Origin of the sequence: Brevundimonas sp. (assembly GCF_047617075.1) — a bacterium.
Lineage (GTDB): Bacteria > Pseudomonadota > Alphaproteobacteria > Caulobacterales > Caulobacteraceae > Brevundimonas.
On record NZ_JBLGCI010000006.1, the window covers coordinates 168,101 to 222,760 of the forward strand.

Annotated in this window: 61 protein-coding genes and 1 tRNA gene (1 of these 62 running past the window's edge); 43 read left to right on the forward strand and 19 right to left on the reverse strand. The window is 67.1% G+C overall.

Features of this window, described 5'->3' with window-relative positions:
- The 4 genes from ACI8U3_RS08650 to eno form a co-directional block, all read left to right on the forward strand.
- Position 1 carries a 1-nt sliver of a CTP synthase gene (locus ACI8U3_RS08650; protein ID WP_415014464.1) on the forward strand. Its footprint begins 1,649 nt before the window's first position, so just 1 of its 1,650 coding nucleotides falls inside the window; the start codon falls outside the window, past its left edge; only part of the stop codon is in view: it crosses the left edge, with 1 base visible at position 1.
- 134 nt (positions 2-135) lie between these two features.
- Positions 136-318 carry a 50S ribosomal protein L32 gene (gene rpmF / locus ACI8U3_RS08655; protein ID WP_045319302.1) on the forward strand — a complete coding sequence of 61 codons (183 nt, stop codon included), beginning with the start codon at positions 136-138 and terminating at the stop codon, positions 316-318.
- Between the two features lie 136 nt (positions 319-454).
- Positions 455-1,069 (forward strand): hypothetical protein, encoded by a 615-nt coding sequence (locus ACI8U3_RS08660; protein WP_415014465.1) that lies wholly within the window; start codon positions 455-457, stop codon positions 1,067-1,069.
- Between the two features lie 79 nt (positions 1,070-1,148).
- Positions 1,149-2,426 carry a phosphopyruvate hydratase gene (gene eno, locus ACI8U3_RS08665; protein ID WP_415014466.1) on the forward strand — a complete coding sequence of 426 codons (1,278 nt, stop codon included), beginning with the start codon at positions 1,149-1,151 and terminating at the stop codon, positions 2,424-2,426.
- 22 nt (positions 2,427-2,448) lie between these two features.
- Here the strand turns inward: eno and ACI8U3_RS08670 are convergent, their stop codons facing one another.
- Together ACI8U3_RS08670 and ACI8U3_RS08675 are read right to left on the reverse strand one after the other, a co-directional pair.
- Entirely contained in the window at positions 2,449-3,306 is an 858-nt protein-coding gene (locus tag ACI8U3_RS08670; RefSeq protein WP_415014467.1) for a hypothetical protein, read from the reverse strand.
- Entirely contained in the window at positions 3,296-4,201 is a 906-nt protein-coding gene (locus ACI8U3_RS08675) for an ABC transporter ATP-binding protein (RefSeq protein WP_415014468.1), read from the reverse strand. The genes ACI8U3_RS08670 and ACI8U3_RS08675 overlap by 11 nt, the downstream gene beginning before the upstream one ends.
- Positions 4,202-4,301: 100 nt before the next feature.
- Between ACI8U3_RS08675 and ACI8U3_RS08680 the strand changes: the two genes are divergently transcribed.
- Both ACI8U3_RS08680 and ACI8U3_RS08685 read left to right on the forward strand, forming a co-directional pair.
- Complete coding sequence (locus ACI8U3_RS08680) at positions 4,302-5,522, forward strand: ectonucleotide pyrophosphatase/phosphodiesterase (RefSeq protein WP_415014469.1); 1,221 nt, start codon at positions 4,302-4,304, stop codon at positions 5,520-5,522.
- A gap of 119 nt (positions 5,523-5,641) precedes the next feature.
- Complete coding sequence (locus tag ACI8U3_RS08685) at positions 5,642-7,078, forward strand: Do family serine endopeptidase (protein ID WP_415014470.1); 1,437 nt, start codon at positions 5,642-5,644, stop codon at positions 7,076-7,078.
- 25 nt (positions 7,079-7,103) lie between these two features.
- Here the strand turns inward: ACI8U3_RS08685 and ACI8U3_RS08690 are convergent, their stop codons facing one another.
- On the reverse strand, positions 7,104-7,754 hold the full coding sequence (locus tag ACI8U3_RS08690; RefSeq protein WP_415014471.1) for an alpha/beta hydrolase: 651 nt from the start codon (positions 7,752-7,754) through the stop codon (positions 7,104-7,106).
- Between the two features lie 159 nt (positions 7,755-7,913).
- Between ACI8U3_RS08690 and ACI8U3_RS08695 the strand changes: the two genes are divergently transcribed.
- The 9 genes from ACI8U3_RS08695 to ACI8U3_RS08735 are packed head-to-tail and all read left to right on the forward strand — an operon-like array spanning position 7,914 to position 15,728.
- The gene (locus ACI8U3_RS08695) at positions 7,914-8,372 is read left to right on the forward strand and encodes an Rrf2 family transcriptional regulator (protein ID WP_415014472.1); all 459 of its coding nucleotides are present in this window, start codon (positions 7,914-7,916) and stop codon (positions 8,370-8,372) included.
- A complete protein-coding gene (locus ACI8U3_RS08700; RefSeq protein WP_415014473.1) occupies positions 8,369-9,505 on the forward strand; it encodes a cysteine desulfurase family protein in 1,137 nt (378 codons plus the stop codon). The genes ACI8U3_RS08695 and ACI8U3_RS08700 overlap by 4 nt, the downstream gene beginning before the upstream one ends.
- Positions 9,506-10,972, forward strand: coding sequence for a Fe-S cluster assembly protein SufB (gene sufB / locus ACI8U3_RS08705; protein WP_415014474.1), 1,467 nt, complete (start codon positions 9,506-9,508; stop codon positions 10,970-10,972).
- A 23-nt stretch (positions 10,973-10,995) separates the two neighbouring features.
- On the forward strand, positions 10,996-11,892 hold the full coding sequence (locus ACI8U3_RS08710; protein ID WP_415014475.1) for an alpha/beta hydrolase fold domain-containing protein: 897 nt from the start codon (positions 10,996-10,998) through the stop codon (positions 11,890-11,892).
- A 15-nt stretch (positions 11,893-11,907) separates the two neighbouring features.
- Complete coding sequence (sufC, locus tag ACI8U3_RS08715) at positions 11,908-12,657, forward strand: Fe-S cluster assembly ATPase SufC (RefSeq protein ID WP_415014476.1); 750 nt, start codon at positions 11,908-11,910, stop codon at positions 12,655-12,657.
- Positions 12,654-13,673, forward strand: a complete 1,020-nt coding sequence (gene sufD / locus ACI8U3_RS08720; protein ID WP_415014477.1) for a Fe-S cluster assembly protein SufD — start codon at positions 12,654-12,656, stop codon at positions 13,671-13,673. Before sufC ends, sufD begins: the two co-directional genes overlap by 4 nt.
- Before the next feature lie 5 nt (positions 13,674-13,678).
- The gene (locus ACI8U3_RS08725; RefSeq protein ID WP_415014537.1) at positions 13,679-14,947 is read left to right on the forward strand and encodes an aminotransferase class V-fold PLP-dependent enzyme; all 1,269 of its coding nucleotides are present in this window, start codon (positions 13,679-13,681) and stop codon (positions 14,945-14,947) included.
- 5 nt (positions 14,948-14,952) lie between these two features.
- Complete coding sequence (locus ACI8U3_RS08730; RefSeq protein ID WP_415014538.1) at positions 14,953-15,342, forward strand: SUF system Fe-S cluster assembly protein; 390 nt, start codon at positions 14,953-14,955, stop codon at positions 15,340-15,342.
- Complete coding sequence (locus ACI8U3_RS08735) at positions 15,342-15,728, forward strand: HesB/IscA family protein (RefSeq protein WP_415014478.1); 387 nt, start codon at positions 15,342-15,344, stop codon at positions 15,726-15,728. The genes ACI8U3_RS08730 and ACI8U3_RS08735 overlap by 1 nt, the downstream gene beginning before the upstream one ends.
- Here the strand turns inward: ACI8U3_RS08735 and ACI8U3_RS08740 are convergent.
- The 3 genes from ACI8U3_RS08740 to ACI8U3_RS08750 form a co-directional block, all read right to left on the reverse strand.
- Positions 15,725-16,495: a lysophospholipid acyltransferase family protein gene (locus tag ACI8U3_RS08740; RefSeq protein WP_415014479.1), complete on the reverse strand. Its 771-nt coding sequence runs from the start codon at positions 16,493-16,495 to the stop codon at positions 15,725-15,727. The genes ACI8U3_RS08735 and ACI8U3_RS08740 overlap by 4 nt on opposite strands.
- Positions 16,496-16,527: 32 nt before the next feature.
- Complete coding sequence (locus ACI8U3_RS08745; protein ID WP_415014480.1) at positions 16,528-17,583, reverse strand: GGDEF domain-containing protein; 1,056 nt, start codon at positions 17,581-17,583, stop codon at positions 16,528-16,530.
- A gap of 71 nt (positions 17,584-17,654) precedes the next feature.
- Entirely contained in the window at positions 17,655-19,244 is a 1,590-nt protein-coding gene (locus tag ACI8U3_RS08750) for a DEAD/DEAH box helicase (RefSeq protein ID WP_415014481.1), read from the reverse strand.
- Positions 19,245-19,481: 237 nt separating this feature from the next.
- Here ACI8U3_RS08750 and mmsB point away from each other — a divergent pair, with 237 nt between their 5' ends.
- The 13 genes from mmsB to ACI8U3_RS08815 all read left to right on the forward strand — a co-directional run bounded on the left by mmsB (position 19,482) and on the right by ACI8U3_RS08815 (position 30,880).
- Positions 19,482-20,390: a 3-hydroxyisobutyrate dehydrogenase gene (gene mmsB, locus ACI8U3_RS08755; RefSeq protein WP_415014482.1), complete on the forward strand. Its 909-nt coding sequence runs from the start codon at positions 19,482-19,484 to the stop codon at positions 20,388-20,390.
- Between the two features lie 145 nt (positions 20,391-20,535).
- The gene (gene hemA / locus ACI8U3_RS08760; protein ID WP_415014483.1) at positions 20,536-21,762 is read left to right on the forward strand and encodes a 5-aminolevulinate synthase; all 1,227 of its coding nucleotides are present in this window, start codon (positions 20,536-20,538) and stop codon (positions 21,760-21,762) included.
- Between the two features lie 19 nt (positions 21,763-21,781).
- Positions 21,782-21,973, forward strand: coding sequence for a DUF6898 family protein (locus ACI8U3_RS08765; protein WP_415014539.1), 192 nt, complete (start codon positions 21,782-21,784; stop codon positions 21,971-21,973).
- Between the two features lie 42 nt (positions 21,974-22,015).
- Positions 22,016-23,302 (forward strand): serine hydroxymethyltransferase, encoded by a 1,287-nt coding sequence (glyA, locus tag ACI8U3_RS08770; RefSeq protein ID WP_415014484.1) that lies wholly within the window; start codon positions 22,016-22,018, stop codon positions 23,300-23,302.
- 9 nt (positions 23,303-23,311) lie between these two features.
- Positions 23,312-23,782, forward strand: a complete 471-nt coding sequence (nrdR, locus tag ACI8U3_RS08775; protein WP_415014485.1) for a transcriptional regulator NrdR — start codon at positions 23,312-23,314, stop codon at positions 23,780-23,782.
- On the forward strand, positions 23,782-24,405 hold the full coding sequence (locus ACI8U3_RS08780; RefSeq protein ID WP_415014486.1) for a RibD family protein: 624 nt from the start codon (positions 23,782-23,784) through the stop codon (positions 24,403-24,405). The genes nrdR and ACI8U3_RS08780 overlap by 1 nt, the downstream gene beginning before the upstream one ends.
- Positions 24,406-24,409: 4 nt before the next feature.
- Positions 24,410-25,000, forward strand: a complete 591-nt coding sequence (locus ACI8U3_RS08785; RefSeq protein ID WP_415014487.1) for a riboflavin synthase — start codon at positions 24,410-24,412, stop codon at positions 24,998-25,000.
- Positions 25,000-26,145, forward strand: coding sequence for a 3,4-dihydroxy-2-butanone-4-phosphate synthase (gene ribB, locus ACI8U3_RS08790; protein WP_415014540.1), 1,146 nt, complete (start codon positions 25,000-25,002; stop codon positions 26,143-26,145). Before ACI8U3_RS08785 ends, ribB begins: the two co-directional genes overlap by 1 nt.
- Positions 26,142-26,600: a 6,7-dimethyl-8-ribityllumazine synthase gene (ribH, locus tag ACI8U3_RS08795; RefSeq protein ID WP_415014488.1), complete on the forward strand. Its 459-nt coding sequence runs from the start codon at positions 26,142-26,144 to the stop codon at positions 26,598-26,600. Before ribB ends, ribH begins: the two co-directional genes overlap by 4 nt.
- Positions 26,597-27,121: a transcription antitermination factor NusB gene (nusB, locus tag ACI8U3_RS08800; protein ID WP_415014489.1), complete on the forward strand. Its 525-nt coding sequence runs from the start codon at positions 26,597-26,599 to the stop codon at positions 27,119-27,121. The genes ribH and nusB overlap by 4 nt, the downstream gene beginning before the upstream one ends.
- Entirely contained in the window at positions 27,108-28,097 is a 990-nt protein-coding gene (thiL, locus tag ACI8U3_RS08805) for a thiamine-phosphate kinase (protein ID WP_415014490.1), read from the forward strand. The genes nusB and thiL overlap by 14 nt, the downstream gene beginning before the upstream one ends.
- Positions 28,098-28,134: 37 nt before the next feature.
- Positions 28,135-28,563, forward strand: a complete 429-nt coding sequence (locus tag ACI8U3_RS08810) for a hypothetical protein (RefSeq protein WP_415014491.1) — start codon at positions 28,135-28,137, stop codon at positions 28,561-28,563.
- A 166-nt stretch (positions 28,564-28,729) separates the two neighbouring features.
- Positions 28,730-30,880: a sodium-translocating pyrophosphatase gene (locus tag ACI8U3_RS08815; protein ID WP_415014492.1), complete on the forward strand. Its 2,151-nt coding sequence runs from the start codon at positions 28,730-28,732 to the stop codon at positions 30,878-30,880.
- A 95-nt stretch (positions 30,881-30,975) separates the two neighbouring features.
- Here ACI8U3_RS08815 and bamE read toward each other — a convergent pair whose 3' ends face one another.
- Positions 30,976-31,458: an outer membrane protein assembly factor BamE gene (gene bamE, locus ACI8U3_RS08820; RefSeq protein ID WP_415014493.1), complete on the reverse strand. Its 483-nt coding sequence runs from the start codon at positions 31,456-31,458 to the stop codon at positions 30,976-30,978.
- Positions 31,459-31,554: 96 nt separating this feature from the next.
- Here bamE and ACI8U3_RS08825 point away from each other — a divergent pair, with 96 nt between their 5' ends.
- From ACI8U3_RS08825 to ACI8U3_RS08885, 13 genes are all read left to right on the forward strand, one after another.
- Positions 31,555-32,082: a ubiquinol-cytochrome C chaperone family protein gene (locus tag ACI8U3_RS08825; protein WP_415014494.1), complete on the forward strand. Its 528-nt coding sequence runs from the start codon at positions 31,555-31,557 to the stop codon at positions 32,080-32,082.
- The gene (locus ACI8U3_RS08830; RefSeq protein WP_415014495.1) at positions 32,079-32,600 is read left to right on the forward strand and encodes a YceD family protein; all 522 of its coding nucleotides are present in this window, start codon (positions 32,079-32,081) and stop codon (positions 32,598-32,600) included. The genes ACI8U3_RS08825 and ACI8U3_RS08830 overlap by 4 nt, the downstream gene beginning before the upstream one ends.
- Before the next feature lie 104 nt (positions 32,601-32,704).
- Positions 32,705-33,769, forward strand: a complete 1,065-nt coding sequence (gene plsX / locus ACI8U3_RS08835) for a phosphate acyltransferase PlsX (RefSeq protein ID WP_415014496.1) — start codon at positions 32,705-32,707, stop codon at positions 33,767-33,769.
- The gene (locus tag ACI8U3_RS08840; protein ID WP_415014497.1) at positions 33,766-34,743 is read left to right on the forward strand and encodes a beta-ketoacyl-ACP synthase III; all 978 of its coding nucleotides are present in this window, start codon (positions 33,766-33,768) and stop codon (positions 34,741-34,743) included. The genes plsX and ACI8U3_RS08840 overlap by 4 nt, the downstream gene beginning before the upstream one ends.
- Before the next feature lie 81 nt (positions 34,744-34,824).
- A complete protein-coding gene (locus ACI8U3_RS08845; RefSeq protein ID WP_415014498.1) occupies positions 34,825-35,124 on the forward strand; it encodes an integration host factor subunit alpha in 300 nt (99 codons plus the stop codon).
- Between the two features lie 2 nt (positions 35,125-35,126).
- The gene (locus tag ACI8U3_RS08850; RefSeq protein WP_415014499.1) at positions 35,127-35,537 is read left to right on the forward strand and encodes a MerR family transcriptional regulator; all 411 of its coding nucleotides are present in this window, start codon (positions 35,127-35,129) and stop codon (positions 35,535-35,537) included.
- Between the two features lie 60 nt (positions 35,538-35,597).
- A tRNA-Pro gene (locus ACI8U3_RS08855) sits at positions 35,598-35,674 on the forward strand.
- Between the two features lie 264 nt (positions 35,675-35,938).
- Positions 35,939-36,310 carry a helix-turn-helix domain-containing protein gene (locus ACI8U3_RS08860; protein WP_415014500.1) on the forward strand — a complete coding sequence of 124 codons (372 nt, stop codon included), beginning with the start codon at positions 35,939-35,941 and terminating at the stop codon, positions 36,308-36,310.
- Between the two features lie 73 nt (positions 36,311-36,383).
- A complete protein-coding gene (locus tag ACI8U3_RS08865) occupies positions 36,384-36,902 on the forward strand; it encodes a response regulator transcription factor (RefSeq protein WP_415014501.1) in 519 nt (172 codons plus the stop codon).
- Positions 36,899-37,264 (forward strand): hypothetical protein, encoded by a 366-nt coding sequence (locus ACI8U3_RS08870; RefSeq protein ID WP_415014502.1) that lies wholly within the window; start codon positions 36,899-36,901, stop codon positions 37,262-37,264. Before ACI8U3_RS08865 ends, ACI8U3_RS08870 begins: the two co-directional genes overlap by 4 nt.
- Before the next feature lie 13 nt (positions 37,265-37,277).
- Positions 37,278-37,745 (forward strand): hypothetical protein, encoded by a 468-nt coding sequence (locus tag ACI8U3_RS08875; protein ID WP_415014503.1) that lies wholly within the window; start codon positions 37,278-37,280, stop codon positions 37,743-37,745.
- Positions 37,693-37,986 (forward strand): hypothetical protein, encoded by a 294-nt coding sequence (locus tag ACI8U3_RS08880; protein ID WP_415014504.1) that lies wholly within the window; start codon positions 37,693-37,695, stop codon positions 37,984-37,986. The genes ACI8U3_RS08875 and ACI8U3_RS08880 overlap by 53 nt, the downstream gene beginning before the upstream one ends.
- Before the next feature lie 188 nt (positions 37,987-38,174).
- Entirely contained in the window at positions 38,175-38,324 is a 150-nt protein-coding gene (locus ACI8U3_RS08885; RefSeq protein WP_415014505.1) for a hypothetical protein, read from the forward strand.
- A 132-nt stretch (positions 38,325-38,456) separates the two neighbouring features.
- Here ACI8U3_RS08885 and ACI8U3_RS08890 read toward each other — a convergent pair whose 3' ends face one another.
- Together ACI8U3_RS08890 and ACI8U3_RS08895 are read right to left on the reverse strand one after the other, a co-directional pair.
- Positions 38,457-39,785: a HipA domain-containing protein gene (locus tag ACI8U3_RS08890; protein WP_415014506.1), complete on the reverse strand. Its 1,329-nt coding sequence runs from the start codon at positions 39,783-39,785 to the stop codon at positions 38,457-38,459.
- A 7-nt stretch (positions 39,786-39,792) separates the two neighbouring features.
- Positions 39,793-40,374: a helix-turn-helix transcriptional regulator gene (locus ACI8U3_RS08895; RefSeq protein WP_415014507.1), complete on the reverse strand. Its 582-nt coding sequence runs from the start codon at positions 40,372-40,374 to the stop codon at positions 39,793-39,795.
- Positions 40,375-40,893: 519 nt separating this feature from the next.
- On the opposite strand from ACI8U3_RS08895, the gene ACI8U3_RS08900 reads away from it, so the two are divergent.
- Positions 40,894-41,454, forward strand: a complete 561-nt coding sequence (locus ACI8U3_RS08900) for a retropepsin-like aspartic protease (protein WP_415014508.1) — start codon at positions 40,894-40,896, stop codon at positions 41,452-41,454.
- Positions 41,455-41,498: 44 nt separating this feature from the next.
- On the opposite strand, the gene ACI8U3_RS08905 is transcribed toward ACI8U3_RS08900, so the two are convergent.
- The 7 genes from ACI8U3_RS08905 to ACI8U3_RS08935 all read right to left on the reverse strand — a co-directional run bounded on the left by ACI8U3_RS08905 (position 41,499) and on the right by ACI8U3_RS08935 (position 47,482).
- Positions 41,499-42,122 (reverse strand): Crp/Fnr family transcriptional regulator, encoded by a 624-nt coding sequence (locus ACI8U3_RS08905; RefSeq protein ID WP_415014509.1) that lies wholly within the window; start codon positions 42,120-42,122, stop codon positions 41,499-41,501.
- Positions 42,123-42,205: 83 nt separating this feature from the next.
- Entirely contained in the window at positions 42,206-42,964 is a 759-nt protein-coding gene (locus ACI8U3_RS08910; RefSeq protein ID WP_415014510.1) for a class II aldolase/adducin family protein, read from the reverse strand.
- A gap of 62 nt (positions 42,965-43,026) precedes the next feature.
- The gene (locus ACI8U3_RS08915; protein WP_415014511.1) at positions 43,027-44,043 is read right to left on the reverse strand and encodes a LytTR family DNA-binding domain-containing protein; all 1,017 of its coding nucleotides are present in this window, start codon (positions 44,041-44,043) and stop codon (positions 43,027-43,029) included.
- A gap of 164 nt (positions 44,044-44,207) precedes the next feature.
- Positions 44,208-44,702 (reverse strand): hypothetical protein, encoded by a 495-nt coding sequence (locus tag ACI8U3_RS08920; RefSeq protein ID WP_415014512.1) that lies wholly within the window; start codon positions 44,700-44,702, stop codon positions 44,208-44,210.
- 240 nt (positions 44,703-44,942) lie between these two features.
- Positions 44,943-45,065 carry a hypothetical protein gene (locus ACI8U3_RS08925; RefSeq protein ID WP_415014513.1) on the reverse strand — a complete coding sequence of 41 codons (123 nt, stop codon included), beginning with the start codon at positions 45,063-45,065 and terminating at the stop codon, positions 44,943-44,945.
- 74 nt (positions 45,066-45,139) lie between these two features.
- Positions 45,140-46,534 (reverse strand): CitMHS family transporter, encoded by a 1,395-nt coding sequence (locus ACI8U3_RS08930; protein WP_415014514.1) that lies wholly within the window; start codon positions 46,532-46,534, stop codon positions 45,140-45,142.
- 147 nt (positions 46,535-46,681) lie between these two features.
- The gene (locus ACI8U3_RS08935) at positions 46,682-47,482 is read right to left on the reverse strand and encodes a DUF3313 family protein (RefSeq protein WP_415014515.1); all 801 of its coding nucleotides are present in this window, start codon (positions 47,480-47,482) and stop codon (positions 46,682-46,684) included.
- Positions 47,483-47,993: 511 nt separating this feature from the next.
- Between ACI8U3_RS08935 and ACI8U3_RS08940 the strand changes: the two genes are divergently transcribed.
- A protein-coding gene (locus ACI8U3_RS08940) for an IS630 family transposase (protein WP_415014516.1) occupies positions 47,994-48,940 on the forward strand; the annotation gives its coding sequence in 2 pieces (ribosomal slippage) (positions 47,994-48,330 and positions 48,330-48,940; 948 coding nt in all).
- A gap of 362 nt (positions 48,941-49,302) precedes the next feature.
- On the opposite strand, the gene ACI8U3_RS08945 is transcribed toward ACI8U3_RS08940, so the two are convergent.
- The 3 genes from ACI8U3_RS08945 to ACI8U3_RS08955 are packed head-to-tail and all read right to left on the reverse strand — an operon-like array spanning position 49,303 to position 54,345.
- Positions 49,303-49,800: a hypothetical protein gene (locus ACI8U3_RS08945; RefSeq protein WP_415014517.1), complete on the reverse strand. Its 498-nt coding sequence runs from the start codon at positions 49,798-49,800 to the stop codon at positions 49,303-49,305.
- On the reverse strand, positions 49,778-54,007 hold the full coding sequence (locus ACI8U3_RS08950; protein WP_415014518.1) for an RHS repeat domain-containing protein: 4,230 nt from the start codon (positions 54,005-54,007) through the stop codon (positions 49,778-49,780). The genes ACI8U3_RS08945 and ACI8U3_RS08950 overlap by 23 nt, the downstream gene beginning before the upstream one ends.
- A gap of 26 nt (positions 54,008-54,033) precedes the next feature.
- Positions 54,034-54,345 carry a hypothetical protein gene (locus ACI8U3_RS08955; RefSeq protein WP_415014519.1) on the reverse strand — a complete coding sequence of 104 codons (312 nt, stop codon included), beginning with the start codon at positions 54,343-54,345 and terminating at the stop codon, positions 54,034-54,036.
- Positions 54,346-54,660 lie beyond the last annotated feature (315 nt).

The window sequence follows — 54,660 nt, forward strand, 5'->3', positions numbered from 1 at the left end:
AGGCGCGTCGGAAAGACTTGAATCCCCGCCCGGCTTGAGGCATAAGCCCGCGCTCACGGGGCGGCCTGCATGGGCCGCCGCTATTGTTTTCGCGTCCGGTCGCCGGATGCACCGACCAGACTGGATGAGACGGACATGGCCGTTCCGAAGCGCAAAGTATCCCCCTCGCGTCGCAACATGCGGCGGGCCCACGACGCCCTGGGCGCCAACGCCTATACCGAGGACAAGGACACCGGCGAGCTGAAGCGCCCGCACCACATCGACCTGAAGACCGGCACCTATCGCGGCCGTCAGGTTCTGACGCCCAAGGAAGACTAGGCTTTTCAAGTCGCTCGTCCCGGCCAGCGCAGCGCGAAGCGAAGGCCGAGCCGGGATCCACGATTTTTACGGCGCGCGAGTCATCGCGCGCCGTTTTCGTGCGTTTATGCTGTCCGGACTCAACAGGAGACAGCCCATGATCCGCGCCTTCGTATTGCCCTCCATCGCCGTGCTGGCCCTGGCCGCCTGCGGTCAGCCCGATGATCCGGCCGAGGCGCCTGCGCCCGAAACGCCGGCCGCTGCGGAGGCCCCGGCGCAGACTTCTGATTCCAACGCGCTGAGCGCCCAGGGCTGGGGCCCGCTGCGTATCGGCATGACGCGCGAAGAGGTGGTCACGGCTCTGGGCGAAGACGCTAACCCGAACGCCGTGGGCGGCCCGGATCCAGAAGCCTGCGATCAGTTCCGCCCCGAACAGGCGCCTGAGAACATGCTCGTCATGCTGGAGCAGGGCGTGCTGACGCGCATCTCGGTGGCGGACGGTTCCGATCTGGAGACCGATCGCGGCTTCGGCGTGGGCGACAGCGCCGCCGACATCAAGGCCGCCTATGGCGATGACGCCCAGGTCAGCCCCCATAAATATGTCGACGCGCCGGCCGAATACATCACGGTCTGGACCGACGGCCCGTCGGACGAACCCTACCGCGAGGACGCCGACGCGCGCGGCGTGGTCTACGAGATCGGCGATGACGGAAACGTCAGCATGATCCACGTGGGCGGGCCGTCCATCCAGTACGTGGAAGGCTGTTCGTAACAGGCTTTCAGTTGGCTCGGGAGGGCGCGCGGGCTAAAGGCTGGCGCGCCCTTTCCAATTCTCGCACCGGGACTTGACCATGACCGACATCGCCGACATCACCGCCCGCCAGATCCTGGACAGCCGGGGCAACCCGACGGTCGAGGTGGACGTGGTGCTGGAGGATGGCGCCTTCGGTCGCGCGGCCGTGCCGTCCGGCGCCTCGACCGGCGCCCACGAGGCGGTGGAGAAGCGCGACGGCGACAAGGACATGTGGGGCGGCAAGGGCGTCCAGAAGGCCATCGATGCGGTCAACGGCGAGATTTTCGACGCCCTGTCGGGCATGGACGCCGAGGATCAGCGCCGCATCGACATGGCCATGATCGAACTGGACGGAACCCAGAACAAGGGCCGCCTGGGCGCCAACGCCATTCTGGGCGTCAGCCTGGCTGCGGCCAAGGCCAGCGCCGTGTCGGCGGGCCTGCCGCTGTACCGCTATGTGGGCGGCGTCTCGGCCCGCATGCTGCCGACCCCGATGATGAACATCATCAACGGCGGCGCCCATGCCGACAATCCCATCGACATCCAGGAGTTCATGATCCTGCCCTCCGGGGCGGAGAACTTCTCGGAGGCCCTGCGCATGGGCGCGGAGATTTTCCACAGCCTGAAGAAGGCCCTGAAGGACGCGGGCCACAACACCAACGTGGGCGACGAGGGCGGCTTCGCGCCAAACCTGAAGTCCGCCGACGAGGCCCTGGCCTTCATCACCAAGGCGGGCGAGGCGGCCGGCTATCTGGCGGGCGAGGACTTCCAGCTGGGTCTGGACGTGGCCTCCACCGAGTTCTTCAAGGACGGCAAGTACGTCATGGCGGGCGAGGGCAAGACCGTCGATCAGGAGGGCATGGTCGCCTATCTGGCCGACCTGTGCGCGCGCTTCCCCATCGTCTCCATCGAGGACGGCTGCGCCGAGGACGACTTCGACGGCTGGCGCCTGTTGACCGAGCGTCTGGGCGACAAGGTGCAGCTGGTGGGCGACGACCTGTTCGTGACCAATCCTGCGCGTCTGGCGGCGGGTATCGGCGAGGGCCTGGCCAACTCGATCCTGATCAAGGTCAACCAGATCGGCACCCTGTCCGAGACCCTGGACGCGGTCGAGATGGCCCACCGCGCGGGCTACACCGCCGTGATGAGCCACCGCTCGGGCGAGACCGAGGACTACACCATCGCCGACTTGTCAGTTGCCACGAACTGCGGACAGATCAAGACCGGCTCGCTGGCCCGCTCGGACCGCACGGCCAAGTACAATCAACTGCTGCGCATCGAGGAAATGCTGGGCGATCAGGCCCTGTACGCCGGCGACGGCATGATCCTGAGCTGATCGATCGCCTCAAGCGGCGGGGTCACTCCTTGGAGAGATCCTGCCGCTCGAAGATCGCCAGGGCCGCCAGCAGCGGCAGCATGGTCCAGCCGATCAAGCTGATCCATGCCTTTACCTGCAAGGCTACGGGAACCCCCGGCGCGCCTTCGCCGCCGATTAACAGGCCCTTCAGCGCATCGAACCCCTCGCCGGGCAACAGCAGCTGAAAGGTCCAGCTGTCAGGCGCGACGCCCATGCCGCCCAGGATCGGTGCGCCCAGCGCCTGGGCCGCCCCCAGGGCCATGGGGATGAACAGCGCCGCCAGCAGCGACCGGGTCGCCACCGCCGCCAGCAGGGCGACCATGGCGAACTGGACGATCCGCAGCCAGCCCAGACCGAACAGGCCCAAGAAGGCCCCGATCTGTTCGCCCGTCAGGCTGAACGTCACCGCGCGCTCGAAGATGGCCGCGCGGATGGGTTCGCCGATCATGATGAAGATCAGCAGGGCGACCATGGCGGCGAAGGCCAGGACGATCAGGGTCGCCAGCTTGGCCAGGATCAGGTTGGACCGCCGGTTGCGGGCCCGGATCAGGCGCCAGGTCTCCCACCGGTAGTCGCCGGCGAACAAGGTCGCCGCCCCGATCAGGACGAACAGCAGCACCGGTCCGTCGGCCAGCGACGAGGCGTTGCTGACCAGGGCGGCGCCCAGATCCAGCGGCGTCGAGACCATGCCCAGTTCAGCGCTGACCTCAGCCAGTTTTTCCTGATTGCCCTTGGCCGCCAAGCTGACGACGATCCCGAGGATCAGCGCCGCGATGGGGACGAACAGCACGCTCCAGAACAGGGCGGTGCGGTTGCGGGCCAGCCGATAACCCTCGGCGCGAATGGCGTCAGCCAGCATGGGGCGCCTCCTCCACAGTCAACTGGTTGAAGACGCTTTCCAGATCGGCGCCGACCCAGCGCGCCTCCTCGATCTCGGCGCCCTTTTCCGCAAGGGCGCGGATCAGGGCAGGGGCCTCGGACCGCTGGATGGCGGCCAGAACCGCCTCGCCGTCGCGCGTGCCCTTCATGCCCAGCAGGCCGAGCGCCGCATCGGCGGGGCGCAGGGTCAGGCGCAGGCGCTCGCGCCCGGCCACCAGATCGGCCACCGCGCCCTCTGCGGACAACCGCCCCTTGTTCAGGATGGCGACCCGGTCGCACAGTTTCTGCACCTCGGCCAGCTGGTGGCTGGCGATCACCACCGTCACGCCGTCATCGTCGGCCAGCGAGCGGATCAGGGCGCGCATCTCCTGTATGCCGGGCGGGTCCATGCCGCTGGTGGGCTCGTCCAGAATGACCAGCTCGGGCCGGGTCATCAGGGCCGCGGCCACGCCCAGCCTCTGGGCCATGCCGACGGAGAAGCCCCGCACCCTGCGGTCGGCGGCGGCGGTCAGGCCCACACGCTCCAGCCAGCCGGCGATGGCGGTCCGGTCGACGCCCTGGCCATGGCCCAGCGACACCCATTCCAGCACCTGCCGGGCGGTCATGTAGGGCGGAAAGCGCGGCGTTTCGATCATTGAGCCCATGCGCCGCATGGCGTGAACGTCCCCGACAGGGCCCCCCATCACGCGCGCCTCGCCCGCCGTTGGCCGGATCAGGCCCAGCAGGATGCGGAACAGGGTGGACTTGCCGGCGCCGTTCGGCCCCAGCACGCCGTAAACCCCGCCGCGCGGGATGGTCAGGCTGAAATCGTCCAGGGCCTTCACCGCCCCGTAGGCCTTGGACAGGCCGCGTGTCTCGATGACCGGTTCGCTCATAAGGTCGAGCTTGCGGGGTGCGCCGCTCCGCCGCAAGCCGTAAGACGGCTGTCACGGATTAAGATTAGGCAATGAGGCCGTCGTGCTGTCCGGAGTTTCCATGTCCCGCCTGCTGCTGATCCTGTTCGCCCTGACCCTGTCCGCCTGCGCCACCGTGCCGCCCGAGCGGGCGCAGACGGATGACCGGCCGCTGGTGATCCTGGTGGGCATCGACGGGTTCCGGCCCGACTATCTGGAGCGCGGCGTGACGCCGACCTTGGGCGGCCTGCGCGCCGACGGCGCCTTCGCCGCCATGAGGCCCTCGTTCCCGAGCGTGACCTTTCCCAACCACTATACCCTGGTGACGGGCGTGCATCCGGACCGCCACGGCATCGTCAACAACAGCATGGTGGATGCAGACCTGGGCCGCTTCTCGCTCGGAAACGCCGCCGCCGTCACTAATGGCGACTGGTGGAACGGGGGCGAGCCCATCTGGGTCACCGCCGAGCGTGCGGGCCTGACGACGGGCACCATGTTCTGGCCGGGGTCCGAGGCCGAGATCGAGGGGGTACGGCCCACCCACTGGACCGTATTCGACCAGTCCATGCCCGGGGATGCGCGGGTGGACCGGGTTCTGGAATGGCTGGATCTGCCCGGCGACCAGCGGCCCGACTTCGCCACCCTGTATTTCGACATCGTGGACACCGCCGGCCACCGCCATGGCCCGGAGGCGCCGGAAACGACGGAAGCCGCCGCCTCGGTGGACGCCTCCATCGCCCGGCTGATCGCGGGACTCGAGGCGCGCGGTCTGGCCGACCGGACCACCCTGGTCATCGTCGCCGACCACGGCATGGCCGCGACCTCGCCGGATCGCGCCATCTATCTGGATGATCTGGTCGATCTGGAGGCCATCCAGATCGTGCATGCGGGCGCCTTCGCCGGGTTCAATCCCGCGCCGGGCCGGGAGGCCGAGGTGCAGGCCGCCCTGGTCCGCCGTCACGCGAACATGGAATGCTTCAACAAGGCCGACCTGCCCGAACGGCTGGCCTATGGCCGCCATCCGCGCGTGCCCGCCATCCTGTGCCTGCCGGACACCGGCTGGCTTGTGGCCACCCGCGAGCGTCCCGTGCGCGGCCCCGGCGGCGCCCACGGCTATGACAACGCCGCGCCCGACATGGCCGCCCTGTTCATCGCCCACGGACCGGGCGTGCGTTCCGGCGTGACGCTGGACCAGATGGACGCCGTGGACGTTCAGCCCCTGCTGGCGCGCCTGCTGGGGATCGACGCACCGGCAGGCGATGGGGCGTTCGAGGATGCGGCTCCGGCGTTGATCCGGCCCTGACGTCGGGGGATGGAACAGGGAGGCGGGGGGCGCCGTTTCCTGACCGGCTCTGACCTGACCCTTGCGGCGCCTTGATGCCGTCCCAAATCAGGGGTCAGCTTGACCGCGTGACATCCAGAATGAACATCGACCTGATCCAGACCATGAAGCTGTCCTCCGCCGCTCTTGCCGCCGTTCTTGTCCTCGCCGCCTGCGGGCGCGCCGAGGACACCGCCGCCCAGGAGGGCGGCTTCCCCGAGCCGAACGGGTTCGGCGACACCGAGCGGGTCGTGCCCGGGGACGCCGACGCCATGAAGACCTCCTTCGCGCCGGTGGCGTCCTCGGCCAGCCCGGCGGTGGTCAACATAGCGGCGGTCTCCAGCCGCCGCGTGGACCCCTTCTTTGAAATGTTCACCGGTCGTTCCCGACAGCAGGCGTCGTCCATCGGATCGGGCGTGATCGTGCGCTCAGACGGCGTGGTGGTGACCAACAACCATGTTATCCAGGGCGCCCAGCAGATCACCGTCACCCTGGCCGACCGCCGCGAGTATCGCGCCGAGGTGCTGCTGGCCGACCAGCAGTCCGACATCGCCGTTCTGCAATTGCAGGATGTGGAGGGCGGCCTGCCGGTGCTGCCCATCGACGACCAGGAACAGCATCTGGTGGGCGATCTGGTGCTGGCCATCGGCAATCCGTTCGGGGTGGGCCAGACCGTGACCAACGGCATCATCTCGGCCCTGAACCGCACCAACACCGGCATTTCCGACGCCTCGTCCTTCATCCAGACCGATGCGGCCATCAACCCCGGGAACTCCGGCGGGGCGCTGGTGGACATGGACGGGGACCTGATCGGCATCAATACGGCCATCTTCTCGCGCTCCGGCGCCTCGGCGGGCGTGGGATTCGCCGTGCCGGCCCAGACCGTGCGTCAGGTGCTGGAGAGCGCCCTGGGCGGCGCTGAGGCGGTGATCCGCCCGTGGCTGGGCGTGCGCAGTGAGACCGTCTCTGCCGAGATCGCGCGCAGCCTGGGCCTCAGCCGACCGCAGGGGGTGCTTGTCACCTCGCTGTATCCCGGCGGGCCCGGCGACCGGGCCGGGATCAGGGAGGGGGATGTCATCACCGCCGTGGATGGCGCCGAGGTCAATGACTCCTCCGGTCTGAACTTCCGCGTCGGCTCGCGCCGTCCCGGAGAGCGGGCCCGGATCACCGTGCTGCGCGACGGTCGCAGCGAGACCCTGAACGCGACGGTTCAGCCGCTGCCGGGCGATCGGGACCCGGATCAGGTGCTGATCGAGCGGGGCCTGATGTCCGGCGCCACCGTCGCCGCCTACTCACCGGCGCTGGCCGACCGCATCGGCGGTGACGCCTTTGCGGCTGGCGAGGGAGTCATCGTCACCCGCCTGTCGGGCCGAGGCTACGCCGCCCGCGCGGGCTTTCGTCCGGGCGACATCGTGCGCGAGATCAACGGCCGGGAAATCGGCTCGGTGGAGGAACTTCAGCAGGCCCTCGGCGCCGCAGCCCGCTGGGAGGTCACCATAGAGCGTCGCGGCCAGCGCATCACCGGCCGCTTCGGGTAACGGGTGGGGATCGGCCAGATCGGGATCAGGCCGGGTCGGCTTCCAGGCGCATGTCCAGATAGGCGCCGACGCGGCGTTCCACGGCGGGGAGGTGGTCCTGCCAGAAGTGGGTGGCGCCGTCCTCCAGCTCGTAGTCGATGGTGATGCCCTTCTGGGTGCGCAGCTTGTTGACCACGCGCTCCACCTCGACCGGCGGCACGATGGTGTCGGCGGTGCCGTGCAGGAACAGGCCCGAGGCCGGGCAGGGAGCCAGGAAGCTGAAGTCATAGATGTTGGTGGGCGGCGACACCGAGATGAAGCCGTCCGTCTCCGGGCGGCGCATCAGCAGCTGCATGCCGATGTAGGCGCCGAACTGATAGCCGGCGACCCAGGTCTGGCTGGCGGCGGGGTTTTCGGCCTGAAGCCAGTCCAGGGCGGTGGCGGCGTCGGCCAGCTCGCCGATGCCGGAGTCGAACTCGCCCTGGGACTTGCCTACGCCGCGCGAGTTGTAGCGCAGGGTGGCGAAGCCGCGCTTCTGGAACAGCTGGTACAGGTGCAGCGCCACCGGATTGTTCATGTGCCCGCCCGCCTTGGGGTGCGGATGCAGGATCAGGGCGATGGGGGCGTTGTCGCGCTTTCCGGGGGAATAGCGGGCCTCGATGCGGCCGGAGGCGCCGCTCAGGATGACTTCAGGCATGAATCTGGTGGAATCCTGTCTTCAACTGTCGTTTCGCAGCTGCGTAATACTTGACCGTGGGGGTAGGGCTTTATATCTCCACCACGCGCGCCACGGCCCATGAAGCCGCGGGTTCTAGCACAGGAGCCCCGAAAAGCGCGCGATTTCTTGAGGTGCGTTATGCGACTTTCGACAAAGGGACGATACGCCGTGATGGCCATGGCCGACCTGGCGCGGCATGGCCGTGAGCGGGCCGTATCCCTGGCCGAGATCGCCGCGCGGCAGGAAATCTCCCTCAGTTATCTGGAGCAATTGTTCGCGCGCCTGCGCCGGGCCGGACTGGTCAAGAGCGTGCGCGGACCGGGCGGGGGATACCGCCTGTCGTCGACGTCGTCAGAGATCATGGTGTCGGACATCGTTCTGGCGGTGGACGAGCCGATCCGGGCCACGCGCTGTTCGGGTCAGGGCTCGCCCAAGGGCTGCATGATCGGCGGCGAACGCTGCATCACCCACGACCTGTGGGCCGGGCTGGGGGACGAGATTCATCGCTATCTGTCCAGCGTCAGCCTGGAGGACGTGGTGATGAAGCGCACCCGTCGCCGCGCGCCGCTGGATGCGCGCCAGGAGGTGGCGGCGTGAGCATTTATCTGGATTACAACTCCACGGCGCTGGTGCGGCCACAAGTGCAGGCGATCATGGCCGAAGTGCTGGCCGAGGGGGGCAACCCCAATGCGGTTCATGCGCTGGGCCGCCGCGCCCGCTCGCGCATCGAGACGGCGCGGGCCCAGGTGGCGGCGCTGGTCGGGGCCGATCCGACGGCGGTGGTGTTCTCCAGCGGCGGGACCGAGGCCAATGCGCAGGGGATCGCCAGCGCTATCGCGGCGGGCTGCGAACGGCTGATCGTGTCAGCGACGGAGCATCCGTGCGTGGCCGAGGCGGCGACGGCCAGCGGCATTCCGGTCGAGGTTCTGCCGGTGGACGGAAACGGCGTGGTCGATCTGGACTGGCTGGCCGAGGCGCTGAGGCGGCCGGGCCGGGCGGCGGTCGCCATCCATCATGCGAACAACGAAAGCGGCGTGATCCAGCCCATCGCCGAGGCGGCCGCGCTGGTGCGGGCGGCGGGCGGCTGGCTGCACGTGGACGCCATCCAGTCGGCGGGCAAGATCGCCGTGGACATGCGGGCGCTGGACGCGGACACCCTGACCCTGTCGGGGCACAAGCTGGGCGCGGCGCAAGGGTCCGGCGCGCTGGTTGGGCGCGAGGGGCTGACCCTCGTGCGCATCATGCACGGGGCGGGGCAGGAGCGGGGCCTGCGTGCGGGCACCGAGAACACGCCGGGCATTGCGGGATTCGGCGTGGCGGCGGAGATCGCGGGCGGCGAACTGGAACAGGCGGCGCATCACGCGGCCTGGCGCGATGCGGCGGCGCAGCGGGTCAAGGCGGCGGGCGCGGTGGTGGTCGGCGAGGCGGCCGAGCGCCTGCCCAACACCATGTTCCTGGCGGTGGAAGGCTGGGACAGCCCGCAACAGCTGATCGGGCTGGATCTGGCGGGGGTCATGGTGTCGGCGGGCAGCGCCTGTTCCTCGGGCAAGACCAAGCCGTCCAAGACGCTGGTCGCCATGGGGCTGGACCGGCTGGCCACGGGCGCGGTGCGCGCCTCGGGCGGCTGGGGCACGCAGGACTCCGACTGGACGCGGTTCGCGGACGTGTGGACCGCCGCATTTGAAAAGCATGTCGCGCGCCTGAGTGTGCGCGCCAAGGAAGTCGCGTAAATGGCTGCTGTTAAAGAGACAATCGACACGGTCGCGGAGCTGGAGCGATACAAGCACGGCTTCACCTCCGACATCGAGCAGGAGTTCGCGCCCAAGGGACTGAACACCGACATCGTGCGCTTCATCTCCGAGAAGAAGGGCGAGCCGGAGTGGATGCTGGAATGGCGCCTGGCCGCCTATGAGCGGTGGTTGGCCATGGAGGAGCCCACCTGGGCCTCGGTGCGCTATCAGCCCATCGACTATCAGGACCTTTACTACTACGCCGCGCCCAAGAAGAAGGACGGGCCCAAGTCGCTGGATGAGGTCGATCCGGAGCTGCTGGCCGTCTACGAAAAGCTGGGCATCCCGCTTGGGGAGCAGGCGGTTCTGGCGGGGGTCGAGGGCGCGCCGCGTTACGCGGTGGACGCGGTGTTCGACTCCGTCAGCGTGGTCACCACCTTCAAGGAGGAGCTGAAGAAGGCTGGCGTGATCTTCATGCCGATCTCCGAGGCCCTGCGCGAACACCCCGAGCTGGTGCGCCAGTATCTGGGCTCGGTGGTGCCGGTGTCGGACAACTATTTCGCGGCCCTGAACAGCGCGGTCTTTTCGGACGGCTCTTTCGTCTATGTGCCGCCGGGGGTGCGCTGCCCCATGGAGCTGTCGACCTATTTCCGCATCAACGCCAGCCAGACGGGCCAGTTCGAGCGCACCCTGATCATCGCCGACAAGGGCAGCTATGTCTCGTATCTGGAGGGCTGCACCGCCCCCATGCGCGACGAGAACCAGCTGCACGCCGCGGTGGTGGAGATCGTGGCGCTGGAAGACGCCGAGGTGAAATACTCGACGGTCCAGAACTGGTACCCCGGCGACGCCGAGGGCAAGGGCGGCATCTACAACTTCGTCACCAAGCGCGCCGACTGCCGGGGCGACCGGTCCAAGGTCAGCTGGACCCAGGTGGAGACCGGCTCGGCCGTCACCTGGAAATATCCGTCCTGCATCCTGAAGGGCGAGGACTCATCGGGCGAGTTCTATTCCATCGCCATCACCAACGGGCATCAGCAGGCCGACACCGGCACCAAGATGATCCATCTGGGCAAGAACTCGAAGAGCCGGATCATCGCCAAGGCGGTGTCGGCCGGCAAGTCGGACTCCACCTATCGCGGGCTGGTGTCGGTGCACCCCAAGGCGACGGGGGTGCGCAATTTCACTCAGTGCGACAGCCTGCTGATCGGCAAGGACTGCGGCAGCCACACGGTGCCCTATATCGAGGCCAAGAACGGCTCGGCCCAGCTGGAGCACGAGGCCACCACCACGCGCCTGTCCGACGACCAGCTGTTCTATGCCCAGCAGCGTGGGTTGTCGGAGGAAGAGGCGGTGGCCCTGCTGGTCAACGGCTTCGTCCGCGACGTGCTGCAGGAACTGCCCATGGAGTTCGCGGTGGAGGCGCAGAAGCTGGTGGCGATCAGCCTCGAAGGGAGCGTGGGGTGAAGACTGCTCTGCGCATCGACAAGGTGAAGGCCGTCACCGCCGTGGTGCGGGGTGCCTCGAATCTGGTGTTTGGGCAGGTAGGTCCGGCGACGGGCCACGCTGAGTTCAGGGATGCGGACCTGCCTAGTCGCTCCGGCTCCCTGCTGTTTCGCCTCTACACGCCGCCATCCGACCCGGAAGGGGTGATCGTCTTTTATCATGGCGGCGGATGGATCGCGGGCGGCCTTGAAACGCACCACGACCTGGCGGGCCGCATCTGCGCCGCGTCCGGCTGCTCGGTGGTCTTCGTGCGCTATCGCTTGGCGCCCGAGCATCCCTATCCCGCCCAGATCGAGGACGCCGAGGATGCTCTCGATTGGGTTTTGGCGCAGCAGCGCGCGGGCGTGTTCTCGGGGCCGGTGGCCGTGGCGGGGGACTCAGCGGGCGCGTATCAGGCTGTGACGGCGGCGCAGGCGGTCAACGCTCGGTCGCCGGGCGCCGTCGCCGGGCAATTACTGCTTTACCCCCTGATCGGCATTGATCCGGAACGTTGGGCCGAGCCTCGCAGGAGTCCCTCGCGGCAGGTGGGGCGGATGGCCGTCCGCCACATTAATGAGGCGCTGGGCCCCCAAGGCGTATCGGTCGCGGACCTGTGCGACCGGGTGGACGGAAACCTCCCGTTCACGATGATACTCAACTCGCGCAGGGATCCCACATGGCCCGACAGTGAGAGATTTGCGAAGGCGCTTGAAAGCGCCGGCGTCGAGGTCGAGCTGCGTGATCGCTTGATCTGGCCGCACGGCTCGTTGTCCTACGCAAACAAATCGCGACGGTTGGCTGGCGTGGTGCAGGACGTGGCGTCGGATTTCGGGGCGCGTCTGAAGGCGTCAGGCACAGAACAAGAGAATGATCGCGAAATGTTCGCGAATGCCGGAACATAATAAGCAAGAAAAACAATGCTGAAAATCAACAACCTCCACGTCTCTCTCGACGACAAACCCATCCTCAACGGCCTGACGCTCGACGTCCCGGCGGGGGAGGTGCATGCGGTCATGGGGCCGAACGGGGCGGGGAAGTCGACCCTGGGCTACGCCCTGGCGGGGCGGCCCGGCTATGAGGCGGCGGAGGGGTCCGTGACCTGGCGGGGCGAGGATCTGCTGGCGCTGGACCCGGCCGAGCGGGCGGCCAAGGGCGTGTTCCTGTCGTTCCAGTATCCCATCGAGATTCCGGGGGTTCCGGCCCTGACCTTCGTGCGCACGGCGGTGAACGCCCAGCGGCGGGCGCGGGGCGAGGCCGAAATCTCGGCGCCGGACTTTCTCAAGAAGGTGCGCGAGGCGTCGAAGGCGCTGAAGATGGACTTCGACATGCTGAAGCGGCCCCTGAATGTGGGCTTCTCCGGCGGCGAGAAGAAGCGGATGGAGATCCTGCAGATGGCGCTGCTGGAGCCGTCTCTGCTGATCCTCGATGAGACGGATTCGGGTCTGGACATCGACGCCCTGCGCATCGTGGCCGAGGGGGTGAACGCCCTGCGGTCGCCGGAGCGGTCGATGCTGGTGATCACCCACTATCAGCGCCTGCTGGACTACATCAAACCGGACCGGGTGCACGTGCTGGCGGCCGGGCGCATCGTCGCCTCGGGCGGGCCGGAACTGGCCCACGAACTGGAGGCGGAAGGCTACGACAAGTTCCTTCCGGCGGCGGCGTGAGCGCGGCGATCCTGAACCTGAACGATCCGGCCACCTTCCCGTCGCGGCGGGTGGAGGCGTGGAAGTACAGCGACCTGCGCCGGGTTCTGCGCGAGGCGCCTGAGCCGTCGCCGGAGGTCGCCGCCGCGCCAGGCGGGCCGTTTGCGATGCTGGGCGGCGAGGAGATGGCGTTCGCCAACGGGCGGGCCGTGGGGGCGGACGCCTTCGTGGCCTCGAGCGAGCAGACCCTGCGCCTGCGCTTCGTGTCGGAGGCGGTGAACGCCGGCCACAGCGCCGCCGCGCGTATCGCGGTCAAGCCGGGGGCGAAGCTGTTGCTGCTGGAAAGCCACGAGGGATCGGGCGCCGGCTATGTGGCGCACAACCGGCTGGACATCGACATTCCGGCGGGCGCCGAGGTCACGCGCGTCGTGCTGGTGGACGAGCCCGAGGACGCCATCTCGGTGGCCGAGGCGAAGGTTGCCGTGGCGCCGGGCGGAATCTTCCGTCAGACCACCCTGCTGACCGGGGCGAAGCTGCAGCGGCAGGAGACGCATCTGACCCACGGCGGGCAGGACGCGGACGTTCGGATGGACGGGGTCTACCTGCTGACCGGCGCGCGCCACGGGGACATGACCAGCGTGGTCAGCCATTCGGGGGTGAACGGGGTCACCTCGCAGCTGACCAAGGGCGTGGTGCGGGATCAGGCGCGGGGGGTGTTTCAGGGCAAGATCATCGTGCAGCGCGGCGCCGACGGCACCGATGCGCGTATGGGGCATCACGCGCTGATCCTGTCTGAACGGGGCGAGGTGGACGCCAAGCCGGAGCTGGAGATCTACGCCGACGACGTGCAGTGCGCGCACGGCAATACGGTGGGGGCGCTGGACGAGAGCGCCCTGTTCTACATGCAGCAGCGCGGCCTGTCGGCGGACGAGGCGCGGGCGCTGCTGGTGCAAGCGTTCCTGATCGAGGTGGTGGACCGCATCGATCATGAGGGCGCGCGGGAAAGGGTGCGGGAATGGCTGGAGGAACGGCTGTGAACACCGTGACGGCCGCCGCCCCCTCCACCGCTTCGCGGTCCCCCTCCCCCGATGGGGGAGGATTTGACGCCCACGCCGCGCGGGCGCAGTTCCCGATCCTGTCGCGGACGGTGAACGGGCGGCCGCTGGTCTATCTGGATTCCGCGGCCTCGGCCCAGAAGCCGCAGGCGGTGATCGAGGCCATGACCAGCGCCATGTCCGGGTCATACGCCAATGTGCACCGGGGCCTGCACACCCTGGCCAATGAGACCACCGAGGCGTTCGAGGGCGCGCGGGCGACCGTGGCGCGGTTCCTGAACGCCGAGGCCGAGACCAACATCGTCTTCACCAAGGGCGGGACCGAGGCGATCAATCTGGTGGCGGCGGGCGTGGGCCAGTCGATCCAGCCGGGCGATGAGATCATCGTCAGCCAGATGGAGCATCACTCCAACATCGTGCCCTGGCACATGCTGCGCGAGCGGTGCGGCGCGGTGCTGAAATGGGCGCCGGTGCGGGACGACGGGTCGCTGGACATGGCGGCGTTCGAGGCGCTGCTGACCGAGCGGACGAAAGTGGTGGCCGTGACGCACATGTCCAATGTGCTGGGCACCATCAATCCGATCGCCGAGATCAGCGCCAAAGCGCACAAGGCCGGGGCGCGGGTGCTGATCGACGGGTGCCAGGGGGCGGTGCACTGCGCGCCGGACGTGCAGGCCATCGGCTGCGACTGGTACGTGCTGACGGGCCACAAGCTGTATGGGCCCACGGGGATCGGGGCGCTGTACGGCACCGCTGAGGCGCTGGACAGCCTGCCGCCTTGGCAGGGCGGCGGCGAGATGATCGAGACGGTGGAGCAGGATCGCGTCACCTATGCGAAGCCGCCGCGCCGGTTCGAGGCGGGCACGCCGCCGATCCTTGAGGCCATCGGCCTGGGCGCGGCGCTGGACTGGCTGATGGGTTTCGACAAGGCCCAGGTCATCGCCCACGAACAGGCGCTGTACGCCCATGCGCGGGCGCGCCTTGATGGTTTTGATTGGCTGCGGGTGCTGGGCGAGGCGGAGGGGAAGGGGGCCATCCTGACCTTCACCGTCGACGGCGCCCACGCCCATGACATCGCCCAGATCATGGATCGCTATGGCGTGGCGGTGCGGGCGGGCCTGCACTGCGCAGAGCCGCTGGCCAAACGAATGGGGGTCACGTCGAGCGCGCGCGCCTCGTTCGCCCTATATAATACGACGGAGGACGCCGACGCCTTCGTGGATGCGCTGATCAAGGCGCGCGAGTTCTTTATCTGATGACCATGGACGACAAGCCGATCACCGATAACGCCACCTTCGCCGAAGCCTGGGACGAGCCGAAGACCGGCGCCCTGAGCCAGGCCGAACTGGACCGCCTGACCGACGAGCTGGTCACGGCGCTCAAGACCGTGTTCGATCCGGAAATCCCGGTGGACATCTATGAGCTGGGCCTGATCTACAAGGTGGACGTGTCCGACGACCGCGACGTGGTGGTGGAGATGACCCTGACCGCGCCCGGCTGCCCGGTGGCCGGCGAGATGCCCGGCTGGGTCGAGGACGCGGTGCGGACCGTGGAGGGCGTCAAGTCCGCCCGCGCCAATCTGGTGTTCGATCCGCCGTGGGATCCTTCGCGCATGAGCGACGAGGCCAAGCTGCAACTGAACATGTTCTGATGACCGAGCTTCAGACCACCGCCCGTCCGCGCCGCCCGCGCCCCAAGGCCGTCACCCTGACGGACGCCGCCGCTGCGCGCGTCAAGGCGATCATGGCCAAGGCGGAGCAGTCCTATGTGGGGCTGCGCGTGGGGGTGAAGAACGGCGGCTGCGCGGGGCAGGAATACACCTTCGCCTATGCCGAAAGCATCGAGCCGCTGGACGAGGTGGTGGAGGACAAGGGCGTCACCATCCTGATCGACCCCAAGGCGGTGCTGTTCCTGATCGGGACGGAGATCGACTATGAGACGTCGAAGCTGGCGTCGAAATTCGTGTTCCGCAACCCGAACGAGACCGACGCCTGCGGGTGCGGCGAGAGCGTGACGATCATTCCGGCGAAGGGCTAGGCCGCCACCCGCCTTGCCTCATCCGGCGTGGGGACCTGAACGGCGGGGGTGACCGGATCGCCCGTGGCCTCGGCCACCAGCTCTGCGGTGCGGGTTTCGACGGCGGCTTCGAGCCGGGCCATGAACGCGTCCTTGTCCAGGCCGAGGGGGATGGGATCGAGGAACTCCAGGGTGGCGGTTCCGGGATGCTTGTCGTACGCCTCCTGCGGCCAGAAGACGCCGAGGTTGGTGGCCACGGGGACAACGGGCATCTGGAAGTCGCGGTACATGTGCCAGACGCCGGTGCGGTAGCGGTATTTCTCGCCCACCCTGGCGAGATTGCCTTCGGGATAGATCAGGATCTTGCGGCCCTCGGCGTGGGCTTCGGCGGCGCGGGTCGCGAGCGCCTTGCGGGCTTCGCTGCCGCCGCAGTTGTTGACGACGATGGCGCCCAGTTTCCTCAGCACAGTGCCCAGCAGCGGAAACCGCTCCAGATGGTCGCCGGTGACGAAGGCCAGGTCATCGAACTGGTTATAGATGCAGAAGCCGTCACCCCACGACTGGTGCTTGCAGGCCAGAATATAGGCGCCCTGCGGCAGGCGCTCCCTGCCGCGCACCTGAACGCGGATGCCGGCCAGGGCGCCCATGGCCCAGACCATGGAGCGCACATAGCTGCGGATCACGCCGCGCACCAGGCCGCGCCCGGGCGTCAGGGCGGCGAAGGCGGCGGCCAGGGTGTGGAGGATAGAGAGGGGCCAGTAGGCGACGGCGAAGGCGAAACTGCGCATCCGGCGACCTTGGCCGTTAATCAAGGCGGAGGCTAGGCGGCTGTCGCCAGCTTCTGGGCGCTGGTCACGCGATTGCGGCCGGCGCGCTTGGAGGCGTAGAGCGCCTCGTCTGCGCGGCCCATCAAGGTGAGGGCCGATTCGTCACCCTGCTTCTGGGCCAGGCCGATGGAAACGGTGACGGCGCCCAGGTCGTCGTTGGTGGAGCGTCGTTTGAGGCTGCGCGAGCCGATTTCCTCGCGGATGCTGTTCAGCACGGCCTCGACCATGGGGGCGGTTTCGCCGGGGAACAGCATGGCGAATTCCTCGCCGCCGTAGCGGGCGGCCACGCGGGGTGCGCGCAGGGTGCGGCCCAGAACGCTGGCTACATAGCGCAGCACCTGATCGCCGGTCTGGTGGCCCCAGGTGTCGTTGAACTTCTTGAAATTGTCGATGTCGAGGATGGCCAGGGTCAGCGGCGCCTTGCGCTGCTGGGCGGCCTCGCAGGCGCGGGTCATCTCTTCGTCGAAGGCCTTGCGGTTCGCCAGATTGGTCAGGGCGTCGGTCATGGCGTCGCGGCGCACTTGCTCCAGGTGTTCACGCAGGCGCGCGACCTCGCTGGTGGATGCTTCCAGACGCTTCTCGAGGGAGGCGTTCTCGCGGTGGATGCGGCTGGTGGCGGTGGTCAGATCGCCGACCAGACGCTTCAAGTCTCCGGGCTCCAGCGGAGTCTCCATGGCGGCGCCGGCTCCGGCCAGGGTCTCGCCATAGGCGGCCTGGGAAGAACGGGCCTCGGCGATGACCTCGGCCACGGTGTTCAGTTCGCGGTTCAGGACGACGCCCGCGTCGCGGATCTCGTCGTTCAGGCGACCGCGCGGCAGATATTCGGCCAACAGCATCTCGCTGATGTCCTCGGTGAAGGGCGTGCCGGCGTCCAGCAGGCGCTTCATCTCCTTGCCCAGAGGACTGTCGGGTTCGCCGAGGTAGTGCAGCCACAGCTCGAAGTTCAGGGGCGTGGGCCACACGCCGGCGCTCTCCATGGCCTCCAGCGCCTGGCGCGCCAGGGTGAAGGCCGCGGGGCCTCGAAGCGTGGTCTCAACCTCGGCGGTCATGCAGGTCCCTCTCCCAGAGCGAAAGAAGGCTAGCCCGGCCCGGTAAGGACGAGGTTAAGGGCGCGCCGCGATCAGGACGAAATCGGCGCCGGACGAAGAAGGAAAGCCGGGACGTCGTCGCCGAAGCCGGACCCCTTCGCCGGGGCGTCGTCGGTCTTCGGCTTGCGGCCTCCGGTCTTGCGCTCGGCCTGTGTCAGGCGCGGCGCGGGGGCTTCGGCTTCGCGGGCGGCGACGGGGGCCGGTTCGGCGACCGGCGCGGTTTCGGTCTTCGATCCGCGGCGGCTGCGGGTTCGGCGGGGCTTTTCGGCCTGGTCAGCGGACGTCGCGGCGACGGGTTCAGCCGTTGCAACCTCTTTCGGGGCGGCATCGACCTCGGCAACGGGTTCAGAACGGCTGCGGCGTCCGCCCCGGCTGCGCTGGGGCCGTTCGCCCTGTTCGGGCTGTGCGGTTTGCTCGGCGGCCTTGCGACCGGTCCGTTCCGGGGCCTTGCGGCCGCCGCGCGCGGACCCGCCGGACGACACGCCGGACCAGTCGATGTCGAGCGTAAGTTCTTCCGGGTCCATCTTGATCAGCTTGAGCACCTTATCCAGCGACTTGTCGTCGGCCGGGGTGACGATCATGAAGGCCTGCCCCTTCTTGCCCGCGCGGCCGGTGCGGCCAATGCGGTGCACATAGTCGTCTGCGTGATGCGAGACGTCGTAGTTGAACACGTGGCTGACGTCCGGGATGTCCAGACCGCGCGCGGCCACGTCTGAGGCCACCAGAATCTTGAGCGCGCCCGAGCGGAAGTCCGCCAGGGTCTTCATGCGCAAGGACTGGTCCAGGTCGCCGTGGATGGGCGCAGCGTCGAAGCCGTGCGTCTTCAGGGACTTGGCGACGATGTCCACTTCGGACTTGCGGTTGCAGAAGACGATGCCGTTCTTCACGTCGTCGCGGCCCACCAGGGCGCGCAGGGCGGTGCGCTTGGCCTTGGGGTCGCTGGACGGGATGCGCACCAGATACTGGGCGATGGTGTCGGCGGTCATGGCCGGACGCGAGGCCTCGATCCGGGTGGGATCCTTGAGGAACTGCTGGGTCAGACGGGTGATCTCGGGCGGCATGGTGGCCGAGAAGAACAGGGTCTGTCGGCGCGGCGGCGTCAGCTTGAAGATGCGCTCGATGTCCGGGATGAAGCCCATGTCCAGCATGCGGTCGGCTTCGTCCACCACCATGATCTCGACGCCGGTCAGCAGGATCTTGCCCCGCTCGAACAGGTCCAGCAGACGGCCGGGGGTGGCGATCAGGACATCCACGCCCTTGTCCAGTAGGGCCACCTGTTCACCCATGGATACGCCGCCGATCAGCAGCGCCCAGTTGAGCTTGGTGCCCTTGGCGTATTTGCCGAAGCTCTCGGCCACCTGGTCGGCCAGTTCGCGGGTCGGGGCCAGAACGAGGGCGCGGGGCATGCGAGCCCGGGCGCGACCGGACCCGAGCCGGTCCACCATCGGCAGGGTGAAGGCCGCCGTCTTGCCGGTGCCGGTCTGGGCGATGCCCAGGACGTCGCGTCCGGCGAGGGCCACGGGAATGGCCTGTTCCTGAATGGGGGTGGCGTTGGTGTAGCCGGTGTCTTCGACCGCCTGAAGGGTCGTGGGCGAGAGGCCCAGCTTGGAAAATTCAGTCATGAAACTCGGGTGAAGGGGAGCCTTTTCAGGCCCATGACGCACGGAACCGCCCCTCATTGGGCGAGCGGGCGGCGCGAATTCGCCAGACCTGTCCCGAACTGTTGGCCCGATATAGAAATCCACAGGGAAAAGTCAAGTATTTCCGGCCAATTCCGGCCCTGACGGCGCCCCGCGACGCTGGCGATCCCCGCCCGATGAGTCTAAGCCCGACACAAAGACTGTCAGGGAGAGACGCACATGAAGATCGCATTCATCGGCCTGGGCAATATGGGCGGCGGCATGGCGGCCAATCAGGCCAAGGCCGGGCGGACGGTGACGGCCTTCGACCTGTCGACCGAGGCGCTGGACCGGGCGAAGGCGGCGGGCTGCACGCCCGCGACCTCGGTGGTGGAGGCGGTCAAGGATGCGGACGTGGTCATCACCATGCTGCCCGCCGGCCCCCATGTGCTGAAAGTCTATTCCGAACAGGTGATCGGAGCGGCGCCGACGTCGGCGCTGCTGGTGGACTGCTCGACCATCGACGTGGACACGGCCCGCAAGGTCGCCGGGCTGGCGAGCGAGGCGGGCTATGCGTTCGCGGACGCGCCGGTGTCGGGCGGCACGGCGGCGGCGGATGCGGGAACACTGGCTTTCATGGTCGGCTGTGACGAGGCGGTGCTGGCGCAGGTCGAGGACGCGCTGGAGCCCATGAGCCGCATCACCATCCGCGCCGGCGACCACGGGGCGGGGCAGGCGGCCAAGATCTGCAACAACATGCTGCTGGGCATTTCCATGATCGGCACGTGCGAGGCCATCGCCCTGGCCGAGCGGCTGGGACTGGAGCCCGAGCGGTTTTTCGAGATTGCGTCCAAGTCCTCGGGCCAGTGCTGGAGCGTGACCAGTTATTACCCCTGGCCCGGACCGGTGCCGGCCGCGCCGTCGAATCGCGGCTACGAGGGCGGGTTCGCCACGGCCATGATGCTGAAGGATCTGAAGCTGGCCCAGGACGCGGCGGCCAAGGCGGGGGCGTCAACGCCACTGGGGACCCAGGCGGAAGCCATGTACGCCCTGTTTGACCGGCTGGGTTACGGCGGCCGCGACTTCTCGGCCATGCTGCAGTTCCTGCGGGGTGATCTCGACAGTCTGGAGCGCGCGAAGCCGTCCTGAGTCTATGTCCATGCTGTCGAAGCGGTATTGAGAACTGTTATCAATTAAGGGGTTGCGGCCTTTTGTCCGTCGGTTTTCGTGGACACGCGGGTCTGCGGGGAGCAAAACGCGAGGCAGACGATCATAAGCAAAACGAGCCGTCCGCGTGTTTGACTATAAGGCCGCCTTTCAAAGCGCCGTTGACCAGGTCCAGAAGGAAGGGCGCTATCGCGTCTTTGCCGACCTGAAGCGCGTGCGCGGCCAGTTCCCGCGCGCGGTGCGCCGCCGCGAGGACGGGTCCGAGCAGGACGTGGTGGTCTGGTGCTCGAACGACTATCTGGGCATGGGCCAGCACCCGGTGGTGCTCGAGGCCATGCAGGCCGCCATCGACGAGGCCGGCGCCGGGGCCGGGGGCACGCGCAACATTTCGGGCACCACCCGCTGGGCCGTGGACCTGGAGGCCGAGCTGGCTGACTGGCACCACAAGGAAGCGGCGCTGCTGTTCACCTCGGGCTATGTGGCAAATGAGGCGACCCTGACCACTTTGCAGCGGATCATGCCGGGGATGATCATCTTCTCCGACTCGCTGAACCACGCCTCCATGATCGCGGGCATCCGCAACGGCGGCTGCGAGCGGCACATCTTCGCGCACAACGATCTGGAGCATCTGGAGGCGCTGCTGAAGGCCGCGCCGGCCGATGCGCCCAAGCTGATCGCGTTCGAGAGCGTCTATTCCATGGACGGCGACATCGCCGACCTGAAGGGGACCATCGCCCTGGCGCAGAAATACGGGGCCCTGACCTATCTGGACGAGGTCCATGCGGTGGGCCTGTACGGCGATCGGGGCGCGGGCGTGGCCGAGCGCGACGGCGTGCTGGACCAGATCGACATCATCGAATGCACCCTGGGCAAGGCCGTGGGCGTCATGGGCGGCTATATCGCCGCCGACGCCGTGATCATCGACGCAGTGCGGTCGTGGGCCGCGGGCTTCATCTTCACCACCAGCCTGCCGCCTGCGCTGACGGCGGGGGCGCTGGCCTCGGTGCGTCATCTGAAGGGCGCCGCCGACCTGCGCGCGGCCCATCAGGAGCGGGCCGAAACGCTCAAGCAGCGGTTCGCCGAGGCGGGCATCCCCGTCCTGCCCAGCGTCAGCCACATCGTGCCGGTGCACGTGGGCGACCCGGTCCACTGCAAGATGATCTCGGACATGCTGCTGGAAGACTTCGGCGTCTATGTGCAGCCCATCAACTATCCCACCGTGCCCAAGGGGACCGAGCGCCTGCGCTTCACCCCGTCGCCGAACCACGACGACGGCATGATGGACGCCCTGGTCACGGCCATGGACAAGCTGTGGACCCACTGCAACGTGGCGCGTCTCCCTGCGGTCGCCTGACGACAACCTCGGCGAAGTCATCGTCGAGTTCGTGCGCAACGGCGCATACCTGAAATGTTCGGCCATTCATGCGGCGACCGGGACCGAGGCGTCGGCGGTGGGACCGGTGAACGAGCGCGCGCATCTGGAGCGGATCGCCATCGGCAAGCTGCGGCGGGTCCTGGCCGGTGCGACGGCACAACATGTTGTGGCGCGGGGGTGGAAGGCGTAAAGCATCTGGCATCTTCCCGCCCCCTGATTTCCGGAGCCGCCCGTGACCGCCCGCTTCGTCCATGACGCCTATTTCTCGAAGTCTCTGGAAGAGGCTGATCCCGACATCTTCAAGGGGATTCAGGGCGAACTCGGCCGCCAGAAGGAGCAGATCGAGCTGATCGCCTCCGAGAACATCGTCTCCCGGGCGGTGCTGGAGGCTCAGGGCTCGGTCCTGACCAACAAATACGCCGAAGGCTATCCGGGCCGTCGCTACTATGGCGGCTGCGAATATGTGGATATCACCGAGACCCTGGCGCGCGAGCGGGCCAAGGAACTGTTCGGCGCAGCCTTCGCCAATGTGCAGCCGCACTCGGGCGCCCAGGCCAATCAGGCGGTGTTCCAGGCCCTGCTGACGCCCGGCGACACCTTCCTGGGCATGGACCTGGCCTGCGGCGGGCACCTGACTCACGGCAGCCCGGCGAACCAGTCGGGCAAGTGGTTCCGTCCGGTCACCTATATGGTGAGGAAAGACGACCATCTCATTGATTATGATAACGTCGCCGAGATGGCCGAGCGGGAGAAGCCCAAGCTGATCCTGGCCGGCGCATCGGCCTATTCGCGCCACATCGACTTCAAGAAATTCCGCGAGATCGCGGACTCGGTGGGCGCATACCTGATGGTGGATATGGCCCACTATGCGGGCCTGATCGCCGGCGGCGCCTATCCCGACCCGCTGCCCCACGCCCATGTGGTCACCACCACGACGCACAAGACCCTGCGCGGGCCGCGCGGCGGCATGGTGCTGACTAACGACGGCGACATCGCCAAGAAGATCAACTCGGCCGTGTTCCCCGGTTTGCAGGGCGGACCGCTGGAGCATGTGATCGCGGCCAAGGCCGTGGCTTTCGGCGAGGCGCTGAAGCCCGAGTTCAAGGGCTATGCCCAGCAGGTGGTCAAGAACGCCCAGGCCATGGCCGCCGTGCTGGTGGAGCGGGGTCTGGCCATCGTCTCGGGCGGCACCGACAGCCACCTGATGCTGGTGGACCTGCGGCCCAAGGGCGTGACCGGCAAGGCCACCGAGCATGAGCTCGAGAAGGCGCTGATGACCTGCAACAAGAACGGCGTGCCGTTCGACGACGCGCCCTTCACCATTACCTCGGGCGTGCGGCTGGGGACCCCGGCGGGCACCACGCGCGGGTTCGGCGAGGACGAGTTCAAGCAGATCGGCCACTGGATCGCCGATGTGGTCGTGTCCATGAAGGGCGGCGACGAGGCGGATACGGCGGTGGCGGCCGGCGTCGCGGCCCAGGTGCGGGAGCTGACGCACAGCTTCCCCATCTATCGGTAGGACCGGGCCATGAAGTGCCCCTTCTGCGGAAACCCGGACACCCAGGTGAAGGACAGCCGCCCGTCGGACGACGGCGCGGCCATCCGGCGCCGCCGGGCTTGTCCGGCCTGCAGCGGGCGCTTCACCACCTTTGAACGGGTGCAGCTGCGCGAACTGGTCATCGTCAAGCGCAACGGGCGGCGCACGCCGTTCGACCGGATGAAGCTGGAGCGGTCGCTGGGCATCGCCCTGCGCAAGCGGCCGGTGGACCCGGACCAGATCGAACAGCTGGTCAGCCGCATCGTGCGGCAGCTGGAGAGCCTGGGTGAAACCGAGATCCAGTCCTCCACCGTGGGCGACTTCATCATGAAGGCGCTGAAGGGCGTCGATGAGGTGGCCTATGTGCGCTACGCCTCGGTCTACAAGGATTTCCGCCACACCGGCGACTTCGCCAAATTCCTGGGCGCCGAAGGATTCAGCGATCCCGACAAGGATCGGTGATGCGCGTCACCCTGAAACTGGCCACCTCGCTGGACGGCCGCATCGCCACCGCGACGGGCGAGTCCCAATGGATCACCGGCGAGGCCGCACGCGAGCAGGGCCACCGCCTGCGGGCCGCCCATGACGCCGTTCTGGTGGGCGTCCAGACGGTGCTGGCCGATGACCCGCAACTGACCGTGCGCCTGCCGGGACGACCGGTGGACCAGCCGCTGCGGGTGGTGCTGGACAGCCGCCTGCGGACGCCGGTCAGCGCGAAACTGGCGGGTGAGGGGACTCTGATCCTGACGACCGCCGAGCCACACCCGGTGGGCGGGGCGTTGGTCGAGCAGGTCGAGGCCGGCGGCGACGGTCGCCCGGCCATCAACGCGGTGCTGAAGGCGCTGAAGCGGCACGGAATCGACTCGGTCCTGATCGAGGGCGGCGGGCAGGTGGCGGCTTCGTTCATCGCGGCCGATGCGGTGGATGCTCTGGAGTGGTTCCGGGCGCCGATCCTGCTGGGCGGGGAGGGGCGGCCGTGCGTGGCGGCGCTGGCCATGGCGCAGCTTTCCGACGCGCCGCGCTTCCGGCGCCTTGCGGTCGAGCCTCTGGGTGACGACCTGTGGGAACGTTACGAGCGGACCTGATAGAATGTTCACTGGAATCGTCACCGACATCGGCCGCGTCAGGAGCGTCCGCCAGACCGAGCGCGACCGGCGCTTCGAGATCGCTACGGCATGGAATCCGTCAACTATTGATTTGGGCGCGTCCGTCAGTCATTCGGGCGTGTGCCTAACGGTGGTGGAGCGGGGCGACGACTGGTTCGCGGTGGAGGTGTCGGGCGAGACCCTGTCGAAGACCACCCTGGGGGCCTGGACCGAAGGGACGGGCGTCAATCTGGAGCGCGCGGCCCGGCTGGGCGACGAGATGGGCGGCCACATCGTCTCGGGCCATGTGGACGGGGTGGGGCGCGTGGTCTCGATCACGCCCGAGGGCGGATCGCACCGGGTGGTGGTCGAGGCGCCCGAGCCGCTGCACCGCTTCATCGCCGCCAAGGGCTCGATCACGGTCGACGGGGTGTCCCTGACCGTCAACGCCGTGGACGGACGGTCTTTCGATCTGAACATCATTCCCCACACCTGGGAGGCGACCACCCTGGGGACGCTGTCGCCGGATTCCCCCGTTAATCTGGAAATCGATATGCTGGCGCGCTACTTGGCCCGCTGGCAGGAGACAGCGTGATGCACCCGGCGGCCAATGTGAACGACAGCCCCATCAGTCCCATCGAGGACATCCTTGAGGACGCCCGTAACGGGCGGCCCTACATCCTGGTGGACGCCGAGGACCGTGAGAACGAGGGCGACGTCATCATCCCGGCCCAGTTCGCCACGCCGGACCAGATCAATTTCATGGCCAAGCATGCGCGCGGGCTGATCTGTCTGGCCATCACAGCGGACCGGGCGCGGACCCTGCGCCTGCCGCCCATGTCGGCCGAGAACCGCGAGAGCATGGGCACCGCCTTCACCGTCTCCATCGAGGCGAAGGAGGGCGTGACCACCGGCATCAGCGCGGCGGACCGCGCCCGCACCGTGCAGGTGGCGGTGGACCCTAACCGGGGGCCGGACGATCTGGTGTCGCCGGGCCATGTGTTTCCGCTGGTGGCGCGAGACGGCGGGGTGCTGGTGCGCACCGGCCATACGGAGGCGGCCGTGGACATCAGCCGCATGGCCGGCCTGACGCCCGCCGGGGTGATCTGCGAGATCATGAACGACGACGGCACCATGGCCCGCATGCCGGATCTGGTGGCCTTCGCCCAGCTGCACGGGCTCAAGATCGGCACCATCGCCGACCTGATCGCCTATCGCCGCCGCACCGAGCGCTTCGTGGAGCGGGTGTTGGAGACGCCGTTCGAAAGCGTGCACGGGGGGCCGTTCCGCCTGATGCTGTATCGCAACGCCATCGAGGGCGTGGAGCATGTGGCGCTGGTCCACGGCCGGATCGACCCGAACAAGCCGACCCTGGTGCGGATGCATCAGGTGGACTTCGCCGCCGACCTGCTGGGCCATGTGGAGGCGCGTCAGAACTATGTGCCCAGCGCCCTGAAGGCCATTAGCGAGCCCCAGCGCTATGGCGCGGCGGCGGGCGTCACCGTGTTTCTGCGCGATCCCGAGCTGAAGGGACTTGCCGAACGCCTGACGGACGGCGACAAGCCCGGCGCGAACGATCGCGCCCTGAAGGCTTACGGCGTGGGCGCCCAGATCCTGCTGGACCTGGGGGTGCGCGACATGATCGTGATGAGTTCGACCCGGCCCAATCCCACGGCCATCGAGGGTTACGGCCTGCGCATCGCGGGCTGGCGTGACATGGATGGAGAACCCCAGTCTTGACCGATGCCCTGCGTATTCTGATCGTCGAGGGACGGTTCTATGACGATCTGTCCGACGCGCTGCTCGAGGGGGCCAAGGAAGCCCTGCGGGCGCGGGGGGCCACGTTTGATGTGGCCACTGTGCCCGGCGCGCTGGAGGTGCCGCTCGGCATCGCCCAGGCCGAGGAGATGGGCCGCAGCCCGCTTGGGGTGCGCTATGACGGTTATGTGGGTCTGGGCGTCGTCATTCGCGGCGAGACCTATCATTTCGAGATCGTGTCGGATCAGTCCGCCGCCGGCATCATGCAGCTGGGCCTGAAGGGCCTGGCCATCGGCAACGGCATCCTGACGGTGGAGGACGAGGAGCAGGCCTGGACCCGCGCCCGGTTCATCGAGGGGGACAAGGGCGGCGGCGCGGCGCGCGCCTGTCTTGAGCTGATCGACCTGCGCCGTCGTCTGAGGGAGGGCCGGCTGTGAGCGAGGCCAACAGCCTGAAATCCGTCATGGCCCAGCTGGCCGAGGCCGAGAAGCAGCGGGCCGAGCCCGAGCTGACCTCGCGTCAGCGCCGGGCCCGCACCGTGGCGCGTCTGGCCGCCGTACAGGCCCTGTACCAGATGGAGCTGGGCGGGCAGGGCGTGGACACCGTGGTGGACGAGTTCAATAACCACCGTTTCGACGCCGACCTGGATGGCGAGCCCCTGGCTGAGGCCGACGAGGCTTGGTTCGCCGAAATCGTGCGCGGCGTGGTGTCCGGGCAGAAGGCCATCGACACGGCCGTGGTGACGCGTCTGGCCTCCGGCTGGCGCATCGAACGGCTGGACGCCACCCTGCGGGCCCTGCTGCGCGCCGGGGCCTGGGAGCTGCGAGAAAAGCCTGACGTGCCGCGCGAGATCGTCATCGACGAATATGTGGAGCTGGCCAAGGCGTTCTTCGACGCGGCGGAGGCCAAATTCGTCAACGCCGCCCTGGACGGGGTCGCCCGCGATGCCCGGGGTTGATGCGGCCGACGAGTTCGAGACCATCGAACGGCTGTTCCGGCCTCTGGCTCATCCCGAATGGGCGCGCGGCCTGATCGACGATGTGGCGGCCCTGCCGTCGCGGCCCGGATACGATCTGATCCTCACCAAGGACGCCATGGTTGAAGGCGTCCATTTCCTGCCGGACGATCCGCTGGACACGGTGGCGAGGAAGCTGCTGCGGGTGAACCTGTCGGATCTGGCGGCCAAGGGCGCAGAGCCGTTCGGCTATTTGCTGGCCTGTTTCTGGCCGGTGGAGTCCGGGTGGCTGGAGCGGGAAGCGTTCGCGGCGGGTCTGGCCGAGGATCAGGCGAAGTTCGGCGTTCATCTGCTGGGCGGCGACACGGTGGTGACGCCGGGGCCGGCCAGCTTCAGCCTGACGGCGTTGGGCTGGGCTCCGAAAGGACGGACCGTGGCGCGTTCGGGGGCTCAGCCGGGCGACCTGATCGTGGTCACCGGCATGATCGGGGAAGGCTTTCTGGGGCTGAAGGCGGCACGGGGCGAGGTCGGGCTGGAGGACGAACGGGTCGCGGCCCTGATCGCCCATTACCGCACGCCCGAACCACGCACCGACTTCGCCCTGGCGGTGCGGGAGCACGCGGCGGCGGCGCTGGATGTATCCGACGGGCTGATCGCCGACATGGGCCATATGGCCAGGGCGAGCGGGGTGGGCATCGTCATCGATCTGGAAAAGCTGCCTCTGTCGCGGGCGGCTACGGCCTGGCTCGAAACCCGGGTCGACCCGCCGGCGGCGCTGACAGACCTGGCCACGGGCGGCGACGATTATGAAATCGTCATGGCCGTGCCGCCGGGCGTCTTCGACAGTCTGAAACGGGAAGCGGACGCCCGGCATCTGCGTCTGACCGTGCTGGGCGAGGCGACCGGGGGCGACGGGGTGACGGTTCGCTACGGCGGCGAGATCATCCCCGTGACGCGAACGGGGTGGCGGCACGGCTGAAACCCTTTCCTAACGCCGGTCGGCTAGGTGAGATTTCATGCGCCGCCGTGACCTCATCGCCGCCGGAACCGTGCTCGTCGCCTCCGCGACGGCCGCCGCCGCTGCGGCGCCGTCCAGCGATGCGCCTCCGGAAGCCGTCACCCTGAATCTGGTTCCGCTGGGCCTGCCCGTGATTACGGAGGGGCGGCTCAGGAATTACGTGTTCGTGAACCTGCGCCTGCTCCTGGCGAGCGGACAGACCGCCGAGGCGGTGCGGCCCCACGACCCCTTCATCCGCGACGCCCTGGTCAAGGCGGCCCACCGGGTGGATTTTTCAGCCGGCGGAGACTGGACCCGACTGAATGAGCGAATGCTGACCGCCGCCACCATGGCGGCTGCGCGCGTGGTCGCCGGAGACGGCGTCGTCACCTCTGTCGAGGTGCAGAACCAGGCCCCCCGCCGCCGCACGGGCATGCGTCCAAACTAAACGCTGTTGCGCGAGTCGGTCGCGTTTGGCACTTTCTCGCCGCAATTCCCGCGTGGCCGCAGCCAGCGGCCGGTGCGCACGGGGGGACCGGAAGGCGGACAAGTCCGAATAATGGACGCCGCGCCAAGGGTCCGCGCGCGATAATGCATAAAGGGTTGAAACGCTTATGACGTCCTATCTGTGGCTGGTCATAGCGGCGGGTGTTCTGGGGGTGCTTTACGGCGCCGTACAGACCGCTTCGCTGCTCAAGGCCGACGCCGGCAACGACAAGATGCGCGAGATCGCCGCGGCGATCCAGGAAGGGGCCTCGGCCTATCTGAAGCGCCAGTACACCACCATCGGCATTGTCGGGATCGTGATCCTGATCGCGGCCTATTTCCTGATCGGGCCGTATGCGGCCGTCGGCTTCCTGATCGGCGCCGTCCTGTCCGGCGCGGCGGGATATGCTGGCATGCTGATCTCGGTGCGGGCCAATGTCCGCACGGCCCAGGCGGCCTCAAAGAGCCTGGCCGGCGGGCTGGATCTGGCCTTCCGCTCGGGCGCGGTGACCGGTCTGTTCGTGGCCGGCGGCGCCCTGATCGGGGTGGCGGGCTACTACGCCTTCCTGACCGAGGGCATGGGTCTGGACCGCGTGGGCCGCGAGGTCATCGACGGTCTGGTGGCCCTGGGCTTCGGCGCCTCGCTGATCTCAATCTTCGCTCGTCTGGGCGGCGGCATCTTCACCAAGGGCGCCGACGTGGGCGGCGACATGGTGGGCAAGGTCGAGGCCGGGATTCCGGAGGACGACCCCCGCAACGCAGCCACCATCGCAGACAATGTGGGCGACAATGTCGGTGACTGCGCCGGCATGGCCGCCGACCTGTTCGAGACCTATGCGGTGACCACCGTGGCGACGATGGTGCTGGCCGCCATCTTCTTCCGCGAGTCCCCGTTGGTGGAAGCGATGATGCTTCTGCCGCTGGCCATCTGCGGCGTGTGCGTGGTCACGTCCATCATCGGCACCTTCTTCGTGCGCCTGGGCAAGTCGAACAACATCATGGGGGCCCTGTACAAGGGCCTGATCGCCACCGGCGTGCTGTCGGTTGCGGCGCTCTGGTTCGTCATCGACGCGGTGGTGACCGAGACGGTGACCACCTCGAACGGCCTGGTCATCGAGCCCATGAGCCTGTTCTGGTCCGGCGTGGTCGGTCTGGCGGTGACGGCGGCCATCGTGGTCATCACCGAGTACTACACCGGCACCAACTATCGCCCGGTGAAGTCGGTGGCCAAGGCCTCCACCTCGGGTCATGGCACCAATGTGATCCAGGGTCTGGCGGTTTCGCTGGAATCCACCGCGCTTCCGGCCCTGACCATCATCGTCGGCATCATCGCCACCTATCAGATGGCGGGCCTGTTCGGCATCGCCATCGCCACCACCACCATGCTGGGCGTGGCGGGCATGATCGTGGCCCTGGACGCTTTCGGGCCGGTCACGGACAACGCCGGCGGCATCGCCGAGATGGCGGGCCTGCCCGCCGACGTGCGGACCTCCACCGACGCTCTGGATGCGGTGGGCAACACTACCAAGGCCGTCACCAAGGGCTACGCCATCGGTTCGGCGGGTCTGGGCGCCCTGGTGCTGTTTGCGGCCTATACCGAGGATCTGCGCTACTTCTCGGCCAATCCGGCGGATTATCCGTTCTTCGCCGACATGGGGCCGGTCGCCTTTGACCTGTCCAACCCCTACGTGGTCGTGGGCCTGCTGTTCGGGGGCCTGCTGCCCTTCCTGTTCGGCGGCATGTCCATGATGGCTGTGGGGCGCGCGGCCGAGGCGGTCGTGACCGAGGTTCGCCGTCAGTTCCGCGAGAACCCGGGCATCATGACCTATGAGGTCAAGCCGGAGTACGGCAAGGCGGTCGATATCCTGACCAAGTCGGCGATCAAGGAGATGATCGTGCCGTCCCTGCTGCCGGTCCTGTCGCCCATCGTGCTGTTCGTGGCCATCATGCTGATCCAGCCGGACAAGGCCAACGCCTTCGCCGCGGTGGGCGCCATGCTGATGGGGGTTATTGTCACCGGCCTGTTCGTCGCGGTCTCCATGACCTCGGGCGGCGGGGCCTGGGACAACGCCAAGAAGGTGATCGAGGAAGGCTACACCGATCCCTCCGGCGTCCTGCACGGCAAGGGGTCCGAAGCGCACAAGGCTTCCGTCACCGGCGACACGGTGGGTGATCCCTACAAGGACACGGCCGGACCGGCGGTGAACCCGATGATCAAGATCACCAACATCGTGGCGCTGCTGCTGCTGGCGGTGCTGGCCAGCGGGAACATCGGCTGACACCGGGATGCCGGGCGGTTCGCCGCCCGGTATCGCCGGCAAATAAAATGGCCCCGGAGAGCGATCTCCGGGGCCATTTTTTGCTGGATACGTCCCTATTCCGAGGGGCGCCGCTGACCGGGAACGTCGTCCTCGGTCCGCGGAAGCTGTCCGCGACCGACATTGCCGAGCAGTTGTTCCAGGACACTCAGTTCACGGCCGCGCGTGGGTGTTTCGCGTTCATTCATGGCGATCTGCCGGCCGTCTTCCAGACCCAGCAGGCGAACGCTCTGCACCTGATCGCTTTCATCGGCGAAGGTGATCTCGGTGATGCTGCGTCCCGCCACCTGGGTCGGGTTGTAGGTGTACCGCTCGGTGGTCTGGCTGATGTAGTACCAGACGCTGTCGCTCTCGAAGGTGGAGCGGGTCGAGGGCGAGCCGAGCTTGGCCAGCACGGTTTCCCGGGTGTCGACGCCGGCTTCGATTTCGTTGGGCGCGACGTCGATCAACTGGAAGCCATGGCGGCCCACCTGGGGCGCGCATGCGCCCGCGCCGGCGGCCAGGGCTGCGGCCATCAGGACGGGGGTGAATCGGGACATGGAGCGCACCTTCAGTGGATCAACGCTTTGACCTAGCGGTCCCGGCGCTCTAGTTCAACGCCGACACCGAACGAGGGCACACAGTTGCTGCGGAATTTGTTCAAATCCAGACCGTCGAAAAAGGCCTCCGAGGCCCTGTACGCGCAGGCGGTGGCCCAGGCGCGTCATCCGGCCTTTTATCTCGAACTGGGTGCGCCGGACCGCATCGACTCGCGATTCGAGCTCTACACCCTGCATGTCATGCTCCTGATCCTGCGGTTACGTGACGAGGGACCTGTGGGCGCCGACGCCGCCCAGGACCTGTTCGACACCTACGCCTCGGCGCTGGACAACACGCTCAGGGAACTCGGCGTGGGCGACGTGTCGGTGGGCAAGAAGATGCGCAAGCTGGGCGAGGCGCTCTACGGCCGCATGCTCGCCTATGAAAAAGCTGTTCGGGCCGATGACGCCGATGCCCTGGCTCAGGCCCTGACGCGCAACATCGTTGAGGCAGAGGCGCCGACGCCCGGCATGCATGCCCTGGCGGATTACGCCTTCCGCACACGCCAGGCTCTGGCGGAGCAGCCTTTTGACGGCGTCATGAGCGCTCCGGCCTGGCCCGAACCGATCCTGGCGTCGGCATGACCCTGCCGCCCCCGCCCTTCAGCGAGCCGCTGCGCCTGAACCAGATCGGCGCAGGAGTCACCCGCGACCTGGAGCCGGATCATGCCGCCCGGGACCGGATCGCCCGGACCCTGGACCTGATTGAACTGCCGCGGTTCAAGGCGTCCCTCGCGGTGACGCCGACGGATGCCGGCTGGACGCTGAGCGGTCAGGTGGTCGCCCATGCGGTTCAGCGTTGCGGCCTCACGCTGGAGCCGTTGCCGGTCGACATCGACGAATCGTTCGCCATTGACCTCATCGAAGCTGATCCGCGCGCGCCTTTGGAGGTCGATGTGGATCCCGAGGACGACGGTCCCGATGTGGTCGAGGACGGGGTGATCGACCTGGGCGTCTATGCGGTGGAGCATCTGGCTTTGGCGCTCGACCCCTTTCCCCGCAAGGACGGCGCCGTCTTCGAACAGCCGGAAGAGCCGGCCGAGGAATCGCCCTTCGCCGTGCTGAAGCAGTTCAGGACGCCGGATTCGTCCGGCGGCGCCTGACGTAGCGTCAGGCGGTTTCCATCATCGAACGGGGTCGCTATCGTGGCGCGCCTCGAAACAGGAAGCGCCGCCGGGCAGGGCGTGCGCACGGAGCGACATCCAACTTGGCGTCATCACTGATCATTTCGCTTGACGGCATGGGCGGCGACCATGGACCGCCCGTCACCGTCGGCGGCGTCCATGAGTACCGGAAACGGCATGGCGGCGAGGGCGTTCGCTTCCTGCTGCATGGCGACGAAAAGGCGCTGGCCGCCGAGGTGAAGAAGGCGGGAGTGGGCGACGTCTGCGACATCCGTCCGGCCGAAAAGGTCATCGCCATGGATGAAAAGCCCGCCCAGGCCATGCGCCGCGGCAAGGGCTCGTCCATGTGGAACGCCGTCGAGTCGGTGAAGGACGGATCGGCGGCGGGGGCCGTGTCGGCGGGCAACACCGGCGCCCTTATGGCCATTTCAAAGCTGGTGCTGCGTATGTCCGCCAAAGGACTGGAGCGCCCGGCCATCGTGGCCAGCTGGCCCACCCTGAACGGCATCACCGCCGTGCTGGACGTGGGGGCGAACATCTCGTCCGACGCCGAACAGCTGGTGGATTTCGCCATCATGGGCGAGGCGTTTCACGCGGCGATCCACGGATCGACGAATCCGTCCATCGGCATACTGAACGTCGGGTCCGAGGACATGAAGGGCCATGAAGAGGTGCGCGAAGCCGCCGCCATCCTGAAGGACAATCCGTTCGGCCTGAACTACCACGGCTTCGTCGAGGGCGACGACATCGCCAAGGGCACGGTGGACGTGGTGGTCACCGACGGCTTCACCGGCAACATCGCGCTGAAGACGGCCGAGGGCACGGCGCGGTTCATTTCCCAGATCATGCGCGACGCCCTGACGTCCAGCCTGCAGGCCAAGGCCGGGGCGCTGCTGGCCCTGCCGGCGCTGAGACAGATGCGCGCCCGGATCGACCCCGGGGCCATCAACGGCGGGCCGCTGCTGGGGCTGAACGGCATCGTCATCAAGAGCCACGGCGGCGCCGACGCCAAGGGTTTCGGCAACGCCATTCGCGTGGCCGTCGACCTGGCCCGCAGCGACTACACCGCCAAGGTGGGCGCCAATCTGAATCGTCTGGACGCCGTGTTGCACAGCGACTCGTCCGGACCGCTGGAGACTGTTTCGTGAGCGTCACTCGAAGCGCCGTGACCGGCGTGGGTTCCTATCTGCCGGAAAACATCGTCACCAATGACGATCTGGCCAAGTTCGTGGACACGTCCGACGAGTGGATCGTCGAGCGCACCGGTATTCGCCAGCGGCACCGGGCCGCAGACGATCAGCCCACCAGCGACCTGGCGGTGCAGGCGGCCTTGCGGGCGTTGGAGGCGGCGGGACGCACGGCGGCCGACATCGACCTGATCGTGGTTGCGACGACGACGCCGGACATGACCTTCCCGTCGGTGGCCTCCATCGTCCAGCGCAAGCTGGGCGCGCCGGTGTGCAACGCCTTCGACGTTCAGGCCGTGTGCTCGGGCTTTGTCTATGCGCTGAGCGTGGCGGACGGCTTTGTGGCGCGGGGCCTGGCGAAATGCGCCCTGGTGATCGGCGCGGAGGAGATGACGCGTCTGATGGACTGGACCGACCGGTCCACCTGCGTGCTGTTCGGGGACGGGGCGGGCGCGGTGGTGCTGGAGCCCGTGGAAGGGCAGGGGACGCCCGTTGACCGGGGCGTGCTGGGCTTCGCCTTGCGGTGCGACGGCAACAAGACGGATCTGCTTTACGTGGACGGCGGCCCGGCCTCCACCGGCACGGTGGGGCACCTGCGCATGGCGGGCAATCAGGTGTTCCGTCACGCCGTGATCAATATCGCCGAGGCTGTCACAGCCGCGTGCAAGGCCGCGAACATTGAGGTCTCCGACGTGGACTGGTTCGTGCCGCACCAGGCCAATCAGCGCATCATCAAGGGCGTCGGCGACCGCCTGGGTCTGGACGAGAACAAGGTGATCTCCACGGTCGCGCTTCACGCCAACACGTCGGCCGCGTCGATTCCATTGGCGCTCGACGTGGCGGTGAAAGACGGCCGCATCAAGCCGGGCGACCTGGTCCTGATGGAGGCCATGGGCGGCGGCCTGACCTGGGGCGCGGTGGCGTTAAGGATGTAAAACAGCCGGTTGCGCTTTGACTCCGACGCATATTGTCGTCAGATGGCGAACCACCCGGAGCTTGATGGAAGGGAGCGACCGATGGCCGAAACTGTGACGCGCGCCGATCTGTGCGAGGCGGTTCACGAGGATGTCGGCCTGTCGCGACAGGAGTGCTCGTCGCTGGTCGAACGGACGCTGGACCTGATTGTCGAGGCGCTCGAGCGGGGCGAAACCGTCAAGCTGTCGGGCTTCGGCGTATTCCAGGTGCGCGAGAAGCGCGCCCGCATGGGCCGCAATCCCAAGACCGGCGAACCGGCCGCCATCACCCCGCGCCGGGTTATCAGTTTCCGCGCCTCGCAGATCATGAAAACCAAGGTGGACGGCGCGGCCGTCGATTGATCATGAGCAAGGGGCCCAACGCCTTCCGCACCATATCGGAAGCGGCCGAGGAGGTCGGGGTTCCCCAGCACGTGCTGCGTTTCTGGGAGACGAAATTCGCCTTCGTCTCTCCCATGAAACGAGGCGGCGGACGACGCTTCTATCGTCCCAATGACATCGCGGTTCTGAAGGGCGTGCGCCGCCTGCTTCATGATCAGGGCCTGACCATCAAGGGCGTCCAGCGCCTGCACAAGGATCAGGGGCTGAAGGCCGTGGCGGGTTTCAGCGATGAGGACGCGGCCTTCACCCCGGCCGCCGATTCCGATGGGGCCGAACCGCTGGTTTCCGGGGCGCCTGACGCCGCGCGTCTTCGCGCCGTTCTGGCCGATCTGGAGGCGGCGCGCGCGCGTCTGGACCAGGTCCTGGGGCGCTGACGGAATTCTTCTCGATTAGGGTTTGCGGGCGCGCGGTCGCCCGTCTATAGGGAGCGCCTTCGGAGCGTGGCGCAGCCTGGTAGCGCACTTGACTGGGGGTCAAGGGGTCGCAGGTTCGAATCCTGTCGCTCCGACCATCTAATCTCCTGATTTTATGGTGTTTTCTAAGGGCCGCCCTAGGCGGCCCTTAGTCAATTTGGCCGTTGGGGCACATATGGGGCACAGCAGCTGATTCGGTCGGTTTGAACGCTTCATCGCTTCTCATCACAGGTCGCGCTTTTTCCCTGGCGAGCCGCAGGTTTTCAAAGTGGCGCTGAAGCCGTCCAAGCGCGCGATCGGACGTTCTTCGCCGGCCAAGCGGCAGACTCGCGCCCAATGAACCTTGGCGATATAGAGAACCCATGACGCGCGCTCCGTTGGCCACTCCGCATCCCTTTGACGTCGAGGTGGGCAAGCGTGTCGTATTTCGCCGACGGGAACTCGGCATGAGTCAGACCGAACTGGGCAAGGGCCTGGGCCTGACTTTCCAGCAGGTGCAGAAATACGAGCGCGGCGCCAACCGCATTTCCGCGTCCAAGCTCTATGAAATGTCCAGTATCCTGGGCGTGTCCTGCGCCTGGCTGATGGGGGAGGACGGTGCGCCGACGGGCCCCGATCTTCCCGACGCCCTGGACGCCAGGGGCCAGAAAATGCTCGCGGCCTGGCGCAGGCTGGATGTGAAGGCCCAGGAGGCCTTGCTGGATTTGGCGAGGCGTCTCGGCGCCCCAGACTAAGCCGCCGGCTGATTAACTATCTGGACGAAGAGGGATTCGGACCCCTAACCTCTCCATTGGGCAAGGAGGGACGATGGGGGATCAGGGACTCACGCGACGGGAGATCCAGTGTGTCCTCCTCGCCGGGGAAGGCCTCACCAATAAAGAGATCGCCAAGCGACTCCGCCCTTCCGGGAGCGGTATGTCCTACCGCACCGTGGGCAATCATCTCTCCAACGCCTACCAGAAGCTGGGGACGGCGAACCGCGAAGAGGCCGCCGCCCTGGTCGCACGGAATTACACAGATCGACCTATACCCATGGGGATTTCGGTCGGGTCGAGCCGTGATCACCCCATCACCGGCTCGTACTCGGTCGCAGCCGGAGACACTCAACCAGTGTCCGGAGGTCTCTATGGTCTCTACAGGAAGCTGGGGGCCTGGCGGACGCCGCCGCGTTGGGGCGGCTCCCGTTCCGGTCTGATCGTCATCTGGGCCTGCATAGGTCTGTTGCTGATCAGCGTGGTCCTCGGCCTGGTGACGGTCTTCGGCTCTGTCCAGCGGGCGGGTGAGCAGATCCATAGCTCAACTCCAGCCATCGAGGCCGCAGCATGAACACCCAAGTCACCGGCGATGATTTCGCCACCGTCATCGCCAATGAACTTCGCAACGTCGAACACAGCCTGGACGGCACACTCGCCTGCTCGGGCCAATTGCTCTCGACCCTGGCCACCGGCCGCATCGCCGCCGGTCTGGGCGCGGGCGTCGGTCAGGAAGGCGCGGCGGCCCTGGCCGAAGCGATCAACGGCATGATGGCGGCGCGCGGGCGCGTCGCCTTCGCCCATGCCGCCCTGGAGAAGGCGGCTGCGCGGCAGGGCCTGCAATGGACCCTGACCGGCACAGGGGAATCCAAGCCCGATGACGGCTCCGTCGTCCGGCCCACCCGGGCGTCCGCCGGCGTCCCCCTCTCGGCCTGAGCGGCGAGCACTGATGATCCTGCTGGCGGCCGGCGCACTCGCCCTGGTTCTGCTGTTCCTGATTGGGGACTGGGGCGAGCGCGCCGCGTCCGTGGTCTATCTCGTCGCCATCATCGTGACGCCTCTGGTGGATGATCTGCATATCCAGAACTGGCGCTACGGGGTGGCGGGGGTCGAGGTCGCGGTTCTGGTCGCCATCTGGATCCTGGCCGAGGTGCGGGAGCGATGGTGGCTGACGGCGGCGGCGGGCTTTCAGCTGATCGCGGTGCTCACCTTCGTGATCCCGTGGATCATGCCGCCGGGTTTCTACTTTGTCTGGACCGAGGTCAGCATCCGCCATGCGGTATGGCTGCTTTTGGTTCTCACCTTTTTCGCCGGGGCCATGGAAGCGTGGGCGGCGCGAAGGTTCGCCAGGGAGGCGAAGGACCATGCCGAATTTGAACTTTGTCGAAGCCGTTCGTCTGCATCCACGTCTGAGTGACGGGACCATCTCGCCGTCAGAATACGACGAACGGCTCCTTGAGGCGTGCGAGGCCGTCATACTGGATCGGGAAATAGAAAGCGCCGAAGACGCGGTGATCGTTCTTCAGCTGGCGGCCGAAGACGTGGAGCTGGGAGGGCGCGCCGACGGCCGGGACGCAAAGGCCATCCGCAGGGTGATCGGATGGCTTGCCCAATCAGTGCTCGAGGAGAAGTCGCCCAAGGCGGCGCGGCGGCTCTGATGTCCGTGCGCATGCTTCCTATGGAGGTCCCGATCAGGCTGGGGGCGGCTGCGGCGCAAGCCGGTCTTTGCGGCGACGCCGCCGCAGCCGCTTCAGAGCTCTGGCTTGAGAACAGGCGCAGCTATCTTGAACGGTACCCGCAGTCGGTAGACGTCCCGGGCGCGATCAACGATCCAGATGCGTTTCGGATGGAGCCTCCCCAGCCGGTCTCGCGCGAAGATCTGGTGCGGCTGCTGAGGGAATATCTCTACCAGGTGGAGCACAGCTCCGCCTGGCCGAGCAGTCCCTCGCGACGGCTGTGCGAGGCCCTGGTCGCCCGGGTTCAGGAAGGCTCGTGACGACAGGACGCAGTGTCTTCCGCCGGCCGGCGCCTTGCTCCGGGAGTTCGATGCGCGAGCGGCCTGCCGCTCCTGACGTGTTGAAGGTCTTGCCCGGGGGCTTTCAGCCGGTACCGGACGGGTGCGTCACACTCAGCTTCCGCTGATCCATCCGCCGGCCTGGGGTGCGAACAGGTCGCGCGGTCTGAGGTTCACCGCCAGGCCGCAGGCGGCCGCGACCACCTCAAGGTTCGCGCCGATAAGGTCGTCCAGATCCTTGGGCGCGAGGGCATGATCCTCCGCAGCCCGGTCGAGCGCCAAGATCATGGGTGCGATTTCCTCGCGAACGAACCTCAAGGCTGCTGCCGGGGACAGTCCAAAGGTGTGCAGCATCATCGCCATGTCGTCAGGCGTGAGGTCCTCCGCCTTGCGGGCGGAACCGATGCGGAAGCCCATCTCGGGATGGAGTGAGCCGTTCAGCCGCGTGGGCAGCAGGTCATAGGCCGGCGCCAGCTGCGGCGACGGCCCGCGGTAGATCAGCGAGTGGTTCTTGGCGTGGTTGTCGGCGTTGCCTACGCAGACGTTGAACAGGGTCAGTTTCAGGAAGGCCCGCACGCTGAGGGCGGGCGCGGCTGTACGGTCCAGAAGGCCGCGGATGGCGGCGGCGTTGAACGCGCGCTCGGCGGCGCCGCGCCTTTCGTATTTGAGGGAGGCGGGCAAGCCCAGGGCCTGGGCGAAGTCCTCCTGATGGAGCCGCCGGACCATGCCATCTGCCACCAGGCGATCGTACCGCGCCATGAGCACCGACGGATCCCCGTCCAGATCAACCAGCTCGGGCACGACCACCGGCAGGCCGCAGACCTCGGCCAGGCGAGCGGCCGCGCGCTCAAGCACGGCGTCCCTAGCTTCGGTCCGCTGCGGCGTCTTGAGGATGTGCGTGGTGGGTGCGCCGGTTCCAGGGCGGGGCAGGGCGAATGTTCCGTCCTCCAGGCGGGTGAGGGCCATCTTCCGCTGGTAGCCCGCGACCGGCGACGGATCCCTGACCTCGTCCGGCAGCGACTGGCCGCGGGCCATGCGCCGGATGAACGCCGCAAGGGTCGCGGGGTCCAGAGGGTCGTAGTCGGTCGCCAGAACGCCCGGATTCTTCACCGGGTCAGCGCCTTGCGGAACGCAGGAAATCGCGCCGGGACAATCGGCGCCCAGGTGAGCCAGAAGGCCGGTGAAGTCGGAACGGTCGATGCCGTGCAGGTCCATGATCCGCCGCATCTGGTCGTTCTCAGGCAGCAGATTTTCGAAGAAGGCGCGCGTGGCGGCGTCTCCGAACGGGTCGGATCCGAGCGGCATGGACAGGGAGAGCGGGACGGCGCCGGGCGTGGCCGCATAGGCCTCGTCGTAGCGGAACAGGGTGTCGCCGTTGTCCAGGGCGACGAGCACGCCCGCCGGGGACCGGCCGTCGCCCAGATAGACATCCAGCAGTCTCATGACGGAATCACCGCGCGGCCACGGACAGGTCAAGGCCCAGCGAGCGGCAGACCTGGAGCGCCTTGCCGAGCTCCACCGTCGCCTTGCCCGCTTCCAGCTCGCTGACGAAGCGGCGCCCCGTTCCGGCGGCGTCGGCCAGGTCCTGCTGGGTCAGGCCCAGAGCCGTCCGGCGCGCGCGAACCATGGAGCCCAGATCTCCCACCGCAGCCACGGAGCGTTGCGCCGGTGAAGCGACGGGAGGATCGGAGGGCAGGGCGTCAAGCACCGCCTGGGCGTTGATCTGCGCGGCGCGCAGAGGCTCCAGATGTGGGAGCGCCGTCTTCAGAGCCTTCAGCACCGGCGGCTGGACAGCCTGGGCTGTGCGGGCGGCTTCCGTGAGGGCGGTCGGGTCTGTCGCCCGAACACTTTCAAGCGCGGGAAGGCTTGCGGCGGCTGCCTCCTTCATGGCCCGGGACGCGGTTTGGGCCTCGGCCATGGAGGGCGGCTGCATCGCGCGGACCTGCGCCAGGGCGTCGGACAGGGCGCCGGTCTCGCGCACCTGTTCCAGGGCGCGAGAAATATCACGGGCGGAATCACTGCGCTTCGTCATGGTGGTGCTCCTGTTCGGGAACATAGGAGGCGTGGAGTGTGCCTGCAAGTGAGTTTGCGCCCGAACGGTAACTTAAACCTAACCAAACGATCCCGAACGGTATCACTCGGCGGGTATGCAGCCTGCTCTCTCCCATGTGTTCCCGAACAGGAGCAAAGTCCGAAGTCAATGACGAGAAGGACTGCCCGCTGAGCCTCCCCCTACGGCGAGGGGCGCCAAACCAATGCCGCAGACTGATCGAAGCGGGGCGTCGTGGCGACCTCGACCCGCTACACTGTACGATAAACGACGTCTTCATGCTCAACCCGCTGGCGGATAGCACCCCGGCGCATGGGGCCTTGCCCGCTGATCGTGAAGTTTCCTGCTGGATCTGACGCGCTCGCTGATCCGGACAATCCGGCAAGGACCGCGGTCGATCGGGCACTGGCGGCGCGGCGCAGGCTCATATGATCAGGGCGCGACGTCGCGGCGCCGTTTGCGCCCGCTCCAGCAACCTGCTCCCTCCAGAGGAAGAGTTTGATGAACCTGAGATCCGTTTCCATCGCCGCGGCAGTGGTGACTCTGATTGCCGGCGCGGCCGGTTCGCCGCCCTCCGCCACAGCCCAGGACCTGCCGACCTATCTCGGTCAGTACGGCTACGTCGGTGTTCCCCTGACCAAGCTTCCAACGGGCCACGAGACAGTATCGGTCACCATCAACGGCGTCGAAGGGCGCTTCGTCCTGGACTCCGGCGCCGGCGGCACCGTGGTGCACAGCGCCAGCCTGGACAAATTCTCCCTGGAGGTTCCGGAGGGCGAGGGGGTGCGCTCGAGCGGGGCGGGCGGAGAGATCACCCTTCACCGGGTCCCGGTCGCGTCCTTCCAGATCGACGACTTGATCCTGGACATCGACGAGATCCACGCCCTGGACCTGAGCGCGGTGGTGGCCCTGCTTTCGGTCGCCGCCGAGTCTGATATCGACGGGGTCATCGGCCAAGACGTCTTGACGCGCTTCGAGGGCGTATTGGACGCCAGGAGCCAGACCTTGTTCCTGCGCCCTTCGGCCGCGGCCGCCGCAGATCCGTCCCCGATCAGGCCCTAGCCGGGGTTGCTGGCAGGCCCGCAGGTCGGCGCGGAACGGTCGCTTCAGGGGATGCTCGCCAGGCCGGGCAAGTCGAGCAGTTCGATGTGCCCGTAGCCCCGGCGCAGGAGGCCCTTCGCCTCCAAGGTCTGGAGGTGGCGGTTCAGCGTCTGCCGGGACAGGCCGGCGGGACCGGAGAGATCATCCTGGCTTATCCTCAGGGACGGCGGCGAGCCCTCGGAGGCCAGCGGACCCGCCATGGCCAGCAGGGTCTGGGCCAGCCGACCCGCGGCGCTCCGCCCCAGGGCGGCGCCGATATAGTCCAGAGCCATACGCTGGTGGCGGCAGGCCAGAAGCGCGATGTCGCGATAGAGCGCCGGATCGGCCTGTCCCAGGCGCTCGATGCGGTTCTGGGGAATGTGGAACAGCAGCACCTGTCCCACCGCGACCGCGTCATGCGGTCGAGCGGCCTGATCGAGCGTGGACAGTTCGCCGAACCATTCAGGGGGCGACACCATGAGGTTGACCAGTTGTCGCCCGGCGACCGGGTAGCTGACCAGACGGATGTGCCCGGCCACCACCCGGTAGAGGCCGTCTGGCGGGTCCCCCGCCCGGTAGGCGGCGGCGCCGGCCTGGACCCTGATCCGACGCCCGGCTTCAAGCAGGGCGGTCCGGCGGGACGGCGCCATGGCGTCAAGCCACGGATCCGCCCCGGGCGGCGGCGGTGATTCCGCAGTTGGGGCGCGCGGCGCCGTCATGGACTTCCCCGGGTTCAGGTCCTGTAGGACGGATCGATGCGGTCCAGTTTGCGCAGCAGGGCGGGCCAGGCGAGCATCTGGGAGATCATGGCCACGCCCGGTCCGGAGGTCTGCTCCTGGACTTTCTCGGGCACGCCCTGGGGCGGGGTGTGAAGCCCATCTCGACCGGCGGCGAGCATGTGCACCTGGGCCTCGCAGGCGCGCTCCAGGAAATACATGCGCACGAAGGCCGCCGCGATGCTCTCCCCGCAGGTGAGCGTGCCGTGGTTGCGCAACAGCATGGCGTTCTTGCCGCCCAGATCCGCCACCAGGCGCTCGCGCTCCTCCAGGTCCGTCGCGATGCCTTCGTACTCGTGATAGGCGATGTCGTGCCGCGCGATCATGGCGGTCTGGGTGTGGGGCAAAAGGCCCTCGCTCATGGCCGAGACCGCCTGTCCGTGCGGGGTGTGCAGATGCAGGACCGCCTGGGCGTCCTCGCGGGCCATGTGAATGGCCGAATGGATGACGAAGCCCGCGGCGTTGACGATGGCCTCCTTGTCGTCCACCGGCTGACCCTCCATGTCGATCTTGACCAGGCTGGATGCGGTCACCTCCTCGAACATCAGCGGGTAGGGGTTGATGAGGAAATGATGCTCGGGGCCGGGCACGCGGGCGGACAGATGGGTGAAGATCAGGTCGTCCCACCCGTAGTGCGCCACCAGCCGGAAGGCCGCGGCCAGATCGACGCGGCGGCTCCATTCCTCTGACGAGACCTTGTCCTGCAGGCTTTCCATGAGTTCCTCCTTGGTGTTTCCGGCAGAATAGGGGCTGGGGCCGGCTCGGACTGTCGCGAGGTTTACAGTTGGCCGACGGGATCCGGAGGCGGGGGGACGGATGCGCCCTGCGGCCGGCAGCGTCCGTCGCCGCCGGCGGGCAGACCGCGCGCAGCGGCCAGGTTCTCGACAGCCCGCACATAGGGCCGGGAGACCGGGGCGGCCAGGTCATTGACCAGCTGCGCCCGGACGGAACGGGCCGAGCGTTCGACGCCCCTGAGCGCGTCAGCCGCGATCCACCAGGAGCGATGCACCCGCAGGCCGGCGCCCGGCTCCAGCTCGGCCAGGGCCTCCGACATCCGCATGAGGAGCAGGGCGGATCCGCGCCGGGTGTGCACCCGCACATAGTGATCCTCCATTTCCAGGCAGAGCACGGGGCCCTGCAAGGACAGGGGCAGGCGGCGGGCCAGAGGCTGCAGGGCCGGGGCGGGTCCGGCCGGTCCGGCGCCGACCGACGGGGCCGTGGCCTCCGCAGGCTCCGGGCGCGGATCCGGCAGACCGGGCGACGGGTGTGGGAGGGAGACGGCGGCCGGACCGGGCGTCTGGACCGGGACGCCGCGCCAGTCGCGGATCACGATGGATGCAGCCCAGCAGAACACCTCGAAGGCCGCCGCCAGCAAGGCCAGATTGAACAGCCGTTCGATCAGGTCAGACGGTTCTGACCAGCCGACGCCCTGGGAAATCTGGTGGTTGAGCACAATGAGGGCCGGGGCGATCAGCGCCAGCCGAAGCGAAAAGACCACGAGCGGTCCGGCGCGATGGAGCGGAGTCCGGCGCAGGGCCACGCCGGTCAGGGTATAGAGAAAGACCCAGACCACCATCATGGTGGTCCAGAACCCTATCCGGTACAGAAACTCGTCTTCCCGGAAGCCGAAGGCCTCCAGCATGGCCAGGAACAGGCCGAAGACCAGGGCCAGTGCGGTGCGGGTCAATAGGCCGAGCCGGCTTCCGGGCGGCGGCGCCCCCGCTGCCACGCCCAGGTCTTTTGACCGTGCGGCGGCGGCGCTCTGGGAGAAGAAGACGGCGCTGGACTGGCTCATGAGCGACCTCGGCAGATGTTTTCAGGTCTCCATATGGATACAGAATTGTGCCAAATTTGGTGCAATGCAGAAAAAAATGCATTCAATCTGCATTTCACGACGGATCAGCAGTTTGCCGAAGACGCAGCGGCCCTCAGGAGCCCGACCGCAAGCGGGCCTTGGTCCTAGATTTGGCCCCAGGCGAGGCGGGCGAGGCGTGTGGCCGGGGTTGCGGCCTTGCCGACCCAGCGGATCGCCGACTTTCGGTAGCGTCTGTTGATCAGGTGGGCGCTCAGGCGCTGACCGAACAGGCGCCGCGCCTGGCCTTTGAGAGGCGTGTCAGGATCGGGGCAGACCGAGGCCACATAGTCGTCGATGGCGCGAAACAGCTGATCCAGCTCGGCGGCGGGCGAGGGCAGGATGATCCTGAGCTGCCGTTCCTCTTCGTTGCCGGTGTCGATGACGATGCACGGCTTGGCCTGTCGGCCGATGCCGAAGGCGCGGGCCAGATTCCGCGCGGCGTCTGTGTCGAAATGCTCCGGCTTGAAGCCGGTGCGTGGCGCGTCCTGGCGGATCGGGATCACAAGGTGCCAGCGCCGGCCGCTTGCGCTGTCGATCACGGCCCAGTTGTCGGCGACCCAGGTCAGGACGTCCCGATCAAAGGCCGATGCGATGAGCACGCAGGCGATTCCGCCGTCTGCTGCGACGGAGGCGTATTCGGGCCCGCCGCCGTCCCTCACCCCGTGGATAGATGGAGAGACACCCCCAGGATCAGGCGGTCCCCAATCTCCGTCTTGCATCTCGTTGCCCCCAACCGGATCCAACACTTTGAAAGCCTCGAACGAAAAGCCGTCCGATGCAACTCTCCCAAAAGCGCCCTCTGCGGCGGCGTTATTCCCCCTGCGCGGCGAAATCCATGTTCAGCCGCAGCGCCAGTCGTCGTGCTGAAGGGCCACTGCACAGACATCCCAGAGGATCCGCTCGGGAGGCGCGGCGCCGTTTGGGGGAAGCCAGAACACAAGGATCAGGGCCAGCAGACGCATGGCGCGAACCTATCCGGCGCGAGCGGATTTGAAAGGGGCCTCTGCCTCGTCCGTCGCTGCAGCCCTCCGCTGCATCACCCCACTCTGAACGGGAAGGCTCCTGTGGCGAGGGATGCGAGGATCATGACGATGGAGGCGAGGACGGCCCATTTGAGGGCGAAGCGCTGGAGTTCTCCGACCTCGACCTTGAGCATGCCGGCGACCAGATAGATGGCGGCGATGAGGGGGCTCATGGCGTGGACCGGCAGGGCGGTGAGGGAGGCGCGGGCGATGGCCTCGGGGGGCACGCCGTAGTGGGCGGCGGTCTCGGCGATGACGGGGAGCATGCCGAAGTAGAAGGCGTCGTTGGACATGAAGAAGGTCAGGGGCATGCTGACCAGGGCGGTGATGGGGGCCAGATAGGGTCCCATGCTGGGGGGAATGGCGGCCACCAGGGCGTTGGCCATGGCCTCGACCATGCCTGTGCCCTGCAGGATGCCGGTGAAGGCGCCGGCGGCGAAGATCAAAAGGACGATGTTGATGACGTTCTCGGCGTGGGCGGCGATGCGGCGGCGCTGGGCCTTCAGGTCGGGATAGTTGACGATCAGGGCGATGGCGAAGGCGCTCATCATCAGCACCGGCAGGGGCAGCAGGCCCAGCAGCAGGCCGGCGATCAGGGCGAGGGTGAGGGCCAGGTTGAACAGGAACAGCTTCGGGCGGCGGGTCTCGGCGTGGGTCTGGGAATCGTCCTCGGCGTTCAGGACGGCCTCGGCAGGCGAGGCGTCCGGCGCGGGCCCTGCTACGGCGTGTGCGGTCATGGGCAGCGGTTGATGGGGAAGTGGCTGCAGGGTCAGGGCGCCCAGGCGCTTGCGCTCCCTCAGGCCCAGCCACCAGGCCACGAGCACGGCGAAGCCCAGGCCGGCCGCCATGGTGGGCATCATGGGCAGAAACAAAAGGGCCGGATCGATCTGCAGGGCGCTGGCGGCGCGCGCGGCCGGTCCGCCCCAGGGGACCAGGTTGGCCACCGCGGTGCAAAGGCCCAGCAGCAGGGCCAGGATCAGGGGGTTGAGGCCCAGGCGGCGGTAGACCGGCAGCATGGCGGTGATGGTGACCAGGGCCGTGGTGGCGCCGTCGCCGTCCAGGGCCACGGTCCCGGCCAGCAGGGCGGTGCCGACGGTGACGCGCACCGGGTCGTCGCCCACGGTGCGCAGGACGAAGCGGACGAGGGGATCGAACAGGCCGGCGTCCATCATCAGGCCGAAGTAGAGGACGGCGAAGGCCAGCATCAGGGCGGTGGGGGTGAGGGCGACGACGCCCTGGATCATCATGTCGCCGATGCCGGCGCCGGCGCCGGCGATGAGGCCGAAGATGACCGGGACCACGATCAGGGCGGTGATGGCCGAGAGCCTCCGGGTCATGATCAGGGTCATGAAGACCACGATCATGGCCATGCCCAGGAAGGCGGGGTCCAGCAGCAGGGATGAGGTCAAGGCGGGCTCTCGCAGCGGGGCGCCCCGGCGGACCGGGACGCAGGGTCGGGAAGGGCAGGCGCCCGGCGGAAGCCGGGCGCGGCGGTCAGAAGCTCCAGTTCAGCGTCACGCCGTAGGCGCGCTCGATGCTCTGAACGGCGATCGGGCTCAGGGGGTGGGTTCCGCATCGGCGGGCCGGGCGAGACCCTCGACCTCGGGCTGATAGAGGCCGGTGGCGAAGCCGAACAGCTTGGACGCGACCCAGCGGGGCGGGTTGCGTCGCGGGCCGTAGGCGGCGCAGGGATCCGGGTCGTCCACGGGGCGCCGCTCTCTCGCCTCTGTCGAGAAGGCCCGCTCCACCGTGCCGCCGGCGGCGCCGGTCAATTGAACCGCGTCGCCGATCCGGGACAGGGACGAACCCTCCCGGCCGATCACCGTGGCGTTTCGGTTCCAGGTGACGGCGGCCAGCTGTGCCCCGTCGGGACCCAGGAGTTCGGACTCGACCGCGAGGCCGCCTGTGGTTCCGGGGATGCGAATGTCCAGCAGCGGCACAGAGGCGAAATGGCCGGCGACGGCGGAGACGGCCGAGGCCACGCGTCCGGTGGGGCGGATCCGGGTGACGGCGGTGCGCACCACCCCCGCATCCTCGGACGGCTCGGGGACCAAGGTGAAGCGCCGACTAAGGGCGAAACACAGGCGGCGATCCACTTCCCGCAGGACAGCGTCCCGCTCACCCTGATCGAGCGCCTCGCCGGCGCCTTCGGTCAGGACCGCGGGCTGCAGATGGACCCGCTCAAGCCGGTCCAGGGCGGATTCGTCTCGGCGCTGGGCCACGGACGCCCTCAGGCTGAAGCCGGGCGCCTCCAGGGCGTCGTAGCTGGCGAGGAACCCGGAGGGCGGAGCAGGGGCGGTCTGGCAGGCGGCGACGGCGAACAGGCCGACGATCGGCAGGATGCGGGTCAGATGCATGGGTCAGGTCTCGGCGTGGATGGAACGCCCGGGGAGGACGGCGAGGCCTCCTTGCCCCGAAACGCCGGACGAAGCCCTTGCTGACTCGTGAGTTCGGGGACGAGTTCGCCAGTTCGCGAACGGGCAGACCCGAGCGATCGGCAGATGAACACTGCCGTGCGGCCACACGGCGACGCAATCCCAGGCCGGTCTTCGCGACCTGCATGTCCGCAGCGCCTGACCGCGGCCTAGATCCCCGGGGCCAGTGCTAGGTTGTCAGCGCAGGTCTCATGCCGACATCGGGACGATCCGCGACGGCTACGGAAAAGGACCAAGAGTTCGAATCTTGTCGGGGGCACCTCCGGGCAGCACTTCCCGGGGCCCCAGTCCGCTTTCCTGGATGCCGGATGCGAAGACCCGGATGCTTAAAGCGTCTGCTAGAGCACTTTGCGACCTGATTGAATCGTAGGGGGATTCCCAAGGGTTCGGGGTTCTGATTCAACATTCATGCTGGAGAGGGAGGCCAGCATGGATGAGCAAAGCGCTGTCAGTAGACCTGCGGGATCGGGTGGTCGCCGCGATTGAGAGCGGGATGTCGTGCCGTCAGGCGGCGGCCCGGTTCGGGGTTAGCGCGTCGAGCGCGATCCGCTGGCGCTCACGGATGCGGACCCGGGGTGACGTACGGCCCGGGCCTCTGGGTGGGGATCGTCGGTCGGGTCTCATAGAGCGCCATGCCGACGTGATCCTGGAGTTGGTCGAGCGCAAGAGCGACATCACCCTAGCTGAGCTCCGCGCGGCCTTGGCCGAGCAGGGCGTGGCGACCAGCCAGTCGAGCCTTTGGCGGTTCTTCGAGCGTCGCCGGATCACGCTCAAAAAAAGTCGGCGCACGCCGACGAACAGAACCGTCCTGACGTCCTGATCCGGCGACAGGCGTGGTTCGAGGGCCAGCTCGACCTCGATCCAGAGCGGCTGGTGTTAATCGACGAGACGGGAGCCTCGACCAAGATGGCCCGTCGCCACGGTCGTGCGCCGCGCGGCCAGCGGCTGAGGTGCAGCGTGCCGCATAGTCACTGGAAGACCACCACCTTCGTCGGGGCCCTGCGGCTAAGCGGCATGACCGCCCCGATGGTCTTGGACGGGCCCATGAACGGGGCTTGGTTCCTGGCCTATGTCCAGCAGGTGCTGGCGCCGACCCTGAAGCCTGGCGACGTCGTGATCATGGACAACCTGAGCGCCCACAAGAGCACGCCGGTCAAAGAGGCCATCGAAGCCGTCGGTGCACGGCTGCTGTTCCTGCCGCCATACAGCCCAGACCTCAACCCGATCGAGAACGCCTTCGCCAAGCTAAAGGCCCTGCTGAGAAAGGCGGCCGCCCGATCGGTCGAGCAACTCTGGGACGCCATCGCCCACATCATCCAGACCTACTCACCCCACGAATGCGCCAACTACTTCGCCGCCGCCGGGTATGATGCAGACTGATCGGAAAATGCTCTAGAGGACCATGCAGCCGCCCCGTCTCATTTTAGAATATCGGCATGACCGTCAGTTGCCTGCACCTTCCTCCAGGCTGTGAGCGCCCTCCCATCGGTTTGGCGGGACCGTTTAAGGCCGTTCTCGTGCTGGAGCAGGCCATTGCTGACGACTGGCAGGACCGCGTGAGCGAGTGGCTCGTAAGGTCGGGATGGCTCGGCGGAATCTGCGTCATGCGGCGGCTAAGGAGGACATCCCGGACACTGCCATACCGCCTCCGGTCCGAAGACCAATGAGCGGACTCTCTACATCGACGAGGAAAGGCAGACCGCGCTTGATGTGGAGCGGATTACCGAACTCGCTAGTGGCGCCTAATCATCAGCTAAGACTGAGGCAATCCTAGCTTCCAATTCATGAATTCTATCGAAAGCTACAGCATCGCAAAGGATGGCCCTCTCACGCCCATTTTTGAATTTAATATTCATGGCCAAATGCTCTTTATGATACTTGTATGGCATTATATAGACCCCGTCGATATGGTCCACGCGGGCAGAAAAGTAAAGATTGTTGTATACTATTAATCTATTGTTTTTGGTATATACTGCGGGTCGCCCGGGGCTCAAGAGACCCGACGCAAACGTAAATACGCGGATAGATATAAGGTATGCGGCAATTAAAAATGCTGGCAATACCGCAAAAGAAAGATAGTACAGTACAGGGCGGTCATATTTCACATCGTCGCGCATAATCATGATGTATATGCCGCATACAGCGACAAAAAATAACATCGGGAAGTATGTTTTTAGCAGGCGGCCGCTCCCCTTGCGGTCATAAAGGGCGAGCACTTCACCCTGGGCAAACTGTGTCATTAACCCGTTGCTCCACCCAGTCCCCGGCACCTTCGCCAAACACGGCGCCGGCAATGCCGCCCCCTACCGCACCGAGCGCCATCCCCCAAGGCCCCCCAGGGGATAACAATTCCGCGCCCGTCTTAGCGCCAATCACACTCGATGCTAATCGTGTTCCAACACCGCTGGCAGTTGTGGCAGGATGGACCCCGCGCTCATTGTACTCCTGTACACGCCCAGCTTCATTGAGCAAATCAGCGGCACCTCCCACCCGTCCGGCCATCCTTCCAGCACCATCCAAGACATCTGCAGCTCGTGGTACAGCTTCGCTTAACACGCGGTTTCGGCCTTCATATGCGTCCGCTGCTGCGGCTACCGTGTCCGCCGCACGATTGCCGCCTCCCTGCGGTGCCGCGCAAATTGGCGGGCCTCGCAAGGGGGAGAAGGGATTGAAACGTTCTGCAAGATTTTGCCATGCGTTTCCAAGAACAGATGCATCCATGCAGCCACCGGTCCCCCAATTATCTACCACTCTAACCTGGCCAGCTGGACAAGGACCCGTAGCAACGACCCGGCCTGGCTCTACTTCCGTCACCTGCAAACCCCAAGGGTCAATCCAGTTGATCGGATCATTCCCCACGTACCCATACAAGTTCATCCCATCCCCATACCCGATCGGATCGGTCTGCATGAACCGCCCCAGGTGGGCGTTGTAGAAACGGTTGCGGTAGTTCTGGACACCCCAGGTGGACGCGACCGCCAGCTGGCCGGTGTACTGCAGATACTGGGCGTTGCCGGGGCCGGGGCGACCATATTCGTCATAGGTGTTGACCTGAGCTGCAGCGCCTGAGGAGTCCGAATAGGCCACGACTGAGCCCAGGTGATCGGTCAAAGGCCAGCGCCTTGCCGACGTGGTCGTGCCCGTGCCGTGGTAATAGCCCGCCGCCTCGTCCATGGCCGCGCCCGGCACGAAGCGGCGATAGACGTCGCCGGTGGCGGTGGTGAACACCCCCATGCGCTCGCCGCCCACCTCGCCCACCCGGCGCGCCCCGAACTGGTCCAGGGCCCCGGTGGGGCCATAGGTCATGGCGGTGTTGCCGGCGGTGATCAGCCGGTTCGCCGCATCATAAGCGTAGGTCCGCACGCCATCGTCGGTCAGGTTACGATTGGCGTCATAGGTAAGGGCGGTCCCGCCGGCCGAAGTGATCTCGTTGCGGCCGTTGATGACGTAGGTCGTGCTCTGGTTCGCCGGCTCATAGGCGTAGAGGTTGTTGCTGATGGTCCGGCTGGTGACCTGCCCCGCCGGATTATAGCCCATGGTGAACATCACATCCTGGGCCGTGCCGCTCAGGTCGTGCATGATGGTGGTCAGGCGACTGACGTCGTCATAGCCGTAGTCGGTGGAGACCCCGTTGCCCCGGGTGATGCCGGTGCGGCGGCCCAGGTTGTCATAGGCGTACTGCGCCAGCACCCCGACGCCGGACGACGCGCCGTTCTCCCGGACCCTCGTCACCTGACTGTAGAGGTTCCAGTCGTACTGGGCGTAGAAGGCGTCGGGCCAGGTGATGCGGGTCCGGCGGCCGGCCGCGTCGTACTGGAACCCGAACGTCCCCAGCGGGTCTGTCTGGCTGGTCAGCCGGTTCAGGGCGTCCCAGGCGTAGGTGACGGCGTGGCCCGGCTGGCTGATGGAGATCGGACGGCCCAGGTTGTCATAGGCATAGGTGACATCCGGCATCGTTCCTGGCGCATTCAGGAAGATCTGGCGATTGAGCGCGTCGTAGCTGGGGTAGAAGCGCTGGTTGGCCCTGGTGCGGATATTGTTGACGTTGGAGTTGGCGTCGTAACCGTACTCCACATAGTCGCCCGGGTTGCTGGCGCTGCCGCTGGCCGTCGGGAACTGGACCTGGAACACCCGGTCGAACCCGTCATAGATCCATGTGGACAAGTTGCCGTCGCCGTCTCGGGCCGTCAGCAGTTGGCCGTTGTCCGTATAGGTGAAGTTCTGGGTGATGGCGGAGCCGGACGCGTATCCGGAGGTGACGCTGGCGACCCGGCTTGCAGCATCGTAGGTGTAACGCACAATCCGGTCTGGCCCGAACGTGCCGCTCGTCCCCAAGCTGCAGGCGGCGGACGGGTTGGCGAAGGTGTTGGGGTTCATGCGCGTGGTCGCGCACTCCACCCGGCCTCGCGCGTCATAGCTCACCTGGTTGAGCGCGCGCGTGGTCCCGTTGGCGGCCTGGGCGCGGGACTGGATCGGGCGCCCATAGGCGTCGTACTGGGTCGCCTGCTGCTGGAGCGTGTCGAAGGCCGCCCAGTTGGGATCGGTCAGGCCGGTGACCGTGCCCTGCTCGCTCAGGGTCACCTGGCCGCGCGGGTTGTAGGTGTAGCGCTGGCCCCGGCGCAGCAGCGGCCCGGTCCCATCAGGGTCAGGGCCGATCAGCCCGATCAGCTGGCGCGCGGCGTCATAGCGGTAGTAGGTGGTGTCGCCCGCGCCTGACAATGGTCCGTCCACCGAAGCCACGTCGCCGTTCGGCGTATAGGTGAAGCTCGTGCTGGCCGTGACGCTGCTGGTTCCCGAGCGCTGGTTGACGCTGGTGGGAAGCCGGTTCGTGGGCGAGGTGGTCCCGCCCGATCCGTAGAAGATGGTGGTCACCACTTCGTTGGCGGCATTGGTGCAGGAGGTTCCCGTAACGCAGGCGCGAGTCTCGCGCGGTACGGTGACTTGGGTGGGGGCCGATGAGATGGTTCCCGGCGCGGTGTAGTACCAGGCGCGTGTCGTCCAGTACTCGAACCGGGTCTGTGGCCGCGCCGCCCCCGTTGTGGGGGGCGGAGCCGTTATGGTCAGAACGCCGCCGTGGCTGGGGTCATAGGTGAAGTCCGTGGTGTTCCCACGCGGGTCTGTGATGCTGGTGGGCAAATTGCAGACGACGGGATTGGTGCAAGTGGATGGATAAGCCGCCGTCGTGACGATGTTGGCGAGAGTCGAGCCCGGCTTGGCGACCTGGGTCACCGACGTGACATTGCCTCGGCTGTCGTAGGCGTACTGGGTATGATTGCCCTCTGGATGAGTGGCGCGCGCCAATCGCCGCTGGCTGTCATACTCATAGCTGGTGGTCTGGAGCGCCTCGTTGCGGAATGACGTCAACCGACCGGTCGACTGATTGGAAACCGCCACGGTCGACGAAACCGGAGTTCCGGGATTGGTGGTGGTCGTCGTTCGGGTGGAGCCGCTGTCGCTGTAGGTATAGTTCCAGCTGGAGCCGGCGACAGTCACCGAAGCCACGCGGTCGGACGCATAGGATATGGCTATGTCGTCGCTGGAGGAGCCTGGATACCGGATCGCTGCCAGCGCGCCTCCGGTGCCGCCGCCGACGTAGCTGTAAGTGGTGGTCCTCCCGGACTGATCCGTCACGCTTTGGATTCCGCCGTCGAACATGCCGGTTTGATAGGTCGTTCGTGGCCAGTCACCTGCCAGGCTGCAGCTGTTGGCATTGGGATCGCAGTACTCTTCGGCCAGGTTGATGCCGATGGCTTCGACGCGATGCAGCCATGTCATCGGCCCCGGTGGTTCGGGGGGATCGTCAGATGCATAGTTGAACTTGACCATGTAGCCGCGGTTATTGGTCACCGCCTCAACCCGCGTGGCGTTGCGGTACTGGAGGCAATCGCCCTCCAGATCTCTGAAGCTGCAGTAGGTCACACCGTCCCAGTGATAGGTGAGCTCTTCGCCATCTGGCTGCCGGTGCGTCATCAAGACAGCATTGTTGGCGGCGTACGGCGATGTGGCGCCCGACCAGACCGTGGAATAGGTGCCCGAGGCGCCGCTGGCGCTGGTGAAGGTGAACAGCGATCCCGATTGGGTGAGAGTCGCACCCCTGTTTGATGCCGGCGTGAACACGCCGCCGGACAGGGTGAACACTTCGGACTCGGCGCCAAGGCTGACAATGTAGGTGTTGCCTGCAATGGCGATGGTGCCGGACAGTGTGTCGCGCCAGCCCCCGTTTGCGTAGACACGAGAATGGACGAGGCCGCCGTTCCCCGGCTGTCCAATCACCAAATCTGTGGCCACCGTGGTGAAGGTCCCGCGCACCAGATCCACGCCCCGTTCATCGAGCGTGTAGTGGTCTGGCGGGGTCGGCTGCTGAGCCAGGGCCGGGTTGGCGCATATCAGCCCAACCGCCGCCGCCCCGGTCATCAGCAGCGTACGCGAAGTGTTGGTCCAGCCCATGAGCCCCCTCCTGGCCGTCAATCCGATCAGTCGTCTTGTGCGGTCTCGTCTTGCGTCGGTGTCGCCGGCGCTTCCGCGTCTTCGGCCGTGTCCGCGATGTCCGTTTCGATCGCCGCCCCCTCAGCCTCCGGCCCCGCCATCAGCAAGGAGCCGCCGGTGGTGACCTTGGAGGTGCGGCTGTTTCCGCCGTCATAGGAGTAGGTGGTCACCGGCCCCGTGGTGCGGTCCGCCTTCAAGAGGCGCCCGTGGACGTCATAGGTATAGGTGGTTGTTTCCTGGGCCACGGCGACCGCAGCGGCCATGCCCAGAACTACGCTCAGCGTCAGGACGCGCGACATGACTGCCTCCCCAAGACCTGACAGAACGCTGGCGTGCGAAAACTCAACCGTCAAGGGAATTTTCGCACGTTAGGCGTGTTTTGCCTGCATTGCCGGATTCAGCGTCCTGGGCAGGCTGAATCACGCCGCCTCAGCGGTGATCGTTCGGAGAGTTGCAGCGCTCAGCTGAGTAGGGCTAGGCACGCCCGATAGTTCTCGGTTTCATCCGTCGCGGGGCACCTTCCCCGCGATCATCCCATCGAACGAACACAAAGGGCTCACAGGGTTCAGTTCGTAAAGTCCGCTTTGGCTCATGCTCCAAGCCATAGGACATAA

Bases quoted from the DNA above. Each gene is read 5' to 3' on its own strand.
- rpmF (WP_045319302.1), top strand. From the start codon at position 136: ATGGCCGTTCCGAAGCGCAAAGTATCCCCCTCGCGTCGCAACATGCGG.
- ACI8U3_RS08660 (WP_415014465.1), top strand. From the start codon at position 455: ATGATCCGCGCCTTCGTATTGCCCTCCATCGCCGTGCTGGCCCTGGCC.
- eno (WP_415014466.1), top strand. From the start codon at position 1,149: ATGACCGACATCGCCGACATCACCGCCCGCCAGATCCTGGACAGCCGG.
- ACI8U3_RS08670 (WP_415014467.1), bottom strand. From the start codon at position 3,306: ATGCTGGCTGACGCCATTCGCGCCGAGGGTTATCGGCTGGCCCGCAAC.
- ACI8U3_RS08675 (WP_415014468.1), bottom strand. From the start codon at position 4,201: ATGAGCGAACCGGTCATCGAGACACGCGGCCTGTCCAAGGCCTACGGG.
- ACI8U3_RS08680 (WP_415014469.1), top strand. From the start codon at position 4,302: ATGTCCCGCCTGCTGCTGATCCTGTTCGCCCTGACCCTGTCCGCCTGC.
- ACI8U3_RS08685 (WP_415014470.1), top strand. From the start codon at position 5,642: ATGAACATCGACCTGATCCAGACCATGAAGCTGTCCTCCGCCGCTCTT.
- ACI8U3_RS08690 (WP_415014471.1), bottom strand. From the start codon at position 7,754: ATGCCTGAAGTCATCCTGAGCGGCGCCTCCGGCCGCATCGAGGCCCGC.
- ACI8U3_RS08695 (WP_415014472.1), top strand. From the start codon at position 7,914: ATGCGACTTTCGACAAAGGGACGATACGCCGTGATGGCCATGGCCGAC.
- sufB (WP_415014474.1), top strand. From the start codon at position 9,506: ATGGCTGCTGTTAAAGAGACAATCGACACGGTCGCGGAGCTGGAGCGA.
- sufC (WP_415014476.1), top strand. From the start codon at position 11,908: ATGCTGAAAATCAACAACCTCCACGTCTCTCTCGACGACAAACCCATC.
- ACI8U3_RS08730 (WP_415014538.1), top strand. From the start codon at position 14,953: ATGGACGACAAGCCGATCACCGATAACGCCACCTTCGCCGAAGCCTGG.
- ACI8U3_RS08735 (WP_415014478.1), top strand. From the start codon at position 15,342: ATGACCGAGCTTCAGACCACCGCCCGTCCGCGCCGCCCGCGCCCCAAG.
- ACI8U3_RS08740 (WP_415014479.1), bottom strand. From the start codon at position 16,495: ATGCGCAGTTTCGCCTTCGCCGTCGCCTACTGGCCCCTCTCTATCCTC.
- ACI8U3_RS08745 (WP_415014480.1), bottom strand. From the start codon at position 17,583: ATGACCGCCGAGGTTGAGACCACGCTTCGAGGCCCCGCGGCCTTCACC.
- ACI8U3_RS08750 (WP_415014481.1), bottom strand. From the start codon at position 19,244: ATGACTGAATTTTCCAAGCTGGGCCTCTCGCCCACGACCCTTCAGGCG.
- mmsB (WP_415014482.1), top strand. From the start codon at position 19,482: ATGAAGATCGCATTCATCGGCCTGGGCAATATGGGCGGCGGCATGGCG.
- nrdR (WP_415014485.1), top strand. From the start codon at position 23,312: ATGAAGTGCCCCTTCTGCGGAAACCCGGACACCCAGGTGAAGGACAGC.
- ACI8U3_RS08780 (WP_415014486.1), top strand. From the start codon at position 23,782: ATGCGCGTCACCCTGAAACTGGCCACCTCGCTGGACGGCCGCATCGCC.
- ACI8U3_RS08785 (WP_415014487.1), top strand. From the start codon at position 24,410: ATGTTCACTGGAATCGTCACCGACATCGGCCGCGTCAGGAGCGTCCGC.
- ribB (WP_415014540.1), top strand. From the start codon at position 25,000: ATGCACCCGGCGGCCAATGTGAACGACAGCCCCATCAGTCCCATCGAG.
- thiL (WP_415014490.1), top strand. From the start codon at position 27,108: ATGCCCGGGGTTGATGCGGCCGACGAGTTCGAGACCATCGAACGGCTG.
- ACI8U3_RS08810 (WP_415014491.1), top strand. From the start codon at position 28,135: ATGCGCCGCCGTGACCTCATCGCCGCCGGAACCGTGCTCGTCGCCTCC.
- ACI8U3_RS08815 (WP_415014492.1), top strand. From the start codon at position 28,730: ATGACGTCCTATCTGTGGCTGGTCATAGCGGCGGGTGTTCTGGGGGTG.
- bamE (WP_415014493.1), bottom strand. From the start codon at position 31,458: ATGTCCCGATTCACCCCCGTCCTGATGGCCGCAGCCCTGGCCGCCGGC.
- ACI8U3_RS08830 (WP_415014495.1), top strand. From the start codon at position 32,079: ATGACCCTGCCGCCCCCGCCCTTCAGCGAGCCGCTGCGCCTGAACCAG.
- ACI8U3_RS08845 (WP_415014498.1), top strand. From the start codon at position 34,825: ATGGCCGAAACTGTGACGCGCGCCGATCTGTGCGAGGCGGTTCACGAG.
- ACI8U3_RS08850 (WP_415014499.1), top strand. From the start codon at position 35,127: ATGAGCAAGGGGCCCAACGCCTTCCGCACCATATCGGAAGCGGCCGAG.
- ACI8U3_RS08860 (WP_415014500.1), top strand. From the start codon at position 35,939: ATGACGCGCGCTCCGTTGGCCACTCCGCATCCCTTTGACGTCGAGGTG.
- ACI8U3_RS08865 (WP_415014501.1), top strand. From the start codon at position 36,384: ATGGGGGATCAGGGACTCACGCGACGGGAGATCCAGTGTGTCCTCCTC.
- ACI8U3_RS08870 (WP_415014502.1), top strand. From the start codon at position 36,899: ATGAACACCCAAGTCACCGGCGATGATTTCGCCACCGTCATCGCCAAT.
- ACI8U3_RS08875 (WP_415014503.1), top strand. From the start codon at position 37,278: ATGATCCTGCTGGCGGCCGGCGCACTCGCCCTGGTTCTGCTGTTCCTG.
- ACI8U3_RS08880 (WP_415014504.1), top strand. From the start codon at position 37,693: ATGCCGAATTTGAACTTTGTCGAAGCCGTTCGTCTGCATCCACGTCTG.
- ACI8U3_RS08885 (WP_415014505.1), top strand. From the start codon at position 38,175: ATGGAGCCTCCCCAGCCGGTCTCGCGCGAAGATCTGGTGCGGCTGCTG.
- ACI8U3_RS08890 (WP_415014506.1), bottom strand. From the start codon at position 39,785: ATGAGACTGCTGGATGTCTATCTGGGCGACGGCCGGTCCCCGGCGGGC.
- ACI8U3_RS08895 (WP_415014507.1), bottom strand. From the start codon at position 40,374: ATGACGAAGCGCAGTGATTCCGCCCGTGATATTTCTCGCGCCCTGGAA.
- ACI8U3_RS08900 (WP_415014508.1), top strand. From the start codon at position 40,894: ATGAACCTGAGATCCGTTTCCATCGCCGCGGCAGTGGTGACTCTGATT.
- ACI8U3_RS08905 (WP_415014509.1), bottom strand. From the start codon at position 42,122: ATGGCGCCGTCCCGCCGGACCGCCCTGCTTGAAGCCGGGCGTCGGATC.
- ACI8U3_RS08910 (WP_415014510.1), bottom strand. From the start codon at position 42,964: ATGGAAAGCCTGCAGGACAAGGTCTCGTCAGAGGAATGGAGCCGCCGC.
- ACI8U3_RS08915 (WP_415014511.1), bottom strand. From the start codon at position 44,043: ATGAGCCAGTCCAGCGCCGTCTTCTTCTCCCAGAGCGCCGCCGCCGCA.
- ACI8U3_RS08925 (WP_415014513.1), bottom strand. From the start codon at position 45,065: ATGCGTCTGCTGGCCCTGATCCTTGTGTTCTGGCTTCCCCCAAACGGC.
- ACI8U3_RS08935 (WP_415014515.1), bottom strand. From the start codon at position 47,482: ATGCATCTGACCCGCATCCTGCCGATCGTCGGCCTGTTCGCCGTCGCC.
- ACI8U3_RS08945 (WP_415014517.1), bottom strand. From the start codon at position 49,800: ATGACACAGTTTGCCCAGGGTGAAGTGCTCGCCCTTTATGACCGCAAG.
- ACI8U3_RS08950 (WP_415014518.1), bottom strand. From the start codon at position 54,007: ATGGGCTGGACCAACACTTCGCGTACGCTGCTGATGACCGGGGCGGCG.
- ACI8U3_RS08955 (WP_415014519.1), bottom strand. From the start codon at position 54,345: ATGTCGCGCGTCCTGACGCTGAGCGTAGTTCTGGGCATGGCCGCTGCG.